General features: G+C 59.0%; 45 protein-coding genes, 2 tRNA genes, 3 rRNA genes and 3 pseudogenes (2 of these 53 running past the window's edge). 15 read left to right on the forward strand and 38 right to left on the reverse strand.

From position 1 onward, the window contains the following. The 3 genes from P2T68_RS31170 to P2T68_RS31180 all read right to left on the reverse strand — a co-directional run. Positions 1-170, reverse strand: the start of a protein-coding gene (locus tag P2T68_RS31170) for a LysR family transcriptional regulator (protein WP_277378724.1). It extends 727 nt beyond the left edge of the window; 170 of the gene's 897 nt are visible here — the first part of the coding sequence; the start codon lies at positions 168-170; its stop codon lies beyond the left edge, outside the window. 30 nt (positions 171-200) lie between these two features. Continuing rightward, on the reverse strand, positions 201-791 hold the full coding sequence (locus P2T68_RS31175) for an NAD(P)H-dependent oxidoreductase (RefSeq protein WP_024077384.1): 591 nt from the start codon (positions 789-791) through the stop codon (positions 201-203). 118 nt (positions 792-909) lie between these two features. After that, positions 910-1,674: a sulfite exporter TauE/SafE family protein gene (locus P2T68_RS31180; protein ID WP_150055781.1), complete on the reverse strand. Its 765-nt coding sequence runs from the start codon at positions 1,672-1,674 to the stop codon at positions 910-912. Positions 1,675-1,870: 196 nt separating this feature from the next. Here P2T68_RS31180 and P2T68_RS31185 point away from each other — a divergent pair. Continuing rightward, positions 1,871-2,799: pseudogene (locus tag P2T68_RS31185) on the forward strand (LysR substrate-binding domain-containing protein). Here P2T68_RS31185 and P2T68_RS31190 read toward each other — a convergent pair. Both P2T68_RS31190 and kynU read right to left on the reverse strand, forming a co-directional pair. Beyond that, positions 2,745-2,912 (reverse strand): annotated as a pseudogene (locus tag P2T68_RS31190) (amino acid permease); the annotation flags it as partial. The pseudogenes P2T68_RS31185 and P2T68_RS31190 overlap by 55 nt on opposite strands. Before the next feature lie 197 nt (positions 2,913-3,109). After that, positions 3,110-4,360, reverse strand: a complete 1,251-nt coding sequence (gene kynU / locus P2T68_RS31195) for a kynureninase (RefSeq protein ID WP_277378725.1) — start codon at positions 4,358-4,360, stop codon at positions 3,110-3,112. 143 nt (positions 4,361-4,503) lie between these two features. Between kynU and P2T68_RS31200 the strand changes: the two genes are divergently transcribed. From P2T68_RS31200 to P2T68_RS31210, 3 genes and pseudogenes are all read left to right on the forward strand, one after another. Further along, on the forward strand, positions 4,504-4,977 hold the full coding sequence (locus P2T68_RS31200) for an Lrp/AsnC family transcriptional regulator (RefSeq protein ID WP_003176072.1): 474 nt from the start codon (positions 4,504-4,506) through the stop codon (positions 4,975-4,977). A gap of 106 nt (positions 4,978-5,083) precedes the next feature. Next, a pseudogene (gene antC / locus P2T68_RS31205) lies at positions 5,084-5,383 on the forward strand (anthranilate 1,2-dioxygenase electron transfer component AntC); the annotation flags it as partial. A gap of 72 nt (positions 5,384-5,455) precedes the next feature. Further along, positions 5,456-6,859: an amino acid permease gene (locus P2T68_RS31210; RefSeq protein ID WP_024077391.1), complete on the forward strand. Its 1,404-nt coding sequence runs from the start codon at positions 5,456-5,458 to the stop codon at positions 6,857-6,859. 45 nt (positions 6,860-6,904) lie between these two features. Here the strand turns inward: P2T68_RS31210 and kynA are convergent, their stop codons facing one another. Both kynA and kynB read right to left on the reverse strand, forming a co-directional pair. Continuing rightward, on the reverse strand, positions 6,905-7,762 hold the full coding sequence (gene kynA / locus P2T68_RS31215) for a tryptophan 2,3-dioxygenase (RefSeq protein WP_150054012.1): 858 nt from the start codon (positions 7,760-7,762) through the stop codon (positions 6,905-6,907). Beyond that, positions 7,759-8,409, reverse strand: a complete 651-nt coding sequence (gene kynB / locus P2T68_RS31220) for an arylformamidase (protein WP_024077393.1) — start codon at positions 8,407-8,409, stop codon at positions 7,759-7,761. The genes kynA and kynB overlap by 4 nt, the downstream gene beginning before the upstream one ends. A gap of 453 nt (positions 8,410-8,862) precedes the next feature. On the opposite strand from kynB, the gene P2T68_RS31225 reads away from it, so the two are divergent. Beyond that, positions 8,863-9,207 carry a cupin domain-containing protein gene (locus tag P2T68_RS31225; protein ID WP_003230905.1) on the forward strand — a complete coding sequence of 115 codons (345 nt, stop codon included), beginning with the start codon at positions 8,863-8,865 and terminating at the stop codon, positions 9,205-9,207. A gap of 343 nt (positions 9,208-9,550) precedes the next feature. Here the strand turns inward: P2T68_RS31225 and mmsB are convergent, their stop codons facing one another. Further along, positions 9,551-10,438: a 3-hydroxyisobutyrate dehydrogenase gene (mmsB, locus tag P2T68_RS31230; RefSeq protein WP_069077012.1), complete on the reverse strand. Its 888-nt coding sequence runs from the start codon at positions 10,436-10,438 to the stop codon at positions 9,551-9,553. Positions 10,439-10,452: 14 nt separating this feature from the next. Continuing rightward, the gene (locus P2T68_RS31235; protein ID WP_069077011.1) at positions 10,453-11,970 is read right to left on the reverse strand and encodes a CoA-acylating methylmalonate-semialdehyde dehydrogenase; all 1,518 of its coding nucleotides are present in this window, start codon (positions 11,968-11,970) and stop codon (positions 10,453-10,455) included. A 129-nt stretch (positions 11,971-12,099) separates the two neighbouring features. Here P2T68_RS31235 and P2T68_RS31240 point away from each other — a divergent pair, with 129 nt between their 5' ends. Then, the gene (locus tag P2T68_RS31240; RefSeq protein ID WP_277378726.1) at positions 12,100-13,047 is read left to right on the forward strand and encodes a LysR family transcriptional regulator; all 948 of its coding nucleotides are present in this window, start codon (positions 12,100-12,102) and stop codon (positions 13,045-13,047) included. Positions 13,048-13,284: 237 nt separating this feature from the next. On the opposite strand, the gene hxsC is transcribed toward P2T68_RS31240, so the two are convergent. From hxsC to mrcB, 24 genes are all read right to left on the reverse strand, one after another. Continuing rightward, positions 13,285-14,448 (reverse strand): His-Xaa-Ser system radical SAM maturase HxsC, encoded by a 1,164-nt coding sequence (gene hxsC / locus P2T68_RS31245; RefSeq protein WP_277378727.1) that lies wholly within the window; start codon positions 14,446-14,448, stop codon positions 13,285-13,287. Then, positions 14,442-15,899: a His-Xaa-Ser system radical SAM maturase HxsB gene (gene hxsB / locus P2T68_RS31250; protein ID WP_277378728.1), complete on the reverse strand. Its 1,458-nt coding sequence runs from the start codon at positions 15,897-15,899 to the stop codon at positions 14,442-14,444. The genes hxsC and hxsB overlap by 7 nt, the downstream gene beginning before the upstream one ends. Next, positions 15,892-16,194, reverse strand: a complete 303-nt coding sequence (gene hxsD / locus P2T68_RS31255; RefSeq protein WP_277378729.1) for a His-Xaa-Ser system protein HxsD — start codon at positions 16,192-16,194, stop codon at positions 15,892-15,894. The genes hxsB and hxsD overlap by 8 nt, the downstream gene beginning before the upstream one ends. Next, positions 16,194-16,478, reverse strand: a complete 285-nt coding sequence (gene hxsA2, locus P2T68_RS31260) for a His-Xaa-Ser repeat protein HxsA2 (RefSeq protein WP_154847724.1) — start codon at positions 16,476-16,478, stop codon at positions 16,194-16,196. Before hxsA2 ends, hxsD begins: the two co-directional genes overlap by 1 nt. Positions 16,479-17,233: 755 nt before the next feature. After that, positions 17,234-17,725: an OmpA family protein gene (locus tag P2T68_RS31265; protein WP_024077397.1), complete on the reverse strand. Its 492-nt coding sequence runs from the start codon at positions 17,723-17,725 to the stop codon at positions 17,234-17,236. A gap of 4 nt (positions 17,726-17,729) precedes the next feature. After that, the gene (locus tag P2T68_RS31270; RefSeq protein WP_277378730.1) at positions 17,730-18,992 is read right to left on the reverse strand and encodes a diguanylate cyclase; all 1,263 of its coding nucleotides are present in this window, start codon (positions 18,990-18,992) and stop codon (positions 17,730-17,732) included. Next, complete coding sequence (locus P2T68_RS31275; RefSeq protein ID WP_024077399.1) at positions 18,989-19,555, reverse strand: YfiR family protein; 567 nt, start codon at positions 19,553-19,555, stop codon at positions 18,989-18,991. Before P2T68_RS31275 ends, P2T68_RS31270 begins: the two co-directional genes overlap by 4 nt. A 141-nt stretch (positions 19,556-19,696) precedes the next feature. Next, complete coding sequence (recD, locus tag P2T68_RS31280) at positions 19,697-21,766, reverse strand: exodeoxyribonuclease V subunit alpha (protein WP_069077015.1); 2,070 nt, start codon at positions 21,764-21,766, stop codon at positions 19,697-19,699. Beyond that, positions 21,763-25,437 (reverse strand): exodeoxyribonuclease V subunit beta, encoded by a 3,675-nt coding sequence (gene recB / locus P2T68_RS31285; protein WP_277378731.1) that lies wholly within the window; start codon positions 25,435-25,437, stop codon positions 21,763-21,765. Before recB ends, recD begins: the two co-directional genes overlap by 4 nt. Then, on the reverse strand, positions 25,434-28,886 hold the full coding sequence (recC, locus tag P2T68_RS31290; protein ID WP_277378732.1) for an exodeoxyribonuclease V subunit gamma: 3,453 nt from the start codon (positions 28,884-28,886) through the stop codon (positions 25,434-25,436). Before recC ends, recB begins: the two co-directional genes overlap by 4 nt. A gap of 223 nt (positions 28,887-29,109) precedes the next feature. After that, positions 29,110-29,225, reverse strand: a 5S ribosomal RNA gene (gene rrf / locus P2T68_RS31295). Between the two features lie 157 nt (positions 29,226-29,382). Further along, positions 29,383-32,274 (reverse strand): 23S ribosomal RNA (locus P2T68_RS31300). Positions 32,275-32,521: 247 nt separating this feature from the next. After that, positions 32,522-32,597: transfer RNA gene (locus P2T68_RS31305), tRNA-Ala, on the reverse strand. Positions 32,598-32,627: 30 nt separating this feature from the next. After that, positions 32,628-32,704, reverse strand: a tRNA-Ile gene (locus P2T68_RS31310). A gap of 83 nt (positions 32,705-32,787) precedes the next feature. Beyond that, a 16S ribosomal RNA gene (locus P2T68_RS31315) occupies positions 32,788-34,324 on the reverse strand. The 16S, 23S and 5S rRNA genes sit together here with 2 tRNA genes alongside, the layout of an rRNA operon. Before the next feature lie 544 nt (positions 34,325-34,868). Further along, on the reverse strand, positions 34,869-35,489 hold the full coding sequence (msrQ, locus tag P2T68_RS31320; protein WP_277378733.1) for a protein-methionine-sulfoxide reductase heme-binding subunit MsrQ: 621 nt from the start codon (positions 35,487-35,489) through the stop codon (positions 34,869-34,871). Next, the gene (msrP, locus tag P2T68_RS31325) at positions 35,489-36,502 is read right to left on the reverse strand and encodes a protein-methionine-sulfoxide reductase catalytic subunit MsrP (protein ID WP_277378734.1); all 1,014 of its coding nucleotides are present in this window, start codon (positions 36,500-36,502) and stop codon (positions 35,489-35,491) included. The genes msrQ and msrP overlap by 1 nt, the downstream gene beginning before the upstream one ends. 63 nt (positions 36,503-36,565) lie before the next feature. Then, on the reverse strand, positions 36,566-37,423 hold the full coding sequence (gene pssA / locus P2T68_RS31330) for a CDP-diacylglycerol--serine O-phosphatidyltransferase (RefSeq protein WP_024077405.1): 858 nt from the start codon (positions 37,421-37,423) through the stop codon (positions 36,566-36,568). A gap of 144 nt (positions 37,424-37,567) precedes the next feature. After that, positions 37,568-38,584 carry a ketol-acid reductoisomerase gene (gene ilvC, locus P2T68_RS31335; RefSeq protein ID WP_003176099.1) on the reverse strand — a complete coding sequence of 339 codons (1,017 nt, stop codon included), beginning with the start codon at positions 38,582-38,584 and terminating at the stop codon, positions 37,568-37,570. Between the two features lie 47 nt (positions 38,585-38,631). Continuing rightward, positions 38,632-39,123 carry an acetolactate synthase small subunit gene (ilvN, locus tag P2T68_RS31340; protein WP_003176102.1) on the reverse strand — a complete coding sequence of 164 codons (492 nt, stop codon included), beginning with the start codon at positions 39,121-39,123 and terminating at the stop codon, positions 38,632-38,634. Positions 39,124-39,125: 2 nt separating this feature from the next. Further along, positions 39,126-40,850, reverse strand: coding sequence for an acetolactate synthase 3 large subunit (locus P2T68_RS31345; protein WP_041161297.1), 1,725 nt, complete (start codon positions 40,848-40,850; stop codon positions 39,126-39,128). Positions 40,851-41,281: 431 nt separating this feature from the next. Further along, positions 41,282-41,611: a YqcC family protein gene (locus P2T68_RS31350; protein ID WP_024077407.1), complete on the reverse strand. Its 330-nt coding sequence runs from the start codon at positions 41,609-41,611 to the stop codon at positions 41,282-41,284. Beyond that, entirely contained in the window at positions 41,611-42,345 is a 735-nt protein-coding gene (locus P2T68_RS31355) for a hypothetical protein (protein ID WP_277378735.1), read from the reverse strand. Before P2T68_RS31355 ends, P2T68_RS31350 begins: the two co-directional genes overlap by 1 nt. 16 nt (positions 42,346-42,361) lie before the next feature. Continuing rightward, positions 42,362-44,686, reverse strand: a complete 2,325-nt coding sequence (gene mrcB / locus P2T68_RS31360; RefSeq protein ID WP_024077409.1) for a penicillin-binding protein 1B — start codon at positions 44,684-44,686, stop codon at positions 42,362-42,364. Between the two features lie 118 nt (positions 44,687-44,804). Here mrcB and P2T68_RS31365 point away from each other — a divergent pair, with 118 nt between their 5' ends. The 3 genes from P2T68_RS31365 (at position 44,805) to P2T68_RS31375 (ending at position 47,272) form a co-directional block, all read left to right on the forward strand. Beyond that, complete coding sequence (locus P2T68_RS31365; RefSeq protein WP_069077018.1) at positions 44,805-46,361, forward strand: bifunctional aminoglycoside phosphotransferase/ATP-binding protein; 1,557 nt, start codon at positions 44,805-44,807, stop codon at positions 46,359-46,361. A 92-nt stretch (positions 46,362-46,453) separates the two neighbouring features. After that, entirely contained in the window at positions 46,454-46,798 is a 345-nt protein-coding gene (locus P2T68_RS31370) for a pentapeptide repeat-containing protein (RefSeq protein ID WP_024077411.1), read from the forward strand. A gap of 201 nt (positions 46,799-46,999) precedes the next feature. After that, entirely contained in the window at positions 47,000-47,272 is a 273-nt protein-coding gene (locus P2T68_RS31375; protein WP_024077412.1) for a TfoX/Sxy family protein, read from the forward strand. Positions 47,273-47,530: 258 nt separating this feature from the next. Here P2T68_RS31375 and P2T68_RS31380 read toward each other — a convergent pair whose 3' ends face one another. From P2T68_RS31380 to P2T68_RS31390, 3 genes are read right to left on the reverse strand one after another with little or no spacing between them, the layout of a single operon-like run. After that, positions 47,531-48,298, reverse strand: coding sequence for a heme ABC transporter ATP-binding protein (locus tag P2T68_RS31380; protein WP_024077413.1), 768 nt, complete (start codon positions 48,296-48,298; stop codon positions 47,531-47,533). Then, complete coding sequence (locus tag P2T68_RS31385) at positions 48,298-49,335, reverse strand: iron ABC transporter permease (protein WP_024077414.1); 1,038 nt, start codon at positions 49,333-49,335, stop codon at positions 48,298-48,300. The genes P2T68_RS31380 and P2T68_RS31385 overlap by 1 nt, the downstream gene beginning before the upstream one ends. Further along, entirely contained in the window at positions 49,332-50,210 is an 879-nt protein-coding gene (locus P2T68_RS31390; RefSeq protein ID WP_024077415.1) for an ABC transporter substrate-binding protein, read from the reverse strand. Before P2T68_RS31390 ends, P2T68_RS31385 begins: the two co-directional genes overlap by 4 nt. 156 nt (positions 50,211-50,366) lie before the next feature. On the opposite strand from P2T68_RS31390, the gene P2T68_RS31395 reads away from it, so the two are divergent. Next, the gene (locus P2T68_RS31395; protein WP_024077416.1) at positions 50,367-50,684 is read left to right on the forward strand and encodes a Rieske 2Fe-2S domain-containing protein; all 318 of its coding nucleotides are present in this window, start codon (positions 50,367-50,369) and stop codon (positions 50,682-50,684) included. On the opposite strand, the gene sfsA is transcribed toward P2T68_RS31395, so the two are convergent. Together sfsA and P2T68_RS31405 are read right to left on the reverse strand one after the other, a co-directional pair. Beyond that, positions 50,681-51,394, reverse strand: coding sequence for a DNA/RNA nuclease SfsA (gene sfsA, locus P2T68_RS31400; RefSeq protein ID WP_069077020.1), 714 nt, complete (start codon positions 51,392-51,394; stop codon positions 50,681-50,683). The genes P2T68_RS31395 and sfsA overlap by 4 nt on opposite strands. Next, positions 51,394-52,566 carry a pyridoxal phosphate-dependent aminotransferase gene (locus P2T68_RS31405; protein ID WP_024077418.1) on the reverse strand — a complete coding sequence of 391 codons (1,173 nt, stop codon included), beginning with the start codon at positions 52,564-52,566 and terminating at the stop codon, positions 51,394-51,396. Before P2T68_RS31405 ends, sfsA begins: the two co-directional genes overlap by 1 nt. Before the next feature lie 320 nt (positions 52,567-52,886). Between P2T68_RS31405 and dksA the strand changes: the two genes are divergently transcribed. The 5 genes from dksA to P2T68_RS31430 form a co-directional block, all read left to right on the forward strand. Then, positions 52,887-53,321, forward strand: coding sequence for an RNA polymerase-binding protein DksA (gene dksA, locus P2T68_RS31410; RefSeq protein WP_041161025.1), 435 nt, complete (start codon positions 52,887-52,889; stop codon positions 53,319-53,321). Between the two features lie 84 nt (positions 53,322-53,405). After that, positions 53,406-54,293, forward strand: a complete 888-nt coding sequence (gene gluQRS / locus P2T68_RS31415; RefSeq protein ID WP_024077420.1) for a tRNA glutamyl-Q(34) synthetase GluQRS — start codon at positions 53,406-53,408, stop codon at positions 54,291-54,293. Positions 54,294-54,355: 62 nt separating this feature from the next. Next, positions 54,356-54,532, forward strand: coding sequence for a hypothetical protein (locus P2T68_RS31420; RefSeq protein ID WP_003176118.1), 177 nt, complete (start codon positions 54,356-54,358; stop codon positions 54,530-54,532). Further along, the gene (locus P2T68_RS31425) at positions 54,516-57,470 is read left to right on the forward strand and encodes a sensor histidine kinase (protein ID WP_024077421.1); all 2,955 of its coding nucleotides are present in this window, start codon (positions 54,516-54,518) and stop codon (positions 57,468-57,470) included. The genes P2T68_RS31420 and P2T68_RS31425 overlap by 17 nt, the downstream gene beginning before the upstream one ends. Before the next feature lie 22 nt (positions 57,471-57,492). Next, positions 57,493-57,671, forward strand: partial view of a sigma-54 dependent transcriptional regulator gene (locus P2T68_RS31430; RefSeq protein ID WP_024077422.1) — the start only. 1,261 nt of this gene lie beyond the right edge of the window; only the first 179 of its 1,440 coding nucleotides appear in the window; the start codon lies at positions 57,493-57,495; its stop codon lies off the right edge, out of view.

Here is a 57,671-nt window from a genome sequence, read left to right on the forward strand (position 1 = left end):
ATGCGCCGCGTGGTGCGGTTGATCAGCGTGGTCTCAAGCTTGGCTTCCAGGCGCGACAGCGTACGGCTGACCGCTGACGGCGTCTGCCCGACCTGTTCCGCCGCCGCGGAAATCGAGCCGCACTCAATCACACTGACGAAGATCTGAAGCTCATCGGATCGGGCTTTCACAGGCGGTCCTCATTATCGGTTCAGCGCAGCTTACACCGGGAGGTTGAACACCTGCGCCAGATGCTGCTCGTAGCGCGCCACATCGGCTTCGATGGCCGGGCGTTTCATCACGTCCACGCAGAGGAAGGTCGGCAGGCCGGTCATGCCGAGGAACTCGTTGGCTTTGTGGAACGGGAAGTACACCGCGTCTACGCCCTTGGCTTCGAAGAAGTCAGTCGGGTCGTCAAAGGCTTGCTGCGGGGCGTTCCAGGTCAGCGACAGCATGTATTGCTTGCCCTGGATGAGGCCACCGCTGCCGTATTTCTGCGAGGCGTCGGAGCGGGTGCGACCATCGCTGGCGTACAGGCTGCCGTGGCCTTCGGTGAAGACTTCGTCGATGTACTTCTTGACGATCCACGGCGCGCCCATCCACCAGCCAGGCATCTGGTAAATGATCACGTCGGCCCAGAGGAATTTGGCGACCTCTTCAGCCACGTCGTAGCCGGCATCGATATGGGTGACTTTGACGTCGATACCGCCTCGGTCCAATACCGCCAAGGCGGTGTCATGCAGGGTGGTGTTGTAGCGGCCATCGGAGTGGGCGAACTTTTTGCCGCCATTGAGCAGGAGTACTTTTTTCATGGGAAGCGTCCAGAAGGTTGAAAATGTCTGGGCGCAGACTATCGGCCTCGGCCCCTTGGAATAAGCCACCACTGAGCAAAATACTTTTGACCAGAAATCACGAATACCTCAATCATTGTTAACCGCTGATCAGTAGATGCCCGCCCAACAAGGCCATACCGATAAAAAACACGCGCTTGAACAACAGCGCACTGATGCGCTGGCGCACCACCTGGCCCAGCCACATACCCAGCAGCGCCGGCACCAGCGCCAGCAACGAGGCACTGACTTCTCCCCCGCCCAAGGTGCCACGCCAGGCCAATCCCGCGGCCAACGCGAGGGTCGACACGCTGAACGACAGCCCCAACGCCTGCACCAACTGATCGCGATTCAACCCCAACGCTTGCAGGTACGGCACCGCAGGGATCACGAATACGCCCGTCGCCGAGGTGATCACGCCGGTGATCAGCCCACACAGCGGGCCCAGCCAGCGCTCGGTTGGGGCGTTGACCTTGAACGTGGGCAGGAACAGTCCGCTCAGTGCATACGCCAGCAACGCCGCGCCCAACGCGCGCACCACCCATTGCCCGCCGTCCATTCCCAGCCACACCGTGCCCAGCCCGGTACCGAGGAAAATCAGCAGCAACATCGGCCACAGGCGCTTGAGCAAAGCACTCAGGTGCCCGCCGAATGCCAATTGCCACAGGTTGGTGACGGTCGAAGGGATGATCAGCAACGCCGCAGCCTGCGCCGGCAACATAGCCAGGCCGAGCATGCCCATGGCCACGGTGGGCAGGCCGAGGCCGATCACGCCCTTGACGGTGCCAGCCAGCAGGAAGGTGCCGATCACCAGCAAGGTAAGGGCGAGGCCGAGGTTTTGGTAAAACGCGAGGAGGGTATTCATAGGCCGATTGTGCGACTTTTCGATAAGCTCGGAAATTCGCCATATACTGAGGCAGCCTCTTGTTTTGCATGAGGCTGAGGCCTCATCGGGAGCAAGCTCCCTCCCACACTTGGGCTGCATTTCAAATGAGGGAGGGGCGGTGCGAGGCGTCGACTTGCTCCCGATGAGGCCAGTCCTATCACCCGAGCAATCAGCCATGCACTTTGACCTGATCGACCTGCGCCTCTACCTGCACGTCCTCGACACCGGCAATATCACCGCCGGCGCGGCCCGCAGTCATTTATCCCTGGCCGCCGCCAGCGCGCGCATCCGGGCGATGGAGGCCTCGTTGGGCATCGAGTTTCTCGACCGTGGGCGTCGAGGCGTCACCCCCACACCTGCGGGAAAAGCCTTGGCCCGTCACGCCCGCCTGCTGCTGCAACAGGCCGAGCACCTGCAACAGGACCTCGCGGAATACGCCAACGGCGTCAAAGGCCAGGTGCGCCTGCTGTGCAACACCACCGCGCTCAGCGAATACCTGCCGGAACTGCTCGCGGACTTTCTGCGCGAACACCCCAACCTCGATATCGACCTGCAGGAACTGCCAAGCCTGCGCATCACCCAGGCCTTGCGCCAGGGCACGGCGGACCTGGGGATCATCTCCGACGCCGTGGACGCCCACGGCTTGCAGACCCTCGCGTTTCGCGACGATCCACTGGTGCTGATCATGCCGCTGGAGCATCCGTTGACGGCAGCCAGTACGGTGAGTTTTATCGACAGCCTGCATTACGACTATGTGGGCCTGGCCGCCCACAGCGCGCTGGCGGTGTACCTGGAAGAACAGGCGTTGCACGCGGGGTTTCGCTTGCAAACGCGCATCCGTGCCGAGGGCTTTGACGGGGTGATGCGCATGGTTGCACGCGGCGCTGGCCTGGGGATCGTGCCCCAGGCGGCGCTGGCCTGGGGATCGTGCCCCAGGCGGCGCTGGCCCGTTGGCCGTTGGAACAGCGCTTCAAGGCCCAACCGTTGCGAGAAGATTGGGCCTGTCGAACACTGCTGTTATGCGCGCGCTCGTTCGACCACCTGCCAGGTTACGCCAGGGCCTTGTTCGATGCCTTGGCCCTGCCCTTGCGGAAAAACCCGTAATACACCGCCGACAGGATCAGCAGGAACGGCACGCCAAATACCAACGTCACCTTGAACGCCTCGGTGAAATAGGTGGTGATCATCACCGCGCCCATCAGCAGCAAGGTGATCAACGCCCCGATGGCGTAGCTCACCCGTACGCTGGGGCCGGCATAGCCGACGGCGTTGCACGGTCTAACTGTTGTCACAGATCCCCTGTGGGAGGGGGCTTGCCCCCGATGACGGTGTGTCAGTCACTTAGATGTTTGCTGATCCACCGCTATCGGGGGCAAGCCCCCTCCCCCCTCCCACATTTTGATCTGCGTTATCTTCAGGTGACGCTGTGGCGGACTTTGAATTGCGGTTGGTCCCAGGTGCGGTTGTCGAGGATTTCACCGAGGATTTCCACGGCATCCCACACCTCGGTAAAGCTCGTGTACAACGGCGTAAACCCAAAGCGCATGATGCGCGGCTCGCGGTAGTCACCGATCACACCACGGGCGATCAACGCCTGGATCACCGCATAGCCTTCAGGGTGCTCGAAGCTCACATGACTGCCACGCCGGGCGTGCTCACGCGGGGTGATCAGTACCAGCTCATGGGCAGCACAACGGGCCTCCACCAACGCGATAAACAGGTCAGTCAACGCCAGGGACTTGCTGCGCAGGCTGGCCATATCGGTCTGTTCGAAAACCTCCAGCCCACACTCCACCATCGCCAGCGAGGTGATCGGCTGGGTGCCGCACAGGTAGCGGGCGATGCCAGCACTCGGCGCATAGGTGGACTCCATGGCGAACTGCCGGGTATGTCCGAACCAGCCCGACAGCGGCTGCCGCACCACATCCACCAACGCCGGGTTGACCCACACGAATGCCTGGGAGCCCGGGCCGCCGTTGAGGTATTTGTAGGTGCAGCCAATCGCATAATCGGCACCGGCCTGATGCAGGTCGATGGGCACCGCGCCCGCCGAATGGGCCAGGTCCCAGAGGCTCAGCGCGCCGCACTCGTGGCTCAGGGCGGTCAGCGCCTGCATGTCGTACATGTAGCCGGTCTTGTAGTTGACGTGGGTGAGCATCACCACCGCCACGTCCTGGTCGATGGCCTGGGGCAATTCGTCCGGGCTGTTCACCAGGCGCAGGGAATAGCCCTGTTGCAGCAGCCCGGTCAGACCCTCGGCGATATACAGGTCGGTCGGAAAGTTGCTCGCCTCGCTGACGATCACCTTGCGCGCAGGCGCGCGTTGACGCTGCACGGTCAACGCGGCGCTGAGCACCTTGAACAGGTTGATCGAGGTGGTATCGGTGATCACCACCTCACCGTCGCGCGCGCCGATCAGCGGTGCCAGGCGATTGCCCAGGCGCTGGGACAAATCCGCCCAGCCGGCGCTGTTCCAGCTGCGAATCAGGCCATTGCCCCACTCTTCGGCAATCACCGCCTGCGCCCGCGCCAAGGCCGCCACCGGGCGCGCGCCGAGAGAGTTACCGTCAAGATAGATCACGCCCTCCGGCAAGGCGAACTGACGACGCAGCGGCGCCAGCGAGTCCTGGGTGTCGAGGGCTTGGCAATGGCTTCGGGGGGTCATGGGCTGTCCTGGCTTTTAGGCTGAAGATGCTGCAAATAATGAACGAAGCTTTAGAGAATTTTCGTGCAAAGTGGTGGGTAACACGCTAATTAAGCTGTAGGAAATTCGAATTTAAACCGAAAATACGCGGATTTATGCCAACCATGATTCTCGACGCCACCGACCTGCGCCTCCTGCATTTCCTGCAACAGGATGGCCGTATCAGCAACCAGGAACTGGCGGAAAAAGTCGCGCTGTCACCCTCCGCCTGCCTGCGCCGCCTGCGCTTGCTGGAGAGCGAAGGCATCATCAGCGGCTATCGCGCGGTGCTGAATGCCGAGCAGTTGGGGATCGAGTTGGAGGCCATCGTCCACCTCTCCTTGCGCCAGGATGTGGAGGATTGGCATGAGACGTTTATCAAGAAGGTGCAAGGCTGGCCGGAAGTGGCCAGCGCCTACGTGATCACCGGCGCCAGCAACTACGTGCTACGGGTGCAGGCGCGCAACCTCAAGCACTTTTCGGACTTTATCGTGAACCACCTGAACCGCACGGCGGGGGTGATGGATATTCGCTCGGAGATCGTGTTGCAGAAGATCAAGGATCGGGATGAGGTGTTGGATCTGGTTGTGCGTAAGTAGGCCGACGATGCCTTTTGTAGGAGCGAGCTTGCTCGCGAAACAGGTACATCCAGCGCAGCGATGCGCCTGAAATACCTTCGCGAGCAAGCTCGCTCCTACAGGGGGCGTCTACTACGGCGTACGCGGCGTCGAAGACTTGTGCGAAGCGGCGCGCATCCAGGTCTACGCCTCCAGGCTCGCCCACTTTCGCTGCACCGAAGTCCTGAGCAACCCTTCGCCCGCATGGTCCGGCAAGCGTGGCTACCTCACCGAGCATTTCGACCTGGCCGAATTACGCGACAGATCGGCCGATATGTACGTGTGCGGCCCCCCGCCAATGGTCGAATCCGCCCAGCAATGGCTGGTGGATCAGGCACTTGATGGCGTTCAGCTGTATTACGAAAAGTTCACGCAGAGTAATATCTGACCCCTCAGCACTTCTGAGGGGCGGGTTCGGCGTGTAATCAACCCCGAGAAAAACAAGTAGAAGGGAATGTTAATGGCGGATGACATGGTTAACCCGGTAGGCCTCAAGCGTGGCCTGAAGAACCGGCATATTCAGCTGATTGCCTTGGGAGGGGCCATCGGCACGGGGCTGTTCCTCGGTTCGGCCGGGGTGCTCAAGTCGGCGGGGCCGTCGATGATCCTGGGCTACGCGATTGCCGGTTTCATCGCGTTCCTGATCATGCGCCAGCTGGGCGAGATGATCGTTGAAGAACCGGTGGCGGGTTCATTCAGCCACTTCGCGCACAAATACTGGGGCGGTTACGCGGGCTTCCTGGCGGGCTGGAACTACTGGGTGCTGTACGTGCTGGTGGGCATGGCCGAACTGACGGCCGTGGGCAAGTACATCCAGTTCTGGTGGCCAGAGATCCCAACCTGGGTCAGCGCACTGGTGTTCTTTGTCGCGGTGAACCTGATCAACACCCTGAACGTGAAGTTCTTCGGTGAGGCTGAGTTCTGGTTCGCGATCATCAAGGTGGTGGCGATTGTCGGCATGATCGTGCTCGGCTGCTACCTGCTGTTCAGCGGCACCGGCGGCCCGCAAGCCTCGATCAGCAACCTGTGGAGCCACGGCGGGTTCTTCCCCAACGGCGGCATGGGGCTGTTGATGTCCATGGCGTTCATCATGTTCTCGTTCGGTGGCCTGGAGCTGGTGGGCATCACTGCCGCCGAGGCCAGCGAACCGCGCAAGGTGATCCCGAAGGCGATCAACCAGGTGGTGTACCGCATCCTGATTTTCTATGTCGGTGCCCTGACCGTGCTGCTGTCGCTGTACCCCTGGGATCAACTGCTGCAAACCCTCGGCGCGTCGGGCGATGCCTACAGCGGCAGCCCGTTTGTGCAGATCTTCTCGCTGATCGGGAACGACACCGCCGCGCATATCCTCAACTTCGTGGTACTGACCGCGGCGCTGTCGGTGTACAACAGCGGCGTGTACTGCAACAGCCGCATGCTGTTCGGCCTGGCCGAGCAAGGCGATGCACCCAAGTCGCTGATGAAACTCAACAAGCAAGGCGTACCGTTGCGGGCCCTGGGTATTTCGGCGCTGGTGACGATGCTGTGCGTGGTGGTCAACTACGTGGCACCGAAAAGTGCCCTGGAGTTGCTGTTTGCGCTGGTGGTTGCCTCGCTGATGATCAACTGGGCGCTGATCAGCATCACGCACATCAAGTTCCGCAAAGCCATGGGTGAGCAAGGCGTGGTGCCGTCGTTCAAGACCTTCTGGTTCCCGTTCAGCAACTACCTGTGCCTGGCGTTCATGCTGATGATCATCAGCGTGATGCTGGCGATTCCTGGGATTCGGGAGTCGGTGTATGCGATGCCGGTGTGGGTGGGGGTTATCTATGTGGCCTACCGGTTGCGAGTGAGTAAGACGAAAGCGGTCGCCGCTGCGCAGTAATATCCATGTGGGAGGGGGCAAGCCCCCTCCCACATTTGATTGCGTTTACAGCGTGGAGCGTACCCGCCACAGCTCGGGGAACAGCACCGTGTCGAGCATCTTGCGCAGGTAACCCACGCCTTCGGTGCCGCCAGTACCCGGCTGGAAGCCGATAATCCGCTCCACCGTGGTCACATGCCGGAAGCGCCATTGGCGGAACGAGTCCTCCAGGTCGATAAACTTTTCCGCCAACTGATACAGGTCCCAGTACCGGCTTGGGTCGCGATAGACCTCACGCCATGCCGCCTCCACGGAGTCATCATGCACCGTGGCCGCCGTCGGGTCGCGCTCGGCTCGTTGGGGATCAATCGCCAGGCCCGCCTTGGCCATCAGGTTGATCGCCTCGTCGTACAGCGACGGCGTGGCAATCGCCACCTGCAACTCCTGCAACAACTCAGGCCGATGGGCATGGGGCCGCAACAGCGCCGGGCTCTTGTTGCCGAGGATGAATTCGATCTCACGGTACTGGAACGACTGGAACCCTGATGACTGCCCCAGGAACGGGCGAATCGCCTTGTACTCCGACGGCGTCATCGTCGCCAGCACCGCCCAGGCGTGCACCAGTTGATCGAAGATCCGCGACACCCGCGCCAGCATCTTGAACGCTGGCGGCAACTCGCCCAGGCGCACGTGTTCGCGGGCGGCCTTGAGTTCGTGGAGCATCAGTTTCATCCACAGCTCGGAGGTCTGGTGCTGGATGATAAAGAGCATTTCGTTGTGGTCTGGCGACAGCGGGTGCTGGGCACTGAGGACTTTGCCCAGGTCCAGGTAGTCGCCATAGCTCATGGACTCGGAAAAATTCAGTTCGGCGTTATGCCATTCTTCCGGGGGTTGGTAATCAGCTGAGAAAGGACATTGGCTCATCGCGTGGGCTCCTTGAGCGGGCGGAGAATGGCACGGACCGGGCTGGCGTCGAGATGGGCAAACCGCAGGGGCAGCGCGATGAGTTCATAGTCGCCCTCCGCTACGTCATCGAGCACGATGCCTTCGAGAATCGCCATGCCATGGCGGGCCACGGCGTTGTGAGCATCCATGGTCTTGGACTGTTGCGGGTCCAGGGACGGGGTGTCGATACCGATCAGGCGCACACCGAGGCCGGCGAGCAGCTCGATGGTTTGCGGGGCGATGGCGGTGAAATTCGAATCCCACTCGGTCAGCGGGGCTTGTGGATAAGTGCGCAGCAACACGCGCTCGGGCAAGTTATCCACACGCCCGTCCAGTTGATGCGGCTGCACCAGCGCGCCGCTGTCCAGGCAATGCAACACGCGGCACGGGCCCATGTACACGTCCAACGACACTTCGCCAATCGGTGCACCCTGCGCGCTGTAATGCAGCGGGGCATCCACGTGGGCGCCAGTGTGCGGCGACAAGGTAATGCGCCCGACATTCACCGGACACTCCGGGCCGAACTGCCATACACGCTCTTCCTGGAACGGCGTATCCCCCGGCCAGGTCGGGGTCGCCGCGCTCAAGGGTGGGCTGATGTCCCACCACGTTTTTATTGGGTTCATTTCAAGGCTCTCGGTCGGTACTGAGGTGAATGATACGAGGGCCAGCTGTGAATTTTCTTGCGATTTCCTGCGCCAAGCCGGAAATATTTCGCACTTACTGCGAAGAAACGGCTTATTTACGCTCAGAAGTGTCGCCTGGCCACAGAGGAGCGGCCACCAAGGATTAATGCCGGTCAGTTAAGCGTACATCGCCTCCTGTCGGAGCGAGGGGGACGCCCAGTTCTTGCTCGCGAAAAACCTCAACGATAACGCGTGTTTCCTGAATGAACGCCGCGTCTGTGAGTTCTTCGCGAGCAAGCTCGCTCCTACAAAAAAGCCTTCCACACTGACTTCGCGATGCCTCAACCATCGGACTCCCTGCGCTTCTGGGCATCCCGATGTCGAGTTCAGACCACTGGCGCAACGCCCAAGGCCTTAGGGTGCATCTTTCCATTCCCCGCCTCGGAGTCATCCATGTCCAAGCCCATCACCGTACTGCGCGACACCCACCCACTGCCCGTCCTGGATGCCTGCAAATGGGAAAAGCTCGAAGGTGACCCGCACACCGTCAACCTCAACGCCTACACCAGCGAAGACGGCAGCAAGATCATGGGCACCTGGATCTGCACACCGGGCAAGTGGTATGTGGAATACGTGAAGTGGGAATACTGCCACTTCCAAGAGGGCTACTGCGTGATCACCCCGGAAGGCATGGAGCCGATCCACTTGCGCGCTGGGGATATCTTTGTGGTGGAACCGGGGATGAAGGGCACGTGGGAAGTGGTCGAGACGGTGCGTAAGTATTTTGTGTTTGCTTGATTCACTTCTACCGTGAACTGCTTTGCATTGTGGCAAACCGGTTTACTGTGCAAAACCGGTTTACTGTGGCGAGCGGGCTTGCCCTAATGCCGTTCAGTTAAGCGTACATCGCCTTTTGTAGGAGCGAGCTTGCTCGCGAAAAACTCACAGGCGCCGCGTTCATTCAGGAGACACGCGTTATCGTTGACGTTTTTCGCGAGCAAGCTCGCTCCTACAAAAAAGCCTTAACTGAATGGCATTAGGGCTTGCCACAGTCAGTCTACTTACCACAGTCAATCTGCTGGCCACAGTCAGCCGGCTCACCACAGTCAGCCTGCCGGCCACAGTCAGCCCGCAGCCCACACTACTTGGGTTTGCGGTAGCTGTTGATGATCGCCGAGAAGTCCTTGCCCCCTTCCCCACGCTGGCTCATCGATTGATACAACTGCTGGGCCACGGCGCCGAGGATCACCGGCTGGTGTGCCTGGCGCGCGGCTTCGGTGGCCAGGCCGAGGTCCTTGAGCATCAGGTCGGCACCAAAACCACCGGTATAACCACGGGATGACGGCGCCGTTTCGATCACGCCCGGCCAAGGGTTGTAGGTGTCGGAACTCCAGCAGCGGCCGGTGGAGCTGTTGATGATCCCCGCCAGCACCTGGGTGTCGATGCCCAGCGCATCGCCCAGGGCCATGGCTTCGCTGACGCCGACCATGCTGATGCCCAGCAGCAGGTTGTTGCAGATCTTGGCGATCTGGCCGGTGCCGACGTCGCCGCAACGCACAATGTTGCGGCCCATCTGCGCCAGCACCGGTTGCAGGGTGGCAAACAGTTCCGCGCTGGCGCCGACCATGAAGGTCAGGGTACCGGCTTGCGCGCCGCCAGTGCCACCGGAGACCGGTGCATCGGCGACAGCCACACCTTGCTTGGCCGCCGCAGCCGCAACATCGCGGATGGTCTGCGGGTCGATGGTGCTGCAATCCACCGCCGGCACGCCTTGGCCGATACCGGCTAAAACACCGTCTTCACCCAGCCAGACACTGCGCACATGGGCGGCGGCCGGCAGCATGGTAATCACCAGCTCGGCGCCGGTAGCGGCATCCCGCGGTGAAGCGCTGATGCTGCCACCCAGCTCGGCCAATTCCTTGAGTACCGCCTGGTTCAGGTCGAACAGGTTCAGCCCATGGCCGGCCTTGATCAGGTTGCGGGCCATGGGCGCGCCCATGTTGCCCAAGCCGATAAATGCAATCTTCATGGTCGTCTCCCGAATCAGCGCAGGTTGATGGTGGTGTTGACGCCATCATTGACCGTGTCGTCGTCGAACCAGCGGCTGGTGACGGTTTTGGTCTGGGTGTAGAACTGCACCACTTGCTTGCCGTAAGGGCCCAGGTCACCCAGTTTGGAGCCACGGGAACCGGTGAAGCTGAAGAACGGCACCGGCACCGGGATCGGGATGTTGATACCGACCTGGCCCACATCGATTTCGCTCTGGAATTTACGCGCCGCCGCACCGCTCTGGGTGAACAGGCCGGTGCCGTTGCCGAACGGGTTGGCGTTGACCAGGGCGATGGCTTCATCGAGGGTGTCGACTTCCAGCACCACCAGTACCGGGCCGAAGATTTCCTGGGTGTAGATCTGCATATCGGTGGTCACGCCGGAGAACAGGGTCGGGCCGACAAAGTTGCCTTGCTCGAAGCCCGGCACCTGGATGTCGCGGCCATCCAACTCCAGCTTGGCGCCTTCTTTCACGCCGCTTTCGATCAGTTCCAGGATGCGCGCCTTGGCGCGCTTGGAGATCACCGGGCCGACATCGGTTCCAGCTTCGCTGCCGGCATTGACCTTGAGCTTTTGCGCCAGCGCCTTGAGGTCTGGCAGCCACTGCCTGGACGCACCCACCAGCACCACCACCGAAGTGGCCATGCAACGCTGGCCCGCCGCACCGAAACCGGCACCGACCAGGGCATTGAGGGTGTGTTCGCGGTTGGCATCGGGCAGCACCACCGCATGGTTCTTCGCGCCCATCATCGACTGCACGCGCTTGCCGTGCTTGCCGGCCAGGTCGTACACATGCGTCCCCACGGCGGTCGAGCCGACGAAGGACACCGCCTTGATGTCTTTATGGGTGCACAGCGCATCTACCACATCCTTGCCACCGTGCACGACGTTGAGCACGCCGGCCGGCACACCGGCTTCCAGCGCCAGTTCCACCAGCAGCATCGTTGACAGCGGGTCTTGCTCGGAAGGCTTGAGGACGAAGGTGTTACCGCAGGCAATGGCCATGGGGAACATCCACAGCGGAATCATCGCTGGGAAGTTGAACGGGGTAATGCCGGCGCACACGCCGATGGGTTGGCGCAGGGTGTAGGTGTCCACCCCCCCGGCGACGTTTTCAGCGAACTCGCCCATTTGCAGGGTGCCGATGGAACAGGCGTGCTCCACCACTTCCAGGCCACGGAAAATATCGCCTTCGGCATCGGCAATGGTCTTGCCCTGCTCGGCGCTGAGGACCCCGGCGATGCGCTTGGAATGTTCGCGGATCAAGGCTTGCAGCTTGAGCATGATGCGCATGCGCGCGCCGATGGGCGTCAGCTTCCAGGTTTGGAACGCTTGATGGGCGGCGTCAATGGCTGCGTTGACTTCATCGGCGGTGGCAAACGGGACTTTGGCCAGCACTTGCTGGGTGGCCGGGTTGACGATGTCTTGCCAGTGGGTGGTCTTGGACTCGACCCATTCACCATTGATCAGCAACTTGACCTGTTGCACGGAAATATCGGCAGATGCGTTCATGTGGTCTCCAATCTTGTAGTTATGCAGAGACAAGGCGCGTGAATCGCCTTGGTAATGAGGCGTTCGGACTGTTTTTGGAGTATAGATGTGCAAATCTCTAATAAGAACGCACATAAAAGCCGGTCCAATATGCAAAAAAACATCACATCACTGGGCTCCCTGAACTGGGATGACCTGAAGTTTTTTCTCGAGGTGGCCCGCACCCGCAAGGCCAGCGTCGCCGCCAAGCGCCTGGCGGTGGACTACACCACCGTGTCGCGACGCATCAGCTCATTGGAAGTGTCGCTCGGCACCCTGCTGTTCGAAAAATCCCGGACCAGCGGTTTCGTACTCACCCCCGAAGGCCAGCGTTTGCTGGGCTACGCCGAGTCCATCGAAAGTACCCTGCACATGGCCTGCGAGCAGGTATCCGGCTCCGGCGTGGCGTTGTCCGGCCATGTGCGCATGGGCTGCACCGAAGGCTTCGGCAGCTTTTTCGTCACCCCGCAGTTGAGCCACTTCGTCGACACGTATCCGGCGATTTCGGTGGACATCCTGCCCCTGCCCCACTTCATCAGCCTGTCCAAGCGCGAAGCCGACATCGTCATCGCCCTGGAGCGCCCGGAACATGGGCCGTACGTGTGCTGCAAGTTGTGCGACTACAAACTGCAGCTGTACGCGACCCAGGAATACCTCGACCAACACCCGCCCATCCAACGCCCGGCAGATTTGGCCGAGCATCCGTTTATCAGCTATGTGGATGACCTGGCGTTCAGCTCAGAGCTGCTCTACCTGGCAAACGTCGTACCGGGCGCCAGCGCCAGCTTGCGCAGTACCAGCGTGATCGCCCAGTACGTGGCGGCGCAGCAAGGGCGATCGATGGCGATATTGCCGTGTTTTCTGGCGGCACAGGACCCGCGCTTACTGCCGGTGCTGGGGGAGCAGATTGCGATTACGCGGCAGTTTTGGATGTATTGCAGAGAAGACCTTAGAAAGCTCAAAAGAATCACTCTGTTATGGGACTACATCAGAGAGGTGACTGAGCTTAATAGCCCGATATTGCTGGGACAATCCAGGATCCTACAGTTCATCGACTGATGACTTAAGGGAGGCTCAGCCCTTTAAGCAACTCAGCTAGAACGTCAACTGGAGCGGGGGAAATCCAGATCGTCGCGTGGCGCGCGTTATCCGAGGTCGACTTTTCTGGCAGTCAGCGCAGGGACTAGGAAATGCTCCAGTCGTCCTCTCAATGACAAAACATACCCAAAAATTGCCTGCGCAAATGCTAAGAGTAAGCCAGTTGCTTGCATCGAGGACGTTGGGCGGCAGCCAAATTCAGAATGGGGTTAGGTGCTTGCTGTAGCCGAATTTAACACCTGATGCGAAAAAGCCCCCGCACTCTCGCTGTTTTGTGCAGCTCTGGCACTCAGGCGCGTACTCATTCTTCCAGTCGCTGATTGACTTGCGGTAGTAGGGCTGAATGTCCGGATTTACCAAGCACAGCTGATGGTTATAGACCGAGATATTCATACCGTATTTGGCCAGAATGCCAACCGATTTGCTGAGCGTGTCTTTGTACTCGACCGGGTCGATCCACAGCTCATCAAGATTGGCCCTGGTGAAGCCCATCATCTCAAGGCCCATCAGCGCCACATGGTCAACAAACAGCAGATTGCGTGCGATGAACTCACACAGTTCAGGCAAGCGCTGCACCGATAGTTTGTGAATGACAACTCGGATCTCAACCTTCTGACCCAAGCGCTTCAGATTGAGGATGCCCTGAATGGTTTCATCGAACGCGCCTTGGGCCTGGACGATGTAGTCATGCAGCGTCGGATCGTCTGAATAGACAGGGATTCCGATCATCGCGTCGGGTAATTCAATCCGCGCATACTTCTCAGCGAACGCTGGGTCTTTGAAGCTGCGCCCGTTCGAGAGAATATGGATTGCGGTTCTCGGCAGATAACTTTTTGTCAGGCTGATGATCTTAAGGAAGCGCTCCCGATTGGTCGTCGGCTCGCCCCCAGTAAACCCCAGCTCGCGGGTATCTTTTGGAATAAGCGGAATCAGACTCTCGATTTCGTCAAGTATCCACGAGTCATCAGCTGCCTTAGGCGGTTGTGAACACATAAGACAGTAATGATTGCATTGCTCGGTGACCAGGATGCTGTTGTGCGGCGACGATGCTCGAAACAGCACGCTAATGCTCTGACGATCAGCTGAAAGCCGGATAATGTCACCATCACCGATGTAGCTGTAGTCATTCGGTAGGAGCGAGTAATCAGAGTCGGAAGGCAGTACCTCAACCAACTGTCGATGTTTCTCAAGCAGAAGGTAGTGCGCGAATCCTCGGGGAATCTCCTGACCGGAAACCAAGTAAGCTATTTCCCGTCGCAAGACTTCTGGCAAATTCCGGCTGGTCGACACCTTGAGCAAAGTAAGGTCCCTATGAACATCAACCGCATGGATGCGGATAATCTTTCCGCCGAGTTTCAGCATCGGTTGGCCCAACCCATAAAAATCCGTTTTGTTTGCTCATCACTTCCCATCAGCTCAATGAGATGCTTGAAAATCGCCATATTTCGCTTGCAAAAAGAGGACTCAGGTTTTCTTGCTACAACGTCTTTGTGAATGGCGTGATGGTAGACAGGCTCCGCTCCACAGTAAGGTTCAAATGCACAGTCAGAGCACATTGGAGCGCTTAAGGTGAAAGAGTTTTCCAGTGCATCCAGAAGCTGATCAGAGAGGATAATCTCCTCATATGAGTGTTCAAGAATGCTGCCCAGACGGAACGTATGATCTCCCATTTCGGCAAGCATACGGCTTTCATCTGAGGCGTAGACCGATCCGTCGTAGTTGAACACGATGGCTGCGATACCAGCACCGGCAGGGTTCATCAAATCAACGAACCCAGGGTCCCCTGATGTCAGCATTTTTGTCAGCACGAGCGAAGAATATTGCTCTACAAATCGTATGCCGGACTTGTTTAGCTCAATGATGTACTCAAGGCCCTCCTTGTAAAATTCCAGCCAGCGCTCCGTGTCATACGACATGAATTTTTTGGTCTTGATCGCAAAGCCGTAAGGAGAGAGCGTACGGAGGAAGATGCCATCAAAGCCCAGGCGCAAGTATTCATCAATGATGTCGCGTGCTCGCGGCAGGCTCTTATCTGTGGTTGTCATCAGGGCTGACACTTGGTCATAGCCGAGAGCTGCACGGGCTTTCTTCAAGCCTTCCTCGAAACGCTGATGACTATCTCTGCCCGGGCGTGGGCGATTTGCATTATGCAGATCCATTGGCCCGTCGAGCGAAGATGAAAGAACGATGTTGTGCTGCTTACAGAAGTCGAGCACGTCATCGGTCAGTAGCGAAAGCGTAGTCGCAATGACGAACTGCAGGTCACGTCCGTCCTTGACGTTACGTTTTTTTGCCTCAAGAACAACGTACCTCACCATCTCGAAGTTCAGCAGCGGCTCTCCCCCCTGAAATTCAATTTTGATGGCGGGATTGGGAGACATAAAGACGAAATCCAACGACTTGTCTGCCATCTCTGTGGTCATATCGAATTCGCCTTTGCTCTCCGACTGCCTTGAAACCTGGCAATACGGGCAGCTATGGTCACACCGAAGAGTCACTACAAAGATATGCAGATTGGTGAACTCGGCCAGCCTGGACAATCGCGTACGAATTTTGAGAGCCAGAAGCTGAAGTGGCGCTTGCTCATTGGTGAAGCGAATGAACTGCTTGGATCGAAGAGTAGGGATCAGCTCTGACGTGAGCGGAAGCGTCTTGCTAATGATCGGTTCAAGCATCGGCACCGGTATGACATGAAATTCGCCTGCCATGTTGGTAATGACGTACTCGTCGTCATTCAGACGGTCGAACTTAAAGGGCAGCAACTCGTAGGGACGTTGCTGCGCGTAGAACTCCAGCTTTTGGAATTTACTCACTAATCAGTCCGGTTTTTGAAAAGGCCAGTCCGAGTATCAGGTTCTTGATCGGTTGCGTCTCAACTGCCAGTCTGTGGCGAAGCTGATAATCGAGCGCATCCTTCTTGAACTCTTGAACCGCAGACAGAAAGGACTGCTCGTCCACGCCGATATTCGATGACAAAGCGCAGACAAACTGCCCCCCTTCAGGTGTGATCTCAACCGTCAGGGCATTGATCGATCGATATGCAGCTTTCTGCAAAACCTGTGCGTCATAAAGCCGCTCATCAAAAAGGAGCTTATGAGAGAAATCCATTATCGACCCGAATAGTGGGAGCTGTGAGAACTGTGCGAAGAGTGGGAGCTATGGGAGCTGTGATAAGCCATCATCTGCCCTTGGTCCCCGCGTTTGAGAACAAAGGCGAACAGATCGTTGCCACCACGAACCGAAAGGTTCTCGCTTTGGGCTTCAGCTTGAAATGTGTTCTTGGCTTCCGAGCTGGGCTCGACAACTTCATAAGTAGTTAAAGCGGAAGCCTGTTCGGTAGCAACGGCTGCAGCCAGAGTGGCCAGGGGAACCAGAAAGGAGCGCTTTTTCATTGCAGATATCCCTATCGATGTGATGGTTATTCGCTTCAGTGTCGGTGCCCCGCGCCGATGATGTCAATATGGAATCGACTAATGGCCTTTTACTCATCCACAATCCGACAACCGATACCCTTCTGATTTCTGACTGTTGAACGCGGGCTATAAGTTGAGAAAACGCTCAGAGCGAAAATGATGCTAATACCAACACCTGACAGGCTCTCCAACTGAGCCACGATTTGAACACCACAGTTTCAGAGCGCCTCAGCCACCTGCTTGCCGACCATTAAGGCACTACCAGCCCTACGCAAGTCATAGCTGATCGACCCCGACTAAATGCCCAATGCGCTCCTCAGCAGTGACCCCAACCGGCGCTCCAGAACCGTAAGTGTCAAACGTTATGGTTCCCGAGGCGTGCCCCGTAACGGCCTAAGCGTGAACAGTAGGAACGCCCTTCACCTGCATCAGCGAAGCCAAGGAATGACGGAGCTAGTGGAAGGTAGGCCCGCTAAGTGATCATCGCCAAGAGCATGAGGGATCGCTTGTCAGTTGGACCAGTCCCCTGCTGTCTTGTACCCGAGACAAGGGAGATCAGATTCGCCAGTCAGCAAGCCTGCAAGGACTCAGGTGGGCAAATCCTAACGAGGTCTGAGAGGGTTGCTCCCGATAGCCATGTGTCAGCCCGTCCCTCGGGTTCTGTCACTCCGCTATCGGGGGCAAGCCCCCTCCCACACGTTGATTGCATTTCAGATTAACGCGGGTGAAGCCATTCAATCCGCGATCACCACGATCGACACCCGACGATTCTCGGTACGTCCCGCCGCCGTGTCGTTGGACGCCACCGGCTCGCTGCTGCCCAGGCCGCGCAATTGGATGTTTTGTTCTTTCATGCCCACGCCGGTCAGCACGGTCGCCACGCTTTTGGCACGGCGCAGGGACAGTTGCTGGTTGTAGGTTTCCTTGCCCGAGGCGTCGGTATGGCCGTCGATGCGCACACGTTCGATGCCGACGCCCAGCAGGGCCTTGCCGATGCGTTGGACGATCTCAGTGCTGGCGGGGTTGAGGCTCTCGACGTCGCTGCCAAACAGGACTTTGCCGGACAGTCCAAACGCCCAGCCTTCGTCGGTCAGTGCGAAGCCTTGTTGCTTGAGCACGGCGATCTGCGCCGGGGTCAGCCCTTTGGGTGGGGCGGTCTGGCACCCACTCAGGGCCAGCAGCGCCACGAACAAGGTGATAAACAGAACGCGTACAGTCGAGAACAAGGGACTAACTCCTGTGATGAACATTGACGGCGGGGCGCTCCGGCTCCGCTGTTTGCTGGCCGCCCTGGGACAAGCGCTTGGCCTGGTACATCGCCGCGTCGGCGGCGTTGAGCAGGGCACCTGGGGTGGCGCCATGCTCGGGATAAATGGCGATGCCGATACTGAGTGAGGTCAAGACCTGGGTATTGCCCGGTACCGGGATCGGTATGTCCATGCTGGCAATGATTTTATCGGCGATGCGCTCGGCGTCTTCCAGCTTGTGCAGCGGCGAGAGCAGGATAGCGAACTCATCGCCGCCCAGGCGTGCCACCAGGTCGTCCTCACGCAATTGCGCACGCACACGCTTGGCGACGGCCACAAGCACGGCATCACCTGCGGCATGCCCAAAGCTGTCATTGATCTCTTTGAAGCGGTCACTGTCGAGGTAAAGCACTGCCACCTGTTCCTTGCTCTTGGCCGCACTGCGCAGCGCACGAATCAGGCGGCCCTCAAAGAATGCCCGGTTGGGCAAGCCGGTCAGGCTGTCGTGGTTGGCCTGGTGGGCAAGGGTTTCGTTTTCGCTTTGCAGGTGGGACTGCCAGGCCTCCATCTCGCCGAGCAGGGCATTGAAGTCGTTGCCCAAACTGTCAAGTTCGGCGATTTGTGCCGGTGGCACGCGGCGGTCGAAGTCGCGCTCCATACGGGCGGCGTGTGCCACTGCCGCGAGGCTGTGCAATGGACCGGTAATGCCCCGTAACAGGCGCCGTGCCAAATGCAGGGCGACCCAAGCGCTCAGCACGGTGCAAATCAAGATCCCGGCCAGACCGCTGAGCAGGAAACGCAACAGGCTACCGCCATGACCCGTCAGGTGAATGCTGCCAACGGTTCGCCCCTGGTGGATGATGGGTTGGCTGATGGGCTGTTCAAGCAGGGCGTGGGCCAGTTGCAGCTCGACCTTGGACAACATCCCTGTTTCCGGGCGTACCCACTGCGCCAACAGCCTGCCGTTGGCGTTGAAGACTTCAGCCTGGGCCACCTCTTCGGTGGACGCGATCAGGCTAAGGGCTTCGGTCGCCGCCGTGCTGTCGTTGAACACCACTGCGGCTTCTACGGTGTAGTTGATCGAGCGCGCGATCAAATGCAGGTTGTGCTCAGCGTACACTCGCAGCGCCAGCACACCGAGCAGGGTCAGCGACACACTGGCCAGGATCACCGCCACCAATGCCAGGATCAAGTGCCCCCTGCCAATCACGGAGCGCAGGGTCGGGCGTACTTTGACGGCTGTCATGGCGCGGCTGCTCGGCGGCGGGACAGTTGCAGCACACTGGGGTGAATGCGCACGCCGCTGCGTGCAACGGAGTCGAGGTTGACCTCGAACGACACCTGCTCGTCCTCCACTCGCAAACAGAACAGGCTGCCCACGGTGCACTGGTCGCCCCCCTCGCTGATGCTGAGCACCGGGTGGCCGCTGAGCGAGGCAAACAATTGGCTGCGTTCATCGGCGCTGAGTTTGCCGATGTACACGGCGTCGCAGGCATTGACGATATCGGGATGGTCGGCCAACAGCCGCCGCACCACTACCGGACGGCCGGTGGCCTGGGTGGTGCCCTTGACCAGGTCGTCGGTGTATTGGGTCGGCCCGACGATGCACAGGCGCAGTTGCGCGGGCTCCACCGGCCAGCGTGCGTAACTGAGGATGCCGAGCACCACCTGGGTGACCGCCTCGGCGCGTTGATCCGCCGGACTGGGAGCCTGGGCAAAGGCCTGCGGGGCGAGCACGCACAGAAGCGCCACAAGTAACAGGCGTCTCCAGTTGAAACGACGCTCTGTGGGCGAGACGGCCACGTTCATGCAGCGATTCTCTAAGGTGTTTTCGGGGTGATGCCGCAACGATAGCATAGCGGCGGAAAATCCCGCGAAGAGGGGCCTTCGCGGGGGTGGCTATTTTTTCAGAAAACTCAAACGTCTGAATCAGAAATATTGCATGACCTATCAGTCAGTTTTTTCAGCCTCGTGCCCCAGTTCCAGCATCAACCCACTCAAGCGCTTGACCTTGCGTCGCACGGCTTCCTCAAACACGCCGCCGCGGGGTTCGATCAAGCTGAACCAACGCTTGGCGCGGGTGATGCCGGTGTAGATCAGCTCTTTGGTGAGCACCGGGTTGAGTGCCTCGGGCAGGATCAAGGCGGTGTGAGTGAATTCAGAGCCCTGGGATTTGTGCACGGTCATGGCATACACGGTTTCCACATCGTTCAGGCGGCTGGGTAGTACAAAACGCACACCGCCCTGGCCATCGTTCCGTGGGAAGGCGACACGCAGTACCTGAGGGCCACCGTCGCTTTCGGGCAGTTTCAGGGCAATGCCAATATCGCCGTTCATCAGGCCCAGGCCATAGTCATTACGGGTCATAAGTACCGGGCGGCCTTCGTACCATTGCTCGTCACCTTCGATCAGCCGCACTTTGCGCAAGGCGGCGGTGATGCGCAGGTTCAGCCCCTCCACTCCCCAGGGGCCTTTACGCACGGCACATAGCAACTGGAAGGCGTCGAAGGCTTGCAGCAGTTGCTGCGCCCAGTGGGTCCAGGCGTGATCTTCCCGCGGGGTGTCGAAGGACGGGCGCGCCGATTGCAGCAGGTTCAGATAATAGCGATAGCCTTCGGCGCCATCGCCCTGCCCGTCCAGCACCAGCCGCTCCAGAGCGTGGTCGTGCTCACCTTTGAGGCTGACGCAGAATAGGTCGTTGTGGCTGCGGGCGGCCAACAGCTGGCGGGCCTCTTCGGCGTTTTGCTGGTTGACCCAGCGCGCCAGTTGGCCAATACCGCTGCCTTCGCCAAAGCGTCGCGAGTAACGCAGCATCACCACTTGCTGGGCCAGGGGATGGTCGCCATCGAGGTCTTCCTGCAAGCCACTGGCGCTGAGGTCCTCGCCGCTGACGGCTTGCAACCATTGGCGGGTTTCTGGGCTGTACCAGCCAGCCTCGGCGTCGCGGCACAGGTCACCGAGGACGGCGCCGGCCTCCACCGAGGCGAGCTGGTCCTTGTCGCCCAACAACACCAGGCGCGCATGGGGCGGCAATGCGTCGAGCAGGTTGGCCATCATTTCCAGGTCGATCATCGAGGCCTCGTCCACCACCAATACATCAAGCGGCAGCGGGTTGCCCTGGTGATGACGGAAATGCCGCGTGCCCGGTCGACTGCCGAGCAAGCGGTGAACCGTGGTGACCTGGGTCGGGATTTTTTCCCGCACGCTGTCAGGCACTTTCAGTGACAGCACTTGTTGGCTGATCGATTCGGTCAAACGTGCGGCCGCCTTGCCGGTAGGCGCAGCCAAGCGAATGCGCAGGGGCGTGCCGCTTTCCACGGCCGGCGCCTGCAACAAGGCCAGCAGACGCACCACGGTGGTGGTCTTGCCAGTGCCGGGGCCACCGGTAACGATGCTGAATGCACCACGGGTGGCCAGGGCGCAGGCAAGCTTTTGCCAGTCGATCATGCCTTCCGGCACGGGTTGGTCGAACAGGCCATTCAAGCGCTGGGGCAAATCGGCGGCAACGGTTTCTGCGGTCGCCAGACGCAGGCGCAGGGCCGTATCGATGCGCCGCTCGTAGGCCCAGTAGCGCCGCAGGTACAGGCGCTTGCCGGACAGCACCAACGGACGACTCTGCGCTGCCTCGCTGCCATCCACCGCGAGGGCGACCAGTGGACTCGCGGCCAGGGTATGGCACCAATGGGCACCGTCCAGGCCGTCGAGCAGTTGCGAAGGCAGCAACATGGCGCCGGCTTGCAGGTCGCCTTCGGGCGGCAATGACAGGGCGAAGTCCGGTGCCTTGAGGGTTTCGAACAGGTCCAGGCACACGTGACCATGGCCCAATTGGTGGCTGGTCAGCGCCGCCGCCAGCAACACCAGGGGATCGGCGTGCGGGTCGAGCTCGTACAGGAAACCGACAAAGGCTTTGTCCAACGCACGCAGCCAGCCGCGGTCAACCCAACGCTCCAGCAGTTGCACCAGGTCAGCGGCGCGGTTGAGGGGGGCCAACGCCTCCAGCGGTAACGACGACAGGCTCATAGCAACACTCCTTGTTCCCAGGCGGGTTCGGCCTTGGGCGGTATCGATTGACCTTGGAAGAGCAAATCCAGGCCCTCGATCAGCTCCCGTGGAGGACGGGTGAAGTACGCCCCCTGGCTGGCGGCCTGACTGCCGCGCAGGAACAGGTAGAGCGCGCCACCGACATGGCGGTCGTAGTCGTAGCCCGGCAGGCGCGCCTTGAGCTGGCGGTGCAGGGCCAGCAGGTACAGTACGTACTGCAAGTCATACCGATGTTCGAGGATCGACAGCTCCATGGCCGCCTGGGTGTAGGCGGAGTCGTCGGGGCCGAGCCAGTTGGATTTGTAATCCGCCACGTAGTAGCGGCCGTCATGCTCGAACGTCAGGTCGATAAAGCCTTTGAACATGCCATTGAGCAGGACCGGCTCGGCGGCAACCCGCGAGACACCGTTGTGGGTGTACTGGCACACCAGCTTATCGAGGGCGAGCACGTCGACTTTATGACTGGCGAACCAGAACTCCATTTCGACCTGGTATTGCTGCAGGCCGCTGAGCGTGACCTGGTCGTTGTGCAACGGCAGCGCTGTTTGCAACAGGTGGCTCAGCCAACCGCTGAGGGTGACGATCCAGCCTTCCCAGTTACGTCGATTGCAACGCGCGCCCACGGCTTTTTCGATCGCCTCCGACGTCACGTTGAAGCCCTCCTCGCCCGCCCACTCCAACAGGCCATGGAGGAAGGTCCCTGGATTCGGGCCACGTGGGAAACGGTGAATGTCGCCGCCGGACGCCGCCACTTCACGCGGTGCATCAGGGTCGAGACGTTCGTCGTCGAACAGCTTCTGGGCTTGTGGGCTTTCCGGCGCTTCGAGGCTGGCGGCGCTCATGCTGTCACCGATGCGCAAGGCGCTGTAGGAGGCGATCCACCAGTTTTCCGCCGCCTTGCGTTTGGGTAACAAGGGGGGGAGCAGCGTGGCTTCGTTGCGCGGCGGATGAAACACGCTGTCTTGCGCTTCGGGTACGTGGGTGTAGTGGATGGCGGGGCAGCCTTCCTGCAGATCCAGCAGCCAGCGCGCCAGGCCAGCAGATTCGCCCAGGGACGCGCCCGCGCCCAGCAAATAACCCAGCGCCGAAAGGTGCAGCACAGAGCTGCTGCTATTGCCGCGCTTGAGGTCAGCAATGCCCAGCCAGCAGGCGTGTTTGGCCCGGGTCAGGGCCACGTAGAACAAGCGCAGGTCTTCGGCCAGGCGCTCGTCATCGGCTTGGGCGATCAACGCGGCCGTCGGGCGCAGGCTGACCTGGGACTTGCCGTTTTCATCGTGGTAATGCAGCGGCAAGCGACTGCCATCCACCGGTTTGGCCGAACAGATAAATGGCAGGAATACCAGGTCGTATTCCAGCCCCTTGGACTTGTGGATGGTCACCACCTTGACCAGTTGCTCATCGCTTTCCAGGCGCAGGATCTGTTCTTCACCTGCTTGGCCGGAGAGCGCCAGGTGTTCGGCCAGATGGCGGATCAGGGCCTGTTCGCCGTCCAATTCAGACGCCGCTTGTTGCAACAACTCACTGAGGTGCAACAGGTTGGTCAGTACTCGCTCGCCATCGCTGCGGGCCATCAGGGTTTGCGGCAACTTGAAGTCATGGAGCAGGCGCCGCAGCATCGGCAGCACGCCCTGGGTACGCCAGATCGTACGGTAGCCGCGGAACTGCATGACGCGGCTTTCCCACGCAAGCTCGTCCTGGTTCAGACGTTCCAGTTCAGGCAGTGACAGGTTCAAGGTGACGCAGGCCAGCGCGGCGCGCAACGGACGCTCGACGTCGGGCTCGGCACAGGCCTTGAGCCAGGCCAACAGATCATGGGCTTCCTGGGCGGCGAACACGGAGTCCTTGTCGGACAGGTAGACACTGCGCACACCACGGGCGGCTAATTCGCCGCGCACGGCTTGGGCCTCCTTGCCGTCGCGCACCAGGATGGCGATAGCTGAAGGCAGCACGCCGTTAACGCTGCCGTCTTCTTGCAGGAAACCCGCGTGACCTTGCTGCCCAGCGTTGAGCAGTTCAACAATCTGCGTGGCGCAGGCGGCGGCAAGTTGCTGGCGATAAACCACGTTGGAAATCGGCTGATCGGTGGGCAGGTGCCAGAGCGTCATCGCCGGCAGCGTTTGGCCATCGACCTGCAATTGCTCCTTGCGCCCCTGGGACAACACCGGCTGGAACGGCACCGGGTTTTCGCCATCCGGCCCGCGGAACAGGAACGCGCCGCGGCCTTTTTCGGCGCGCTGGAACACATGGTTCACCGCCTCGACCATCGCATGGCTGGAGCGGAAGTTGGTGCCCAGGGTGTGATGACGACCAGTGGTGGATTGGCGGGCGCGCAGGTACGTGTAGATATCCGCGCCACGGAACGCGTAGATCGCCTGCTTGGGGTCGCCGATCAGGAACAGGCCACTGTCGAGGTGGTTTTCTTCGATGCGGTAGATGCTGTCGAAGATGCTGTATTGCACCGGGTCGGTGTCCTGAAACTCATCGATCAGGGCGACCGGAAACTGCTCGCGGATCACACTGGCAAGACGCTCGCCACCGTCTGATTGCAAGGCGGCATTGAGGCGGATCAGCATGTCGTCGAAGCCCATTTCGGCACGGCGGCGTTTTTCGTCTTCGAAGCGCTTGCCGACCCAGCCAGCGGCGTGTTGCAACACGGCGGCATCGGGGGTTGGCAACGCATCGAGGGCGGCTTTGAGGCCGACCATGGCGTCGATACCCGGGTGGTGCGGCGGATCCCCCTTCCAGGCTTCGGCCATGCCATCGGGGGTCAGACGCGTGAAGCCGGTGCCGATATCCAGTTGTTCGAGGGTTTCATCCGCGGCCCAGGCGCTGATTTTTTCGAACCAGGGTTCGAAGTAGCGGGCTTGCATCTTGCGACCATCGACGGCTTTGGCGGCGACGGCTTGCAGGCAGATGTCGCGCAACTCGGCGGCCCATTGTGGCCAGGGCGCTTTAAGCGCAACGAGGGCTGCTCGACGCTCTTGCAGGCAGGCGTTGATCAGTTCGGCGGGCTCACGATGCTCATCAGTGGGCCGCTCGCTGCCGAACAACGCACGTACTCGCGGCATCAGCGCGGCCGGCCCGCCCCAGTTGTTGCGCACCCAGTTGAGCGCATCGTCGTGCATCGGGTAGCAGAACAGCCGCCAATAGTCGCGCAGCACTTCGCCGAGCAGGTCGCTATGGTCGGTTTCCAGGGTCTGGGTGAACAGGCTGCCACTGTCGAACGCATGTTCGCGCAGCATGCGCTGGCACCAACTGTGGATGGTCGAGACCGCCGCTTCGTCCATCCATTGCGCGGCGATATCCAGGCGATTGGCACACGCGGGCCATTGTTCGGGCAGATAGTGTTCGCGCAGCTCGGCGATCAGCGCATCCGGTTGTTTGATTTCATCGCGGAAGAACCGCGCCGCTTCGGCCAGGCGGATACGGATGCGTTCGCGCAGCTCCTTGGTGGCGGCGTCGGTGAAGGTCACAACGAGGATTTGCGGGGGCAGCAGTTCGCGGCCGAAGCCTGACTCGTCACCACCGTGGCCGAGTACCAGGCGCAGGTACAGGGCGGAGATGGTGAAGGTCTTGCCGGTACCGGCACTGGCTTCGATCAACTGGCTGCCTTTTAGCGGGAATGCCAAGGCCAAGGGTTTGCTGCTCATGCGCCGACCTCCTCGCTGTTCAGGGATCGCCAAGGGGCGTTGAGAAAGGGCCGATACAAGGTTTCACACCACCCTTCGAATTCTTCGCTGGCCATCAGGGCGGCGTAGTCGGGGAACTGGCGGGTGAGCGCCGGGGTTTCGCGACGTTCGCCATCGGTGGTCAGGCCGTCACCTTCGTAGGCTTTGCTGGCGGCAGCGTGAGCTTTGGCCGGGTCGGTTTGGCCAAGCCAGGCGAAGGCGGTTTTGACCGCGATGGGCAAGGGTTTGCTCATGCCGATATGCCAGGCGAGCAACAGGTCGCCGAGGATGCCCTGGGCGCTGGATTTTTCCAGCGGAGCCAGCAACAGGGTGTCATCACTGGCCACCAACCCGGTGCTCAATGGCAGACCGCAGGCGCAGGCGACCACGTGATTGACCCATGGGCGAATCAGGCGGTGCCACTTGCGCGTCTTGATCGAACCGATGCTGTTGGGGATGGTGGTGACGCTTAACAACCCGCCATCACTGCGTCGATGCAGGCCGCTGATCCAGCCTTCCAGCTGAATACCCTGATGCTCGAAACTGATCGGTTCAGCACCGGTGTGCGGGGTTGGCCAGAGAGCTAGAAGCTGTTGGTAGCGGCGTAACAAGTCAGGCAAAGGTTCGATCAGTTCGTTACGCAGGCGCTCGCCGAACCCGACCATCGGCAGCAGGCCACTGCCTTGCAGGCGCAGTGCCTGGGCGTTGAGGGCCTGGTCGAAGTGATCGGGCTGGCTTAATGCGGCATTGAGCAGGCTGTCGCTCAGACTGTAGCGTTGCAGTGCGTCAAGAACGAAGGGTTCTTCATCGGCCAACGGGACTTCGGCGGCTTCGAAAAAAACTTTCAGCCGTTGGCTGAAGAAATGTTTGACCGGGTTGCGAAGGAAGTCCTGCAGTTGGCCCAGGCTCAGGGGCTCTTCCTGTCGATGGGCCGCCAATGCCGCCGTGTCAGGGGTGGCCTCCGCGGCCTCGTGCAGCAGTTGCCACTCACGGGCGTAGCTGAACAACGGGTCACCTTCGTGAAAATACCGGGCGCTAAAGGGCTGGAGCGGATGTTCCTGGGTCATCGCCTCAATAAGTGGCTGTGCAATATTGGCGTTATGCCAGCCACTGGCGATGTGGTCGCGCAGTTGGCCAATCAACACCGATGCCGGGCGATCGCTATTGTCGCGGATGCTGCGCCCGACCCAACTGATGTAGAGCTGGTCGCGCGCGGACAGTAGGGCTTCAAGCAGCAGGTAGCGGTCATCTTCGCGGCGTGAACGGTCGCCAGGGCGATAATCGCTGCCCATCAAGTCGAAATCCAATGGCGGTTGCGCGCGCGGGTAGTCACCGTCGTTCATACCGAGCAGGCAGACGAGCTTGAATGGGATCGCGCGCATGGGCATCAGGGTACAAAAATTGACAGCTCCGGCGAGAAAGCGCTGTGAAAGGCGGCCCTGATCCAGACCGGCCAGCCATGCCTCACGAACGACAGTGAGCGGTAACTCGTCCTGCAGGCCCACGGACTCACAGGTTTCCAGCCAGGTTTCCCGCAGCTGTTCAAGCTGGCCCAGCAGGTAGTCGTCGTGCTCGCTGCCAGGCAGGAAGAATAGTTGCATCAAGCGTTGTAGACGCTCGCCCCATGCTTGAGGAGCAGCAGGTTGAGACAAGGCTTGATGGGCATCGCTCAGGGCATCGAGCAAGGCCACCAGTGGGCCAATCAAGGCAGCGTCGAGGCCGCCGATTTCGTCATAAGGCTCGATACCGTCGCAAGCGGTGCCGGTGCCGACGGCGTAGCCCAGGAGCATGCGGCGCAGGCCGAAGCGCCAACTGTTTTGCTCCAGCTCATGGGGTAGACCCAGGCCGGCGCGTTGCTCGGCGTTGAGTCCCCAACGGATACCGGCCCCTTCGATCCAGCGGTGCAATGTGGGCAGGTCGCGTTCTTTGATAGCGAAACGTTCACGCAGGGCCGGGACGTCGAGCAGGTCGAGAATCTCGCTGACGGGGAAGCGGCTGTCTGGCAACTTGAGCAGATGCTCGACGGCGATCAACAACGGGTCGCGGCCGCGTTGTCCTTGGTCGGTGAGGGTGAAGGGGATGAAGCGTGGATCACTTCGTTCCAACTGGCCGAATACGGCGCGAATGTGCGGCGCGTAGCTGTCGACGTCGGGGACCATGACGATGATGTCCCGAGGACGTAGGGTGGGATCGGCGCTGAAGCGTTGAAGCAGTTGGTCGTGGAGAATTTCCACTTCGCGCTGGGCGCTATGAGCGATATGGAAGCGGATTGACGTGTCACGCTGCAGGTCGACGGCGGGCCAGAGATCGCGGGTTTCATTGAGCGGGCGCAGTTCGAGGATGTCGTCCTGGAGCTGGTTGAGCAATGTGGTGGGCTCGGTCTCGCTGAACAGGTCGATTCGGCCATCGCGGAAGGCGGCTCGGTAACTGTTGGGATCATCGTAACTGTCCAACAGGCTGATGTAGTCGCGGCCTTGTTTGCCCCATGCGGCCAGTAATGGATGGGCATGTTGGTGCAGGGACTGCGGGTCGATGGTCACCGGCATACCGGCCTTGCGCGCCTGGCGTTTGTATTCGTTACGCAGCAAGTCTTTGTCAGCGACGATGTCAGACCAATGATGGCGGCAGGGGTTATGCACGCACAGCAGGACCTGGCTGAAGCGGGCCAGGCCGGCAAGGGCTTCCAGTGCCTGCGCAGGCAAGGATGAAATGCCGAAAACAATGACTCGGGAAGGCAGGCCTGGGGGGGCTTGTTTCAGGCTATTGATGCGCTCGATAAATCGCTGGTGGACGCCGGCACGGCTTTGGGCCATGCCCTCCTCCCCGACATCCAACAGCAGCGCGCGCCATAATTCGGCTTGCCAGCAGTTGGCCGGGTTCAGGGGTTTGGTTTCACCGCGACCATTACGTAACTGATGACGGCCCGCGGCCCAATCTTCCAGCCAGTCAGCACGGTAGACCTGATACTGGTCGAACAGGTCGGCCAGACGTTCGGCGAGTTGGTAGCGTTTACGCAGGTCCGTGTCGTGAGTCAGGAAGCGTTGCAGGGGCTCGAAGTGCGGTTGATCAATGAGCTCCGGGAGCAGGCGCATCAGGCGCCAGGTCAGCGGGGCTTTGTCGAGCAGGGACTTGGGCGGAATTTCGTCACGGCCAAGGACCATCCGATAAAGTTGCCACATGAAGCTACCCGGCAGTTGCACATCAATGGCCGCCGCGATGCCGCAGCCCCCCATATCGTCATCTTCCGGATCTTCAGCCAGGGCCAATTTGAGCCATTGGGCGATGCCATTGCTTTGCACCAAGGCGATTTCGTTTTCCAAGGGTGCCAGTGGATATCGTCGCATCCAACTGACCACCAGGCTGCGCAGTTCGTCCAGGCGGTTGCCGTGAACCACCATGAATCCAGCGCTGAGGGACGTCGAGTCCGGCATAACGGCTTCCTTGGGAAAAGCAAAAATCGAGGGAGGGACTTTAGCACTGTGGGCAAATATTGGCGGTATCGGGATGCAAGAAGCGGGGGGTTTGGAGTGGGTTCGGTGTGCCCGACGGTGCGCGTCAGCGTTATCGTCCTGCATGAGCACGCTTGCGCCTGCGCTTTTCGATCGCCCAAAACAAAACCCCATCTGCTTTCGCAAATGGGGTTTCGGAATTTAATCTTGACGATGACCTACTCTCACATGGGGAAACCCCACACTACCATCGGCGATGCATCGTTTCACTACTGAGTTCGGGATGGGATCAGGTGGTTCCAATGCTCTATGGTCGTCAAGAAATTCGGGTACTGAGTCGTGGCCAGTTGGCCTCGCTTCAGCAAATTGGGTATGTGATAGCTTTCGGTGTTTTGTGAACTTCGAACTTTCGGTTCGTTTCGTCTTCACACACCGCAATCTGGTGCCTTTTCAGGTCAGCAAATTGCTTGGGTGTTATATGGTCAAGCCTCACGGGCAATTAGTATTGGTTAGCTCAACGCCTCACAGCGCTTACACACCCAACCTATCAACGTCGTAGTCTTCGACGGCCCTTCAGGGGACTCAAGGTCCCAGTGAGATCTCATCTTGAGGCTAGTTTCCCGCTTAGATGCTTTCAGCGGTTATCTATTCCGAACATAGCTACCCGGCAATGCCACTGGCGTGACAACCGGAACACCAGAGGTTCGTCCACTCCGGTCCTCTCGTACTAGGAGCAGCCCCTCTCAAATCTCAAACGTCCACGGCAGATAGGGACCGAACTGTCTCACGACGTTCTAAACCCAGCTCGCGTACCACTTTAAATGGCGAACAGCCATACCCTTGGGACCGGCTTCAGCCCCAGGATGTGATGAGCCGACATCGAGGTGCCAAACACCGCCGTCGATATGAACTCTTGGGCGGTATCAGCCTGTTATCCCCGGAGTACCTTTTATCCGTTGAGCGATGGCCCTTCCATACAGAACCACCGGATCACTAAGACCTACTTTCGTACCTGCTCGACGTGTCTGTCTCGCAGTCAAGCGCGCTTTTGCCTTTATACTCTACGACCGATTTCCGACCGGTCTGAGCGCACCTTCGTACTCCTCCGTTACTCTTTAGGAGGAGACCGCCCCAGTCAAACTACCCACCATACACTGTCCTCGATCCGGATAACGGACCTGAGTTAGAACCTCAAAGTTGCCAGGGTGGTATTTCAAGGTTGGCTCCACGCGAACTGGCGTCCACGCTTCAAAGCCTCCCACCTATCCTACACAAGCAAATTCAAAGTCCAGTGCAAAGCTATAGTAAAGGTTCACGGGGTCTTTCCGTCTAGCCGCGGATACACTGCATCTTCACAGCGATTTCAATTTCACTGAGTCTCGGGTGGAGACAGCGCCGCCATCGTTACGCCATTCGTGCAGGTCGGAACTTACCCGACAAGGAATTTCGCTACCTTAGGACCGTTATAGTTACGGCCGCCGTTTACCGGGGCTTCGATCAAGAGCTTCGCGTTAGCTAACCCCATCAATTAACCTTCCGGCACCGGGCAGGCGTCACACCCTATACGTCCACTTTCGTGTTTGCAGAGTGCTGTGTTTTTAATAAACAGTCGCAGCGGCCTGGTATCTTCGACCGGCATGGGCTTACGGAGCAAGTCCTTCACCCTCACCGGCGCACCTTCTCCCGAAGTTACGGTGCCATTTTGCCTAGTTCCTTCACCCGAGTTCTCTCAAGCGCCTTGGTATTCTCTACCCAACCACCTGTGTCGGTTTGGGGTACGGTTCCTGGTTACCTGAAGCTTAGAAGCTTTTCTTGGAAGCATGGCATCAACCACTTCGTCATCTAAAAGATAACTCGTCATCAGCTCTCGGCCTTAAGATCCCGGATTTACCTAAGATCTCAGCCTACCACCTTAAACTTGGACAACCAACGCCAAGCTGGCCTAGCCTTCTCCGTCCCTCCATCGCAATAACCAGAAGTACAGGAATATTAACCTGTTTTCCATCGACTACGCTTTTCAGCCTCGCCTTAGGGACCGACTAACCCTGCGTCGATTAACGTTGCGCAGGAAACCTTGGTCTTTCGGCGTGGGTGTTTTTCACACCCATTGTCGTTACTCATGTCAGCATTCGCACTTCTGATACCTCCAGCAAGCTTCTCAACTCACCTTCACAGGCTTACAGAACGCTCCTCTACCGCATCACTTACGTGATACCCGTAGCTTCGGTGTATGGTTTGAGCCCCGTTACATCTTCCGCGCAGGCCGACTCGACTAGTGAGCTATTACGCTTTCTTTAAAGGGTGGCTGCTTCTAAGCCAACCTCCTAGCTGTCTAAGCCTTCCCACATCGTTTCCCACTTAACCATAACTTTGGGACCTTAGCTGACGGTCTGGGTTGTTTCCCTTTTCACGACGGACGTTAGCACCCGCCGTGTGTCTCCCATGCTCGGCACTTGTAGGTATTCGGAGTTTGCATCGGTTTGGTAAGTCGGGATGACCCCCTAGCCGAAACAGTGCTCTACCCCCTACAGTGATACATGAGGCGCTACCTAAATAGCTTTCGAGGAGAACCAGCTATCTCCGAGCTTGATTAGCCTTTCACTCCGATCCACAGGTCATCCGCTAACTTTTCAACGGTAGTCGGTTCGGTCCTCCAGTTAGTGTTACCCAACCTTCAACCTGCCCATGGATAGATCGCCCGGTTTCGGGTCTATTCCCAGCGACTAGACGCCCTATTAAGACTCGCTTTCGCTACGCCTCCCCTATTCGGTTAAGCTCGCCACTGAAAATAAGTCGCTGACCCATTATACAAAAGGTACGCAGTCACCCAACAAAGTGGGCTCCCACTGCTTGTACGCATACGGTTTCAGGATCTATTTCACTCCCCTCTCCGGGGTTCTTTTCGCCTTTCCCTCACGGTACTAGTTCACTATCGGTCAGTCAGTAGTATTTAGCCTTGGAGGATGGTCCCCCCATATTCAGACAAAGTTTCTCGTGCTCCGTCCTACTCGATTTCATGACTAAGAGATTTTCGCGTACAGGGCTATCACCCACTATGGCCGCACTTTCCAGAGCGTTCCGCTAATCTCAAAGCCACTTAAGGGCTAGTCCCCGTTCGCTCGCCACTACTAAGGGAATCTCGGTTGATTTCTTTTCCTCAGGGTACTTAGATGTTTCAGTTCCCCTGGTTCGCCCCTTACACCTATGTATTCAGTGTAAGGTAACCATCTTATGATGGCTGGGTTCCCCCATTCAGACATCTCCGGATCAAAGTCTGTTTGCCGACTCCCCGAAGCTTTTCGCAGGCTACCACGTCTTTCATCGCCTCTGACTGCCAAGGCATCCACCGTATGCGCTTCTTCACTTGACCATATAACCCCAAGCAATCTGGTTATACTGTGAAGACGACATTCGCCGAAAATTCGAATTTCTCAACTAAGAGAACTCACAAATTTTACCTTAGCCTGATCCGTTACCAGTGAAAGTAACGTTCAGTCTATCTTTCTATCACATACCCAAATTTTTAAAGAACGATCTAATCAAAGACTAGAAATCAACATTCACCATCGCAGTGATGGAATGCTCATTTCTAAGCTTTCAACGTCTAGAAGCAGTAGTGGTGGAGCCAAACGGGATCGAACCGTTGACCTCCTGCGTGCAAGGCAGGCGCTCTCCCAGCTGAGCTATGGCCCCGTATTTCTACAGGCGTTTCCCACACAAAATTGGTGGGTCTGGGCAGATTCGAACTGCCGACCTCACCCTTATCAGGGGTGCGCTCTAACCAACTGAGCTACAGACCCAATTTCGGGCTGCTTCTTTATCGTCTTCTTCAATGAATCAAGCAATTCGTGTGGGAACTTATGGAGCAGCTGATGTCGTCGATTAAGGAGGTGATCCAGCCGCAGGTTCCCCTACGGCTACCTTGTTACGACTTCACCCCAGTCATGAATCACACCGTGGTAACCGTCCCCCCGAAGGTTAGACTAGCTACTTCTGGTGCAACCCACTCCCATGGTGTGACGGGCGGTGTGTACAAGGCCCGGGAACGTATTCACCGCGACATTCTGATTCGCGATTACTAGCGATTCCGACTTCACGCAGTCGAGTTGCAGACTGCGATCCGGACTACGATCGGTTTTATGGGATTAGCTCCACCTCGCGGCTTGGCAACCCTCTGTACCGACCATTGTAGCACGTGTGTAGCCCAGGCCGTAAGGGCCATGATGACTTGACGTCATCCCCACCTTCCTCCGGTTTGTCACCGGCAGTCTCCTTAGAGTGCCCACCATAACGTGCTGGTAACTAAGGACAAGGGTTGCGCTCGTTACGGGACTTAACCCAACATCTCACGACACGAGCTGACGACAGCCATGCAGCACCTGTCTCAATGTTCCCGAAGGCACCAATCTATCTCTAGAAAGTTCATTGGATGTCAAGGCCTGGTAAGGTTCTTCGCGTTGCTTCGAATTAAACCACATGCTCCACCGCTTGTGCGGGCCCCCGTCAATTCATTTGAGTTTTAACCTTGCGGCCGTACTCCCCAGGCGGTCAACTTAATGCGTTAGCTGCGCCACTAAGAGCTCAAGGCTCCCAACGGCTAGTTGACATCGTTTACGGCGTGGACTACCAGGGTATCTAATCCTGTTTGCTCCCCACGCTTTCGCACCTCAGTGTCAGTATCAGTCCAGGTGGTCGCCTTCGCCACTGGTGTTCCTTCCTATATCTACGCATTTCACCGCTACACAGGAAATTCCACCACCCTCTACCATACTCTAGTCAGTCAGTTTTGAATGCAGTTCCCAGGTTGAGCCCGGGGATTTCACATCCAACTTAACTAACCACCTACGCGCGCTTTACGCCCAGTAATTCCGATTAACGCTTGCACCCTCTGTATTACCGCGGCTGCTGGCACAGAGTTAGCCGGTGCTTATTCTGTCGGTAACGTCAAAACAATCACGTATTAGGTAACTGCCCTTCCTCCCAACTTAAAGTGCTTTACAATCCGAAGACCTTCTTCACACACGCGGCATGGCTGGATCAGGCTTTCGCCCATTGTCCAATATTCCCCACTGCTGCCTCCCGTAGGAGTCTGGACCGTGTCTCAGTTCCAGTGTGACTGATCATCCTCTCAGACCAGTTACGGATCGTCGCCTTGGTGAGCCATTACCTCACCAACTAGCTAATCCGACCTAGGCTCATCTGATAGCGCAAGGCCCGAAGGTCCCCTGCTTTCTCCCGTAGGACGTATGCGGTATTAGCGTCCGTTTCCGAACGTTATCCCCCACTACCAGGCAGATTCCTAGGCATTACTCACCCGTCCGCCGCTCTCAAGAGAAGCAAGCTTCTCTCTACCGCTCGACTTGCATGTGTTAGGCCTGCCGCCAGCGTTCAATCTGAGCCATGATCAAACTCTTCAGTTCAAACATCTTTGGGTTTTTAAGAAACCCTAAACTTGGCTCAGCAATCGTTGGTTACATCTTTGATTTCTCGCGGAGTAACTTGTGATGCTGATAATCTTGTTGACTATCAGTCTGACTCCACAAGCACCCACACGAATTGCTTGATTCAGTTGTTAAAGAGCGGTTGGTTAAGATCTTTCGTCTCAACCGAGGCGCGCATTCTACAGCAGCCTCATTTGCTGTCAAGTGATTATTTTCAGAAGTTTTCAAAGTTTCCTTTGTAACTTCAACCACTTGCGCTTCCGATCTCTCGTTAGCGGGAGGCGAATTCTACAGCGTTACACGCTGCTGTCAACACCTCTTTTTCTCCGCTTTCGACCGAGAGGATCGAAACGTTAATAGAGCCAAACGACACTGCTCTACCAACTCCTTCTGGGCTTCGATGAACTGAAGCAGGTCGCTGCCGAATCTTGCGTAACTCTTTGTTTACCAAGGAGTTTTCCGTTTCGACTGCGCCGGAAGTGGGGCGAATTATAGACTTCCAGAATCTGCCGTCAAGCGTTAATTACGCTTTTGTCGCAGAAGGTGCTTTTTTCGCAATAAGGCGGGGAATTCGACGGGCTACTGGCGGTATCCGCAATACGAGAAGCAACGCGCCAATAGCCGCATAGATAGACCACTCTTTCAGATCGGCCCGTACAATCCACAGCATGTGCAGTAAGCCGAGCCCGAGAATCACGTACACAAGGCGATGCAGCTTCTTCCAACGACTACCTAGCCGGCGTTGACTATAGCGATTCGAAGTAACTGCCAGCATCAGCAGAGAGAGGAACCCCAACGCACCTACAATAATGTAAGGCCGCTTGCGCAACTCCACACCCAACTGCGACCAATCAAGGCCCAGGACAAATACGCAATACGCTGCCAGGTGCAGCACTACATAAGCAAAACACCACAACCCCAGCTGGCGGCGTACGACTATCCATCCCGCCCAACCGCTCAACTTCTGCAACGGCGTCATTGCGAGCGTGATCAGCAGCAGGATCAAGGTCCCTAACCCCAACCGATCAACCAGCACTTTCCCTGGATCCGGCCCCAGAGCAAAGCTCCATGCTTCATATAGCCAGAACAGGGGCCACACTACGATGGCCAGGAATACGCCGATGCGCCAGATCGGATAACGCATCAGTAGTTCTTCCGCAAATCGAGGCCGGTATATAAAGAGGCGACCTCATCCGAGTAACCATTGAACATCTGCGTCTCGCGCACATTCGGACTGAACAAGCCACTCGGCAGACGACGCTCCCGCGCTTGCGTCCACCGAGGATGGTCGACTGTAGGGTTCACATTCGCATAGAACCCATATTCGTCTGACGCAATGCTCTGCCACGTGGTCTTGGGCTGCTCGCTCACCAGGCTGATTCGCACAATGGACTTCACGCTCTTGAAGCCATATTTCCACGGCACCACCAGACGCAAGGGCGCACCATTCTGATTGGGCAATTCTCGTCCATACATCCCCACCGCAAGGATCGCCAACGGATTCATTGCCTCATCCAGGCGTAGCCCTTCGACATAGGGCCAGTCGATCAAGGCGAAACTTGAACGCTGCCCCGGCATGCTCTTGGGGTCCTGGAGCGTTTCAAAGCGGATGTACTTGGCCCTGGAGGTTGGCTCAACCTGTTTGAGCAAAGCAGATATAGGAAAGCCAATCCATGGAATGACCATCGACCACGCCTCGACACAGCGCAGACGATAGATACGCTCTTCCAACAGGTAAGGCTTCATGAAGTCTTCCAGGGCATAACGCCCAGGCTTCGCGACCTCGCCATCAATCACAACACTCCAAGGCTCAGTCTTGAGTGACCCCGCATTGGATGCTGGATCCCCCTTATCCGTACCGAACTCATAGAAGTTGTTGTAGTGGGTCGCATCCTTGAACGGGGTGATAGCCTCGTCCTTTAGCGTCACCGCCTGCCATTTCGTAGCAGTCAGTTTCTCGGCAAACCAACCTGGAGCCTTACCCGGCTCGACATCAGCATAACGCGCGGGTTCGCCAGCACTCGCCCAACGCGGCAGGCTACTGGCAGCAACACCCGCCAGCGCACCACCGAGCAAGCTGCGGCGGGATAGGTAGAAAGACTCAGGCGTGACATCCGATTCGTGGCAATCGGACGCTTTAGGCAATTTGATTAACATGGCAACTCCGCAGCATTGGAGAACTGATGCACCAATAGACTGCGGAGTATGGGGGAAATTACATTAAGGCAACGTTTTGTCCCGACGCAGATGCAGCAGATACTGAATCGGGCCGGAGGCCGCATAGACAAGGAACGCCAGCAGCAGGATACGCGGCGGATCACTGAAGACGACCGCAAACACCAGCACCACCACCAGAATCGCAACGAAAGGCACCCTCCCCTTCAGGTCGAACTCCTTGAAGCTGTTGTACTTGATGTTACTGACCATCAGCATGCCGGCCGCCGCAACCATCAAGGCCACCAGGAACGACATCTTCGACCCCTGGATACCGTAGTCACTGAACGCCCAGACGATACCCGCCACGACACCGGCAGCAGCAGGGCTGGCCAAGCCAATGAAGTAACGCTTGTCAGCCTTACCGACCTGGGTATTGAAACGCGCCAGACGCAACGCAGCCCCAGCAACATAGATGAAAGCAACCATCCAGCCGACCTTGCCCATATCGCCCAGCGCCCAAGCGAACGCCAGCAACGCCGGAGCGACGCCAAAGGCCACCATGTCCGACAGCGAGTCATACTCGGCACCGAAGGCACTTTGGGTATTGGTCATACGGGCCACGCGCCCATCCAGGCCGTCGAGCACCATGGCCACGAAGATTGCGATGGCGGCAAAACCGAAGTATTTGCTCGCACTTGCGGCATCACCAGCAGCCAGGGCGCTTTGGGCACTCATGGAGTTGATGATGGAATAGAAACCGGCAAACAGGTTCGCCGTGGTGAACAGGTTGGGCAGAAGATAGATGCCACGATGCCGGACCTTGCGGCCTTCAGCGTCATGCCCTTCTTCGACATGCTCATCGATCGGTAGCAGGCTTTCGGCGTCAGAAGCCTGGCTTGGCTCTTCGGGACGTTCGCTCATGGACTTTACCTTGCAACGGTGTGAAAAAATTCGACAAATACTTGCGGCGAGTGTTCGCCCGCAAACGATGCAGCTTTATACCAGAACCAGGCTCCCAAACGAAAAAACGCGGCCTAAGCCGCGTTTTCCCTTGATGCGTACGACTTAGTTCTTGGCTTTGTCGACGATCTTGTTGGCACCGATCCACGGCATCATGGAGCGCAGTTGCTCGCCGATGACTTCAATACCGTGAGCGGCATTGTTACGACGCTTGGCGGTCATCGAAGGGTAGCCGGTGGCACCTTCGCTGATGAACATTTTGGCGTATTCGCCGTCCTGAATACGTTTCAGGGCGTTACGCATAGCCTGACGGGACTCGGCGTTAATCACTTCCGGACCAGTCACGTATTCGCCGTACTCAGCGTTGTTGGAGATCGAGTAGTTCATGTTGGCGATACCGCCTTCGTACATGAGGTCAACGATCAGCTTCAGTTCGTGCAGGCATTCGAAGTAGGCCATTTCCGGCGCGTAGCCAGCTTCAACCAGCGTTTCGAAACCAGCCTTGACCAGCTCAACGGTACCGCCGCACAGAACGGCTTGTTCGCCGAACAGGTCGGTTTCAGTCTCGTCCTTGAAAGTGGTTTCGATGATGCCGGTACGACCGCCACCCACACCAGCAGCGTAGGACAGCGCAACGTTTTTGGCATTGCCCGAGGCGTCCTGGTAGATAGCGATCAGGTCAGGGATACCGCCACCTTTGACGAACTCGGAACGCACAGTGTGACCCGGCGCTTTCGGCGCGATCATGATCACGTCCAGGTCGGCGCGTGGCACGACTTGGTTGTAGTGAATCGCGAAGCCGTGGGAGAAGGCCAGGGTGGCGCCCTTCTTGATGTTCGGCTCGATTTCGTTCTTGTACAGCGCGGACTGGAACTCGTCCGGGGTCAGGATCATGACCAGGTCGGCAGCCGCAACAGCGGAAGCAACGTCGGTCACTTTCAGGCCGTGGGCTTCAGCCTTGGCAACAGTGGCCGAGCCTTTACGCAGGCCAACAGTCACGTCAACGCCGGAATCTTTCAGGTTGCACGCCTGGGCGTGACCTTGGGAACCGTAGCCAATGATGGCGACTTTCTTGCCCTGGATGATCGACAGGTCACAATCTTTATCGTAATAAACTTTCATGAGGTTCCTCTATATATCCAGGCCGTGAGGCCATTCACTAATTTGGGTTAGATGCTGAGTACTTTGTCGCCACGGGCAATCCCGGTGACACCACTGCGTACGGTTTCCAGAATCGAGGCCGTCCCGATCGACTGGATGAAGCTGTCCAGTTTGTCGCTCGTACCGGTCAGTTGAACGGTATAAACGCTGGCGCTCACATCGACGATCTGCCCGCGATAAATGTCGGTAGTCCGCTTGATCTCGGCACGTTGGGCACCCGTAGCCTTGACTTTAACCAGCATCAGCTCGCGCTCGATGTGGGCACTTTCCGACAGGTCGACCAGCTTGACCACTTCGATCAGCTTGTTGAGGTTCTTGGTGATCTGCTCGATCACCTCATCGTGGCCAACGGTGGTCAACGTCAGGCGCGACAGGGTCGGGTCCTCGGTCGGCGCCACGGTCAGGCTTTCGATGTTGTAGTTGCGTTGCGAAAACAGACCGACAACACGAGACAGAGCGCCGGGTTCGTTCTCCAGAAGCAGGGAGATAATATGCCGCATGATTAAGTACGCTCCGTCTTGTTCAGCCACATGTCGCGCATAGAGCCGTCTTTGATCTGCATCGGGTAGACGTGCTCACTGGTATCCACCTGAATATCGATGAACACCAGACGATCTTTCATGGCGAACGCCTCTTCCATTTTCGGCTTCAGATCTTTCAAGTCAGTGATGCGCATGCCGACGTGGCCATAGGCTTCAACCAATTTGACAAAATCCGGCAGCGATTCCATGTAGGAATGGGAGTGACGGCTGTTGTAACTCATGTCCTGCCACTGACGAACCATGCCCAGCACGCCGTTGTTCAGGCAGACAATCTTCACCGGAAGACCATACTGCAGGCACGTCGACAGTTCCTGAATGTTCATCTGGATACTGCCTTCACCGGTGACGCACGCGACGTCAGTCTCCGGGAAGCTCAATTTCACACCCATGGCCGCAGGAAAACCAAAGCCCATCGTGCCCAGGCCACCGGAGTTGATCCAACGATTGGGCTTGTCGAACTTGTAGTACTGCGCGGCGAACATCTGGTGCTGGCCCACATCGGAGGTCACAAAGGCGTCGCCCTTGGTCACTTCGCACAGGGTCTCGATCACGGTTTGTGGCTTGATGATGCTGCCGTCGCCCTTGTCGTAAGGGAACAAGCCGCGATCACCGCGCCATTCGTCGATCTGCTTCCACCAGCTGGCAACCGACTCCTTGTTTGGCGTTTCGCCGATGTCCTTGAGCGCGGCGACCATTTCGGTCAACACGCTCTCTACAGGTCCCACAATCGGCACGTCGGCCTTGATGGTCTTGGAGATGGACGCCGGATCGATGTCGATATGGATGATCTTGGCGTTCGGGCAAAATTTGCTCGCGCCATTGATCACACGGTCATCAAACCGCGCGCCCACGGCCAGGATCACGTCGGCGTGGTGCATGGCAAGGTTGGCGGTGTAGCTGCCGTGCATGCCGAGCATACCGACGAACTGACGGTCCGTTCCCGGGAATGCGCCGAGGCCCATCAGGGTGTTGGTGACCGGCAGGTTAAGCAGCTTGGCCAGTTCGGTCAGCGGTGCAGAACCGCCGCCCAGGATCACGCCACCGCCCGAGTAAAGCACAGGGCGCTTGGCCGCCAGGAGCATTTCTGCCGCCTTGCGAATTTGCCCCGAGTGCCCACGAACAGCCGGGCTGTAGGAGCGCAGCTTGGCTTTCTTGGGGAATACGTATTCGAATTTCTCAGCCGGGTTGGTCATGTCTTTCGGGATATCGACCACCACAGGACCCGGGCGACCGGACTGCGCGAGGTAGAAGGCCTTCTTCATGACTTCCGGGATTTCCGAGGCATGCTTGATCATGAAGCTGTGTTTCACGATCGGCCGGGAGATACCGATCATGTCGGTTTCCTGGAATGCATCGGTACCAACCATGGTGCTAGCGACCTGGCCGGAAATGATCACCATCGGGATGGAGTCCATATAAGCAGTCGCAATGCCGGTAATGGCATTGGTTGCGCCTGGGCCGGATGTGACCAGTACCACGCCGGCTTTACCGGTGGCACGGGCATAACCGTCAGCCATATGGGTCGCAGCCTGTTCGTGGCGGACCAGGATGTGGGTAACAGCCGGCTCCTTGAACAGTGCGTCGTAGACATGCAGCAGAGCACCACCTGGGTACCCGTAGATATAGTCGACGCCTTCGTCACGCAAAAAGCGGACGAGCATCTCACCGCCAGATAAAAGCTCCACGTTGTTCACCTCTAAAACGCCAGAATACCGTCCGTTGAAAACCGACGGGTCTTAATAGGTTTACTTCTCAACAGAGCATGAGCGACGGTGGTCGCCGACTACGTCAGCACTGACTGAGCAAGTATTGGGATCGTCCCAAGTGTTGCGGGCTTTTCCCACCCAGCGCGAGGTAACGCGTTGCGGGTGTAACAGGTCGGCGCGGATGTGCGCCTCATGATCTGCTGAGCGGGCCTGCTTCTGGCAGTCCCGATACAGCGGACTTTGGATTCTTCTGTTTCAGGCCCTTCAAGTCAAGCAATAATTGCGCTTTTTTCCAACTAAGCGCATGAGAACGCAGAAGAAAGGCCTTTGAGGAGGGATAAAACTCGCCTGAATGTCGTCAAGCGGTAGAAATGTGCGCAAGACTGCCGGAAAAGCCGGCAGCCATGCAATTAACGAGCGTCGACGATCAATTGGTCGAACTTTTTCAGCGCATTGCGCAAGCCAAGGCTCTCAAGCGGGCGATCGGCGTAAACCATCTCCGCCATCTCCAGGATCCCTGATGCATTGGGCAATGGCAGATCCTGCTCGAGGATCTGCTTCATGCGCACCAGGAAGATCCATTGCAGCCACTGGTGAAAGTCCAGCGTATCCACCGAAAAGGGCTCGACACTGCTCAGAGCCTCAGCACTGGGGGACTTTTCGTCCCACCATCCCTGCGTGCGCAATTCGCGCTCAATCAGCAATAACTGTTCGGCAATTGCTGGAAAACGCGCATCCATCAGAGGCTGACCTTGGCTTTTTGCCGAGCCTGCGCAGCGCCGGCAGCATCACCTTGTGCGGCACGAGCATCACCGATCAAGGCCCACAGGCTGGCTTGCAGGTCAGGACGACCGTTCGCCAGGGTGAGGCCACGACGGGCGAACTGCTCGGCTTGCGGTGCATCGCCCTGGGCCATGCGTACCTGGGCCAGGCGATACAGAACTTGCGGTTCGCGTGGCGCTACGCGCTGGGCACGCTCGAGGCTCGACGATGCGCCATTCAGGTCGCCACCGGCCTGTTGCTGTTGCGCGGTGGTCAGCAACGCCAGCACCGGGCCATCCAGTTGCTCGTCAGCGGACAGGCCGCCGGCGCTCGAGGACGACGGAATACCGCTTGGCGTCGAAGGCATGTTGTAGGTGCCTTGGTTGATCGGTGCCGTTTGGATCGGCGCGGAATCAATCGGCCCCGACGTACTTGGGCCAGGCGTCCAAGGTTCCGCGCTGATCGGTGCCGCCGTTGCCGCGCCGGCACCTGGCACCATCACCACCACGCCCGAATCCTGTGGGACCGCCTGGGTTGCGGCTTGTACCGGGCGCTTGGTCACGGTCTGACGGAACCCGCCATTGGCCGAGATCCGGTCGTTATTGGAAACGGCCGTGCTCGAGTCCACCACGGGAATGGAACCGCGCTGCACGCTGGAGCAGCCGCCGAGCAAAGCCAGAGCTGTAATAGCTGGAATCCACCACTTGTTCACTTGAAACCCTCTTTGCTTAATTCATCCAGCCCTTGACCCAATCCATCACCGATTCCGCGTCAGCAGGGGCACTGCCACCGCACGCAGCACCGGGTGGTGGTTCGCTGCCGCGAATATACGGCATCTGCACCGCGCCCGGACAGTTGGCATCGGAGCCCTGACCGGTATGCGGATCAATCCAGGCCTGCACGATATTGTCCGGCTGCGGCATATTCAGCGGCAGCGGATCAGCCTTGCGCATGAAACTGGTCCAGACTTGCAGCGCACCGGTCGCACCAGTAAACGGCGTCTTGCCATTATCATCACGCCCCAGCCACACCACGGCCAGCACATCCTGGCCAAAACCGGCGAACCAGCTGTCACGGGAGTCGTTACTGGTACCGGTCTTGCCGGCCAGCGTCAGGTTCGACGGCAGCACTTTATAGACAGAGCTGCCGGTACCTTCACGCATCACACGTTGCATACCGTTCTGGATCAGGTAGATGGAGCCCGCATCGAAACGCTGCTGTATCTGGAATGGATAGCGCTTGAGCGGCTCGCCTTCGGCTGTCAGCACACTGCGAATGCCGCGCATCGGCGTATTGAAACCACCGTTGGCGAGGGTCTGGTACATGGTCGCCACTTCCATCGGCGTCATCGCACCGGCCCCCAGCAGCATCGATGGGAAGGCCGGGAATTCACGGGTAATGCCCAGGCGTGCCAGTGTCTTGAGAACATTCGGCACCCCCACTTCAAGACCCAGCCGCGACGTGGAAATGTTGTAGGAATGCGCCAAGCCCTGGTACAGGAAGATCGTGCCATGGGAGCGGCGATCGAAGTTCTGCGGCGTCCACACCTGGCCATCGGCACCTTTGACAGACAGCGGGTCATCCGACAGCCAACTGGTCAGCGTGTATTTGCTCGGTTTTTCCAACGCCGTCAGGTAGACCGCCGGCTTGACCAGCGAGCCGATGGGGCGCACGGCATCGAGGGCGCGGTTGAAACCAGCGAAACTGGCCTGGCGACTGCCGATCATCGCCTGGACTTCGCCGGTTTCCGGGTTAGTCACGACCATGGCCGCTTCGACTTCGTCGGAGCCTTTACGGCCTGTCAGGCGTTTGAAGGTGTCGTTGACCGACGCTTCGGCCTTCATCTGCAGGATCGGATCGAAACTGGTGAAGATCCGCAGGCCCTCTTCGGTCAAGTCTTCGTCGCGGTAGTCTTCACGCAGTTGACGCTTGACCAGGTCGATAAAGCCAGGGAAGGAGCTGTCGGCCAGCTTGCCGCGAGTGGTCACACCCAGTGGCATTTTCTTCGCTGCGGCGACTTGTTCGGCCGTGGCCACGCCCTGCTGCTCCAATACATCGAGCACCAGGTTGCGGCGTTCGAGCGCACGCTCAGGATTACGACGAGGGTTGTAGTAGGAAGGCCCCTTGACCATCCCCACCAACAACGCAACCTGATGCAGCTTCAGCTCAGAGAGTGGCTGGCCGAAAAAGAACTGGCTGGCCAGACCGAAACCGTGCACCGCGCGCTGGCCATCCTGGCCGACGAATACCTCGTTGAGGTAAGCCTCGAGGATTTCCTGCTTGCTGTAGTGCAGCTCCAGCAGCATCGCCATCATGGCTTCGGTCAGTTTGCGGGTAAGGCTGCGCTCGTTGGTCAGGTAGAAGTTCTTCACCAACTGCTGGGTCAGCGTACTGCCGCCCTGGGTCATTTTGCCGCCGGAGGTGTTGACCCAGATGGCACGGGCAATCGACTTCGGCGAGACGCCCCAGTGGCTGTAGAAATCGCGGTCCTCCACAGCGACCAGGGTTTCCAGCAGGTACGGCGGCACCTGATCAAGCTTGATCAGGATACGATCTTCAAGGTTCTTCGGGTAAATCCCGCCGATCATCAGGGGTTCCAGGCGAACCACCGGCAGTTTGGAGCCATTGAGTGACGACAGCTCGGCCACATAGTCGCCGGAAAAACGCACCCGCACCGGCTGGGCTTTTTCCAGGCCCTCATAGAACTGGAAGCCACGGGTATTCAAATCGACAGTGTTACCGCTGACGGCTGCCGCGCCAGGCCCGTTACTCACGGGTTCGCGGCGGTAGCCCAAGGCGTCGAGTTCGGTAAGGAAGTCATCCTTGCTCAGCTTCTGGCCGGTGAACAGCTCCAAGGGGCGGGCATACACCTTGGCCGGGATAGTCCAACGCTTGCCGGAGAATTTCTCCTGGACCACAGCGTCGAGATATACCGCGAAGCCGGCGAGCACGACGAGGCCCACAAGGCTGAGCTTGAGCGCCCAGCCCAGCCATGGGCGCAGGCCGCGGGAAGGAGGTTTTTTACGGGAACGGGGAGATCGGGATCGAGTCATGGCGGCGGATTATACGCACTTTATTGATGATCAACATGAGCCGGACAGCGGTTTGCACGACCGTGCGTAGCGGCCATAATGCCTGCCATGAATTTCCCAAGACTCTGAAGGATCGCCCGTGAGCCAGTCCCTGATCACCGCCCTGCAAAACCCGGCCCTATACCCCCATCCAGTCGAAGCGTTTCAAGTCATCGAGACCCATATTTCATGGGTGATACTGACCGGCCCCTACGCCTACAAACTGAAGAAGCCAATGAACTTCGGCTTTCTGGACTTCACCGACCTGAAGGATCGCGGTCATTTCTGCCGGGAAGAGCTGCGCCTCAACCAGCGCCTTACCCAAGATTTGTATCTTGAAGTGTTGCCAATTACCGGCACTGCCGAAGCACCGCAATTGGGCGGTGAAGGCCCGGTGATCGAATACGCGCTGAAAATGCGCCAGTTCCCACAGAGCCAGCTGCTCAGCACCCTGCAAGCCAATGGCGAGTTGACCAGCGCGCACATCGATGAAATGGCCAAGCAAATCGCGCACTTTCATCTCACGGCCCCCAAAGTCCCCCAAGATCACCCGGCCGGCACCCCAGACGAAGTAATGGCGCCCGTACGGCAAAACTTTGAACAGATCCGCCCATTCCTAAGCGACAAGGCCGACCTGGTGCAACTTGAAGCCCTTCAAGCCTGGGCCGAAAGCAGCTTCGAGCGCCTCAAGCCCCTACTTGCACAACGCAAGCTCGATGGTTTCACCCGCGAGTGCCACGGTGATATCCACCTCGGCAACGCCACCCTGATCGATGGCCATGTGGTGATCTTCGACTGCATCGAGTTCAACGAGCCGTTCCGCTTCACCGATGTGTATGCCGACACCGCCTTCCTGGCCATGGACTTGGAAGACCGCGGCCTCAAATCCCTGGCGCGCCGTTTTATCAGCCAGTATCTGGAACTGACCGGCGACTATCGCGGCCTTGAAGTGCTGAACTTCTATAAAGCGTACCGTGCACTGGTACGCGCCAAGGTTTCGCTGTTCAGCATGCCAAGCGAAGCAGACCCGGTGCGCCGCGCCACCACCCTGCGCCAGTACCGCAACTATGCCAACCTGGCAGAAAGCTATAGCACCATTCCCTCACGTTTCCTGGCCATTACCCATGGCGTGTCAGCGGTCGGCAAAAGCCATGTAGCAATGCGCCTGGTGGAAGCGCTGGGTGCCATTCGCCTGCGCTCGGACGTGGAACGCAAGCGCTTGTTTGGCGAGCAACAAGTGGAAAACACCCCACAGGCCGGCATCTATGCCGCCGATGCGAGTGCAAAAACCTACGCGCGCCTGAACGAGATGGCCGATACCATCCTGCGGGCCGGCTTTCCGGTGGTGCTGGATGCCACCTTCTTGAAGCGCGACCAGCGCGACGCCGCGGCCAAGGTCGCCGAAGCGACCGGCGCGCCCTTCCTGATCCTGGACTGCAACGCACCACAAGCCGTCATCACCAGTTGGCTGGCTCAACGTCAGGCCGATAAAAACGACCCTTCCGACGCCACCCTGGCTGTTATCGAAGAACAGCAAGCCCATCGCGACCCACTCACGGCCGAGGAGCTACTCCTGAGCAAGCGCGTCGAAACCAATGAAAGTGGGACACTGGACGCATTGGTAGCGCACATCCGTCAGCGCCTGCCGGGTTTGTAAGAAAAAATTCTTGGCTGCGTCGTCGTCTTCGGCGCGCAACCAGGGAATAGTGGCACTATAATGGCGTCATAAATCCAACAGGTATCGACATCATGAGTCAGCCGAAGCTTCTCGATACACCGCTCTACTCGCTCCTGCATAAAGACGATATCCGAGGCTTCAATCAGGAACGTCCCAAAGACGGCGTTATCGACATGCGTGGTGGCGACTTCCGAGGTTTGGACCTGCGTGACCTGAACGCCGCAGGGGTAGATTTCACCGACGCGTACTTCCGATCTGCCGACTTGCGCGGCCTGGACTTGCGCGACTGCTCACTGGAGGGCGCCAGCCTGGCCCATGCGCAGATTTCGGGGACCTACTTTCCGCCTGAATTGACTGCCGATGAGATCCTCATGTCGGTCAACTTTGGCACGCGCCTGCGCTACCGCACCAAGTAATCGACTGCCCCAACCCCGGCTGCGCATACAGCGTGCCGGGGCTTCACGCCTGCCCGCCGTCAAAAACCTCACCCCATTCTTATAAGCTTTTGCGCCGTTCCTGGCCAAAGAACTACGCTTTTCCTACTGAACGCTACACTCCTTTCAGACTTGCCTGGTCACGATACCCACCGCACCATTCGGCCGTCGCAAGGAGGCTTGATGAACGATGAGCTGCAACACCTTAAAAACCTTGGCAAGACGTCGGCGCAGTGGCTGCATGCGGTGGGTATCCACAGCGCATCCGACTTGCGCCGCCTGGGAGCTGTGGATGCTTATCGAGCGGTACGCACCCGAGGGTTCCGCGCATCCAAAGTATTGCTGTATGCAATCGAAGGGGCATTGATGGATGTGCACTGGAACGACCTCCCTGCCGAGCGCAAGGAAGCGTTGAACCGTCAATTGGACGCTATTTCCACACGCCAGAAAAATTAGACCGGCAAGCCCATACAGTGTCTACAGGCTTTTCGAACGCGTGTTTGAGAAAAGCACGAGAGCCAGCAAAAACAAATGTTGACTCTTAAATGAGAATCGTTATGATTATCACAACTGGTCGCGAGATCAGCCGATAACTGAAAGACCATTGGTTCGGACTCTCAGATTATCTCCTCATCAGGCTAATCACGGTTATTTGACCCGGCTTTTGCCGGGTCTTTTTTTGCCTGCGAAAAGGCGCTGACAACCACCCGGACTTCAACGCGCGATAATCAACGGATGCCCACGCTCCGGGTGGAGCTGCACCAATACATCCAAACCGAATACCGCTTTAAGCGGCTCAGGTCGCATCACCCGTGCCGGCGTGTCCAGTGCATGCGGACGTCCTTGGGACAGCAACAAGATCCGGTCACAGTAACGCGCCGCCAGATTCAGATCATGGAGAATCACCAGCACAGCCGCGCCCCGATCGGCGAATGTCCGTATCGCCTGCAAGGTGGTGTGTTGGTGCAAGGGGTCCAGCATCGACGTCGGCTCATCCAACAACAACGTCTGCCCCTCCTCGCCCGGCCATAATTGCGCCATGACTCGCGCCAAATGCACACGCTGGCGTTCGCCGCCCGACAAGGCCAGGTAGCTGCGGCCGCTCAAATGCCCGACATCCGCGGCCAGCAGCGCTGCCTGGATAATCTCCTCATCACGCACCCGTCCGGTCTGATGGGGCAAGCGCCCCATGCCTACCACCTCTTCGACGCGGAAGGCGAAGTCCAAGGTCGAACTTTGCGGCAATACCGCCAGGCGCTGGGCGCGCTGCGATCCGCTCCAGCCCTTCAGCTCCTGCTGATCCAGCCATACCTTGCCCTGGTCCGGCGGCAGTTCACCACACAACGCCCCCAGCAATGTGCTCTTGCCAGCACCATTAGGCCCCAGCACACCGAGCACCTGACCCGGCAACAGGTCCAGGCTGACGTCCGCCAGCACGATTTTGCGACCACGCCGTATCTGCAGCGCCTCCACCCGCAACATCAGGCGCGCCCTCGCAATAACAGATAAAGAAAGAACGGCGCGCCAATAAACGCCGTCACGATGCCGATCGGCAATTCAGCCGGCGCCAACGCCAAGCGGGCGACCAGATCCGCCAACAGCAGCAGGCTCGCACCTGCCAATATCGAGGCTGGCAACAACACCCGATGATCCGGCCCCGCCAGCAATCGCACCAAGTGCGGCACGACCAGCCCGACAAACCCAATCATTCCCGCTGCCGCCACGGCCGCTCCCACGCCGAGGGCCGTGCAAAACACCAATTCGCGCTTGAGGCGCTCTACATCAACGCCCAAGTGACTGGCTTCGGACTCACCAAGCAGCAGCGCATTCAACGCCTTCGCCCGGCGCGGCAACCACAGCGCCACACCGGCGCTCACCAGCAGCAACGGCCACAGGCGCGAGTAGCTGGCGCCATTGAGACTGCCGAGGTTCCAGAAGGTCAGGGTCCGCAGGGTGGCGTCATCCGCCAGGTAGGTGAACAAACCCACCGCCGAGCTGGCGAGGGCTGTCAGCGCGATGCCGGCGAGCAGCATCGTCGCGACGTTAGTCTGGCCGTTGCGCCGCCCCAGCCGGTAGACCAGCGCCGTGACGCCAAGCCCACCGAGAAATGCACACAGCGATAATAGATAGGGGCCGAACGCGTCCGGCAAACCGCCGAAGAACGAACCACCGACAATGGCGATGGCCGCCCCCAGCGCCGCACCGCTGGAGACCCCGACCAAACCCGGATCCGCCAACGGGTTGCGAAACAAGCCCTGCATCGCCACGCCTGACAATGCCAGCACGCCCCCCACTGCCAGGCCCAGCAACGTCCGCGGCAAGCGAATTTGCCCCAGAATCAACTCCGCCTGCTCCAATCCCTGTGCCTCGATCGGCACGCCTACCAAGCGCAACGCCGCCTTGAGCGTATCCAACAGGGGCAAGCTGACCGGCCCCAGGGCCAATGAAAGCCAGATCGCCAGTGCACACAGCAGCGCCAGCCCGATAAACAGGGCTCGCGGCTTGACCAGGGTGGTCATGGGGCCGGTTTAGCCTGGGATGGATAGAAGCCGGCGGACAACGCCGACAGGCTTTGCGGTAAACGCGGCCCGAGCCCGCCCACCAGCAGCGTCGGGTCCAGCTCAATTACCCGCCCATTCCTGGCCGCCGGGGTGGAAGCCAGTATCGGGTTCTCCTTGAACAGCGCAGCCCGTGCCGCATCGCCGCTGAGGGCGCGATCAGCGAACACCAGCACTTGCGGGCTCAGCCCCGCCAGCGACTCCACGGAAAACGGCTTATAGCCAATATGGGTTGCCAGGTTGCGCCCACCGGCCTGCCGCAGCATCCAATCAGCGGCAGTGTCCTTGCCGGCGATCAACGGCTTGCCACCCGCATTACCGAGCAGCAGCAACACACCCGGCGCCTTTTGCGTGGCCTGCGCCTTGGCAACCCAACTTTTCTGCCGACCAAGGGCCTGCTCGTATGCGACAAACAACTCGCGGCCCTTGGCCTCAGTGCCCAGCAACGTGCCCAGGTGCTCAAGGTTAGCCTTCAAGGCAGGCAAATCCGGTTGCGCCGAGAACATCTCCACCTGCACACCCGCACCGCGAATCTGCGCCAGAACCGGCGGCGGCCCCATCTCTTCAGTGCCCACCAGGATCTGCGGACGCAGGCTGAGAATGCCTTCAGCCGACAATTGCCGCTGATAGCCGATGCTTGGCAATGCCTTGAGGGACGCCGGATGCTGGCTGGTCGTATCGACGCCCACCAACTTCGATTCACCGCCCAGGGCCACGACCCACTCAGACAAGGCCCCACCGGCACTCACCCAGCGCTGGGGCAGTTCAACGGCGCATGCCACGTGATTGACCAGCAGTCCGACAACAAGCGCAATAGCGCTGGCACTCAGTCGCATAACAGGGTTTCCTTCCAAGGGCGCGGCCACTGAGCCACTCATCGATGTGACAGGTCATCTCTGCCAGGCATCGTACTGAGCGCCCAGCCAGTCATCGTGCGAAGCTGGCATTTGATAATTGTTTGCATTTGAACGTCAAGGCACTTAAGGATTGAAATGAAGTTTCTCTGCCCTTCCGACACCCTCGCCCCCAACAGCAGCCTCGGTTTTGATATCGACGGCTGCAAGCTGCTGGCCGTGCGTCGGGACGGCGTTGCCTACTTCTACGTCAACCGCTGCCCCCATCGCGGCATTCCACTGGAATGGCAGCCCGACCATTTCCTCGACGCCAGCGCCAGCCTGATCCAGTGCGCTACCCACGGCGCGCTGTTCCTGATCGAGAGCGGCGAGTGCATCGCCGGCCCCTGCGCCGGTCAAAGCCTCAAGGCTCTGGCCGGTCGAGAGGACGCACAAGGTTTGTGGGTAGAACTCTAGTCGCCAAGCAGCACGTCCAGCCGGCGGTCCACGCAAATTTCCTCGGATGTAACACGTACGCCATACGCCAGCACCTCCACGCCCGCCGCCTTGGCTTCTCGCAGGGCGGCAGCATAGGCGGCGTCGATTTCCGCGGCCGGGCGCACGGCCTCAATGCCCGAGAGATTGACGCAATACAACTGCACCGCGCGTACACCGTCCCGGGCCAAGTAGGCCAACTCCCGCAGGTGTTTCGCGCCACGCTGGGTCACTGCATCGGGAAAAGCCGCAATCGCCGAGCCGTCAAAACCCAGCGTCACACTTTTGACTTCGACATAGGCCGCGCCATCGGGGTAATCCAGGCGAAAGTCGATACGGCTTTTCTCCTGACCGTAAGGCACCTCACGCTTCAACGCAGTAAAGCCGTTCAGTTCAGTAATTACCCCCGCACGCAGCGCCTCCTCGACCAACTGGTTGGCGCGGGCGGTATTGACGCAGGCCAGGCGGCCCTGTGGCGTTTCGGCGATTTCCCAAGTCCCGGGCAGCTTGCGCTTCGGATCATTGGAACGACTGAACCAAACCTGCCCGCCTTCCACCATGCAATTGAGCATCGAACCGGTATTGGGGCAGTGAATGGTGAGCAACTCACCGGTAACGGTTTCGATATCGGTTAGGAAACGTTTGTAACGCCGGATCAACCGAGCTTCTTCGAGGGGAGGATGAAAGCGCATCAGCCTTGCCAACTCTGCAAGCCGCGGGCGATCCGTTCGACAGCTTCCTGTAGTCGATCAAGATTTTGCGTGTAGGCAAAGCGCACATGATGGCTGGCTTTATACCGGCCGAAATCCAGACCGGGCGTAAACGCGACATGCTGGGTTTCCAGGAAATGACGGCAGAACGCAAAGGCATCGCCGCCGAACGCGCTGATATCCGCGTACAAATAGAACGCACCTTCCGGCTCTATCGCAATGCCGAACCCCAACTCACGCAGTGCCGGCAGCAGGAAGTCCCGACGTCGACCGAATTCGGCGCGCCGCGCTTCCAGAATGCTCAGGGTTTGCGGGGTGAAACAAGCCAAGGCAGCGTACTGCGCCATGCTCGGCGCACTGATGTAGAGGTTCTGCGCCAGCTTCTCCAACTCGCCCACCGCATCGGGCGGCGCCACCAGCCACCCCAGGCGCCACCCGGTCATGCCGAAGTACTTCGAAAAACTATTGAGGACGAAGGCATCGTCGTCGACCTCCAGCACGCTGGCGGCATCGGTGCCATAGGTGAGGCCATGGTAGATCTCATCCACTACCAGGTGGCCGTTACGTGCCTTGATCGCATTCGACAACCCGGACAATTCGTCACGCGTGAGGAGAGTGCCTGTCGGGTTGGCCGGAGACGCGACCAGTGCACCCACGCTGTCCTCGCTCCAGTGCCTGGCCACCAACTCGGCGGTCAATTGATAGCGAACATCGGGGCCCACCGGTACCAACTGCGCCGCGCCCTCGACCAGGCGCAGGAAGTGCCGGTTGCATGGATAGCCGGGGTCTGCCAACAGCCAGTGCTTGCCTGGATCCACCAGCAGGCTGCTGGCCAGCAACAATGCGCCGGAGCCACCAGGCGTGATCAGGATGCGCTCGGGATCGACGCTCAAGCCATAGCGTTGCTGGTAGAAGCCACTGATGGCCTGGCGCAGTTCCGGCAGGCCACGGGCGGCGGTGTAGCGGGTCTTGCCACTGGCCAGTGCGGCTTGGCCAGCCTGGATGATCGGTTCGGCAGTGGTGAAGTCCGGCTCGCCGATTTCCAGGTGGATCACATCATGGCCAGCCGCCTGCAACTCGTTGGCTCGCGCCAGCAACGCCATGACATGAAAAGGTTCGATGGCGCGACTGCGCGCACTGTAGGGCTGAGCCATTAGCCTTCCTTAACGTTAAGAACAAAATCAGGATTCTACCGAACCCCCACGCTAAAACATGCTCTATTGCCTGCTCGGCCATTCAAGAAGAGCCCGGCAAGCGCTTGCAGAACGACTAAAATCAATATCCGAGGCGATGCACACCCAACCATGGCGGGCTGCTGCAATTTGCAACCCCTGCGCGATGGGCCTCGACAACCGGGAGTGGCGCACCCTGAATCTATCTGGTAAGTTCGCCCGCTTGCAGCCGCAGGGCCGGCAGGTGTCGGTGACGTTGCAATCCTGCGCAATGGATTAGAAGAGTGAGAGGCGGTCTATTCATGTCCACCCAAGCAAAGCAACAGAGCATCAGCGGCTTCGAACCATACGTAGAGAAGAAAGGTGAAGAGTACATGGGCGAGCCCATGCGCGAGCATTTCACCAAGATCCTTAACAAGTGGAAACAGGACTTGATGCAAGAAGTCGACCGCACCGTCGACCATATGAAGGACGAAGCAGCCAACTTCCCTGATCCGGCCGACCGTGCGAGCCAGGAAGAAGAGTTCGCCCTTGAACTGCGCGCCCGGGATCGTGAGCGCAAGCTGATCAAGAAGATCGACAAGACCCTGCAGTTGATCAAGGACGAAGAATACGGCTGGTGCGAATCCTGCGGCGTCGAGATCGGAATTCGCCGCCTGGAAGCTCGTCCAACCGCGGACCTGTGCGTAGACTGCAAGACCTTGGCTGAAATCAAGGAGAAACAGGTCGGCAAGTAATCCCTGCCGAACTGGACGAATGGGGCGTACAAACGCCCCATTTTTGTTTCTGGCGTTTACCGGTTTTCCAGTAGTATCCGGCCCATGACAGCCTCTACCTATATTGGGCGTTTCGCCCCTACGCCCAGCGGCCATTTGCACTTCGGCTCGCTGGTCGCCGCCCTCGCTTCCTACCTCGACGCTCGCGCCAATCACGGCCGTTGGCTGATGCGCATGGAAGACCTCGACCCTCCCCGCGAAGAGCCCGGCGCCCAGGCGGCCATTCTCCAGGCCCTTGAAAGCTATGGTTTCGAGTGGGACGGCGAACTGGTCCGACAAAGCGATCGACATGATGCCTACGCCAAAGTGCTGAACGATCTGTTCAATCATGGCCTGGCCTATGCCTGCACCTGCTCGCGCAAACAACTGGAACCTTACAACGGCATTTACCCCGGCCTCTGCCGCAATGCCGGGCACGACCAGCAAGATGCCGCCATTCGGTTGCGCGTCCCCGAGTTGGAATACCACTTTATCGACCGAGTACAGGGCGAATTCCGACAACATCTGGGCCGCGACGTAGGCGATTTCGTCATCCGCCGCCGCGACGGCCTCTACGCCTATCAGCTGGCGGTTGTCCTCGACGATGCCTGGCAGGGTGTTACCGATATCGTGCGCGGCGCCGACCTGCTGGACTCCACGCCGCGCCAGTTGTACCTGCAAGAGCTGCTCGGCCTGCGCCAGCCGCGCTATCTGCATGTACCGCTGGTCGTCCAGCCGGACGGTAACAAGCTGGGCAAGTCCTACCGTTCCCCGCCGTTGACGAAAGACCAGGCCACGCCTTTGCTGTTAAGAGCCTTGCGTGCCCTCGGCCAGCAACCCGGCGACGAACTGCTCCACGCCAGCCCACGGGAGCTGCTGGATTGGGGCATTCAACAGTGGGATGCCTCGCTGATTCCACGCACACTCACGCTGGCAGAGTCGCAGTTGCGCTGAAGGCGCTTGCAGCTTGCCAGCCATCCGTTACCATCGCCGCAGTTTTTCAATCAGAGGCCAACATGTACATCTATCGATTGGTCCTGCTGCTGGTCGTCGGGATCTACCTGTTTTCCCCCGCCATCATGGATTGGTGGATCGACGCCACGGGCGCCTGGTATCGGCCTTATCTACTGTGGCTGATCCTGATCGTCGTGACCTTTATCCTGCAGAGCCAAAAAGATGCCGATGAGCTTTAGCCTCACCCAGATGCTGCTGATCAGCGCCGCCTACCTGGCTGCCTTGTTCGCAGTGGCCTGGATCAGTGAGCGCGGAATGATTCCGCGGGCGATCATTCGCCATCCATTGACCTACACCTTGTCCTTGGGCGTCTACGCCAGCGCCTGGGCGTTCTATGGCACCGTGGGCCTGGCCTATCAGTACGGCTATGGCTTCCTCTCCAGCTACCTCGGGGTGTCCGGGGCATTTCTGCTGGCGCCGGTGCTGCTGTACCCGATCCTGAAGATCACCCGCACCTACCAGTTGTCATCCCTGGCCGATCTCTTCGCCTTCCGCTTTCGCAGTACCTGGGCCGGCGCACTGACCACCATTTTCATGCTGATCGGCGTGTTGCCCCTATTGGCCCTGCAGATGCAGGCAGTGGCCGACTCCATCAGCATCCTCACTCGCGAGCCGGTGCAACATCGCGTCGCCCTGGCGTTCTGCGCGTTGATCACCCTGTTCACGATTTTCTTCGGCTCACGCCATATCGCCACCCGCGAGAAACACGAAGGCCTGGTATTTGCGATCGCCTTCGAGTCGGTGATCAAGCTGATCGCCATCGGCGGCGTTGGCCTCTACGCGCTCTACGGCGTATTCGACGGCCCGCAACAGCTGGAACTGTGGCTGCTGCAAAACCAGACCGCTCTCGCCGCCCTGCACACGCCCTTGCAGGAAGGCCCGTGGCGCACGCTATTGCTGGTGTTCTTCGCCTCGGCGATCGTGATGCCGCACATGTATCACATGACCTTCACCGAGAACCTCAACCCGCGTTCACTGGTCAGCGCCAGCTGGGGTTTGCCACTGTTCCTGCTGTTGATGAGCCTGGCCGTGCCGCTGATCCTGTGGGCTGGCCTGAAGCTGGGGGCCACTACCAACCCTGAGTATTTCACCCTCGGTATCGGCATCGCCGCCAACAGCCCGGCCCTGGCGTTGCTGGCCTATGTCGGCGGCTTATCGGCAGCCAGCGGGCTGATCATCGTCACGACGCTGGCACTCTCCGGCATGGCGCTGAACCACCTGGTGCTACCGCTGTACCAGCCCCCCGCAGAAGGCAATATCTACCGCTGGCTGAAATGGACACGCCGCGCACTGATCGTCGCGATCATCATGGCCGGTTACGGTTTCTACCTGCTGCTGGGTGCGGGGCAAGACCTGGCCAATCTCGGCATCGTCGCGTTTGTGGCCACCTTGCAGTTCTTGCCGGGCGTGTTGTCGGTGCTGTACTGGCCGACCGCCAATCGCCGTGGGTTTATCGCCGGGCTGCTGGCGGGGATCCTGGTATGGCTCGTCACCATGCTGCTACCGCTGGTCGGCAACTTGCAGGGTTTCTACATCCCGCTGCTGAACATGATCTACGTGCTGGATGACACCAGTTGGCACATGGCGGCGATTGCCTCGCTGGCCGCCAACGTATTGATGTTCACCCTGATCTCGCTGTTCACCAACGCCAGCCCGGAAGAAACCAGCGCCGCCGAGGCCTGCGCGGTGGACAATGTGCGGCGCCCGCAACGCCGAGAGCTGCATGCGGCTTCGCCCCAGGAGTTCGCCACACAACTGGCCAAACCGCTGGGGGCCAAGGCAGCGCAGAAGGAGGTCGAACAGGCGCTGCGCGATCTTTACCTGCCGTTCGACGAACGGCGCCCCTATGCCTTGCGCCGACTGCGTGATCGCATCGAGGCCAACCTGTCCGGGTTGATGGGGCCCAGCGTATCCCAGGACATGGTGGAAACCTTCCTGCCCTACAAGGCGGGTGGCGAAAACTACGTCACCGAAGACATCCATTTCATCGAGAGCCGGCTGGAGGATTACCACTCACGCCTCACCGGCCTTGCCGCCGAACTCGATGCCCTGCGCCGCTACCACCGCCAGACCCTGCAGGAACTGCCCATGGGCGTCTGCTCCCTGGCCAAGGACCAAGAGATCCTGATGTGGAACAAGGCCATGGAAGAACTCACCGGTATCGCCGCACAACGTGTAGTAGGTTCGCGCCTCAATACCCTGGGTGATCCGTGGAAAGAACTGCTGCAGGGGTTTATCAACCTGCCCGACGAACACCTGCACAAACAGCACCTGGCCCTCGACGGCCAGACCCGCTGGCTCAACCTGCACAAAGCCGCCATCGACGAACCCCTGGCCCCCGGAAATAGTGGCCTGGTGCTGCTGGTGGAAGACTTGACCGACACCCAGATGCTCGAAGACAAGCTGGTGCACTCCGAGCGCCTGGCCAGCATTGGCCGCCTGGCTGCGGGCGTTGCCCATGAAATCGGCAATCCGATTACCGGTATCGCATGCCTCGCGCAGAACCTGCGGGAAGAGCGCGAAGAAGACGGTGAAATCATCGAGATCAGCGGGCAAATCCTCGAACAGACCAAGCGCGTATCGCGCATCGTGCAGTCGCTGATGAGCTTTGCCCATGCCGGCGCCCACCAGAACCAGGACGAGGCGGTGTGCCTGGCCGAAGTGGCGCAGGATGCCATTGGGCTGCTGGCGTTGAACCGGCGTAATTTCGAAGTACAGTTCTTCAATTTGTGCGACCCGGACCACTGGGTCGACGGTGACTCCCAGCGCCTGGCGCAGGTGTTGATCAATCTACTGTCCAACGCCCGCGATGCGTCCCCTCCCCACAGTGCGGTACGCGTCAAGAGCGAGGCTTTCGAGCACACGGTCGACCTGATCGTGGAGGACGAAGGCAGCGGCATTCCACAGAACATCATGGACCGATTGTTCGAACCCTTCTTCACCACCAAGGACCCAGGTGAAGGTACCGGTCTGGGCCTTGCACTGGTCTATTCCATCGTTGAAGAGCATTATGGACAAATCACCATCGACAGCCCGGCTGACACCGAAAGCCAACGCGGCACCCGTATTCGGGTGACCTTGCCGCGTCATGTCGAAGCGACGTCCGCTGTGAACTGAGACCGTCGAGAGAATTGAATCAATGCCGCACATTTTGATCGTCGAAGACGAAACCATTATCCGCTCTGCCTTGCGTCGCCTGCTTGAACGTAATCAGTACCAAGTCAGCGAAGCCGGCTCGGTGCAGGAAGCCCAAGAGCGGTTCAGCATTCCCACGTTCGACCTGATTGTCAGCGACCTGCGCCTGCCCGGCGCGCCCGG

Source organism: Pseudomonas sp. G11, assembly GCF_029457515.1.
In the GTDB taxonomy this organism is placed as follows: domain Bacteria; phylum Pseudomonadota; class Gammaproteobacteria; order Pseudomonadales; family Pseudomonadaceae; genus Aquipseudomonas; species Aquipseudomonas gorinensis.

Bases quoted from the DNA above. Each gene is read 5' to 3' on its own strand.
- P2T68_RS31175 (WP_024077384.1), bottom strand. From the start codon at position 791: ATGAAAAAAGTACTCCTGCTCAATGGCGGCAAAAAGTTCGCCCACTCC.
- P2T68_RS31180 (WP_150055781.1), bottom strand. From the start codon at position 1,674: ATGAATACCCTCCTCGCGTTTTACCAAAACCTCGGCCTCGCCCTTACC.
- kynU (WP_277378725.1), bottom strand. From the start codon at position 4,360: ATGACCCCCCGAAGCCATTGCCAAGCCCTCGACACCCAGGACTCGCTG.
- P2T68_RS31200 (WP_003176072.1), top strand. From the start codon at position 4,504: ATGATTCTCGACGCCACCGACCTGCGCCTCCTGCATTTCCTGCAACAG.
- P2T68_RS31210 (WP_024077391.1), top strand. From the start codon at position 5,456: ATGGCGGATGACATGGTTAACCCGGTAGGCCTCAAGCGTGGCCTGAAG.
- kynA (WP_150054012.1), bottom strand. From the start codon at position 7,762: ATGAGCCAATGTCCTTTCTCAGCTGATTACCAACCCCCGGAAGAATGG.
- kynB (WP_024077393.1), bottom strand. From the start codon at position 8,409: ATGAACCCAATAAAAACGTGGTGGGACATCAGCCCACCCTTGAGCGCG.
- P2T68_RS31225 (WP_003230905.1), top strand. From the start codon at position 8,863: ATGTCCAAGCCCATCACCGTACTGCGCGACACCCACCCACTGCCCGTC.
- mmsB (WP_069077012.1), bottom strand. From the start codon at position 10,438: ATGAAGATTGCATTTATCGGCTTGGGCAACATGGGCGCGCCCATGGCC.
- P2T68_RS31235 (WP_069077011.1), bottom strand. From the start codon at position 11,970: ATGAACGCATCTGCCGATATTTCCGTGCAACAGGTCAAGTTGCTGATC.
- P2T68_RS31240 (WP_277378726.1), top strand. From the start codon at position 12,100: ATGCAAAAAAACATCACATCACTGGGCTCCCTGAACTGGGATGACCTG.
- hxsC (WP_277378727.1), bottom strand. From the start codon at position 14,448: ATGCTGAAACTCGGCGGAAAGATTATCCGCATCCATGCGGTTGATGTT.
- hxsD (WP_277378729.1), bottom strand. From the start codon at position 16,194: ATGGATTTCTCTCATAAGCTCCTTTTTGATGAGCGGCTTTATGACGCA.
- hxsA2 (WP_154847724.1), bottom strand. From the start codon at position 16,478: ATGAAAAAGCGCTCCTTTCTGGTTCCCCTGGCCACTCTGGCTGCAGCC.
- P2T68_RS31270 (WP_277378730.1), bottom strand. From the start codon at position 18,992: ATGACAGCCGTCAAAGTACGCCCGACCCTGCGCTCCGTGATTGGCAGG.
- P2T68_RS31275 (WP_024077399.1), bottom strand. From the start codon at position 19,555: ATGAACGTGGCCGTCTCGCCCACAGAGCGTCGTTTCAACTGGAGACGC.
- recD (WP_069077015.1), bottom strand. From the start codon at position 21,766: ATGAGCCTGTCGTCGTTACCGCTGGAGGCGTTGGCCCCCCTCAACCGC.
- recB (WP_277378731.1), bottom strand. From the start codon at position 25,437: ATGAGCAGCAAACCCTTGGCCTTGGCATTCCCGCTAAAAGGCAGCCAG.
- recC (WP_277378732.1), bottom strand. From the start codon at position 28,886: ATGCCGGACTCGACGTCCCTCAGCGCTGGATTCATGGTGGTTCACGGC.
- msrQ (WP_277378733.1), bottom strand. From the start codon at position 35,489: ATGCGTTATCCGATCTGGCGCATCGGCGTATTCCTGGCCATCGTAGTG.
- msrP (WP_277378734.1), bottom strand. From the start codon at position 36,502: ATGTTAATCAAATTGCCTAAAGCGTCCGATTGCCACGAATCGGATGTC.
- pssA (WP_024077405.1), bottom strand. From the start codon at position 37,423: ATGAGCGAACGTCCCGAAGAGCCAAGCCAGGCTTCTGACGCCGAAAGC.
- ilvC (WP_003176099.1), bottom strand. From the start codon at position 38,584: ATGAAAGTTTATTACGATAAAGATTGTGACCTGTCGATCATCCAGGGC.
- ilvN (WP_003176102.1), bottom strand. From the start codon at position 39,123: ATGCGGCATATTATCTCCCTGCTTCTGGAGAACGAACCCGGCGCTCTG.
- P2T68_RS31350 (WP_024077407.1), bottom strand. From the start codon at position 41,611: ATGGATGCGCGTTTTCCAGCAATTGCCGAACAGTTATTGCTGATTGAG.
- mrcB (WP_024077409.1), bottom strand. From the start codon at position 44,686: ATGACTCGATCCCGATCTCCCCGTTCCCGTAAAAAACCTCCTTCCCGC.
- P2T68_RS31370 (WP_024077411.1), top strand. From the start codon at position 46,454: ATGAGTCAGCCGAAGCTTCTCGATACACCGCTCTACTCGCTCCTGCAT.
- P2T68_RS31375 (WP_024077412.1), top strand. From the start codon at position 47,000: ATGAACGATGAGCTGCAACACCTTAAAAACCTTGGCAAGACGTCGGCG.
- P2T68_RS31380 (WP_024077413.1), bottom strand. From the start codon at position 48,298: ATGTTGCGGGTGGAGGCGCTGCAGATACGGCGTGGTCGCAAAATCGTG.
- P2T68_RS31385 (WP_024077414.1), bottom strand. From the start codon at position 49,335: ATGACCACCCTGGTCAAGCCGCGAGCCCTGTTTATCGGGCTGGCGCTG.
- P2T68_RS31390 (WP_024077415.1), bottom strand. From the start codon at position 50,210: ATGCGACTGAGTGCCAGCGCTATTGCGCTTGTTGTCGGACTGCTGGTC.
- P2T68_RS31395 (WP_024077416.1), top strand. From the start codon at position 50,367: ATGAAGTTTCTCTGCCCTTCCGACACCCTCGCCCCCAACAGCAGCCTC.
- sfsA (WP_069077020.1), bottom strand. From the start codon at position 51,394: ATGCGCTTTCATCCTCCCCTCGAAGAAGCTCGGTTGATCCGGCGTTAC.
- P2T68_RS31405 (WP_024077418.1), bottom strand. From the start codon at position 52,566: ATGGCTCAGCCCTACAGTGCGCGCAGTCGCGCCATCGAACCTTTTCAT.
- dksA (WP_041161025.1), top strand. From the start codon at position 52,887: ATGTCCACCCAAGCAAAGCAACAGAGCATCAGCGGCTTCGAACCATAC.
- gluQRS (WP_024077420.1), top strand. From the start codon at position 53,406: ATGACAGCCTCTACCTATATTGGGCGTTTCGCCCCTACGCCCAGCGGC.
- P2T68_RS31420 (WP_003176118.1), top strand. From the start codon at position 54,356: ATGTACATCTATCGATTGGTCCTGCTGCTGGTCGTCGGGATCTACCTG.
- P2T68_RS31425 (WP_024077421.1), top strand. From the start codon at position 54,516: ATGCCGATGAGCTTTAGCCTCACCCAGATGCTGCTGATCAGCGCCGCC.